Origin of the sequence: Rouxiella sp. S1S-2, assembly GCF_009208105.1 — a bacterium.
In the GTDB taxonomy this organism is placed as follows: domain Bacteria; phylum Pseudomonadota; class Gammaproteobacteria; order Enterobacterales; family Enterobacteriaceae; genus Rouxiella.
This window is the reverse complement of sequence record NZ_WFKL01000001.1, coordinates 4,146,461-4,204,131: the sequence shown is the minus strand read 5'-3', so window position 1 is coordinate 4,204,131 and position 57,671 is coordinate 4,146,461. Positions and strand designations below refer to the sequence as shown.

Annotated in this window: 49 protein-coding genes (2 of these 49 running past the window's edge); 31 read left to right on the top strand and 18 right to left on the bottom strand. The window is 51.5% G+C overall.

Translation table 11 applies throughout. The annotated features are described in order from the left end of the window. The 4 genes from GA565_RS19250 to nagB all read right to left on the bottom strand — a co-directional run. Positions 1–352 carry the 5' portion of an HAD-IIA family hydrolase gene (locus GA565_RS19250; RefSeq protein WP_152200154.1) on the bottom strand. 401 nt of this gene lie to the left of the window's left edge, so the window shows 352 of its 753 coding nt (coding positions 1–352); its start codon is at positions 350–352; its stop codon lies beyond the left edge, outside the window. A 102-nt stretch (positions 353–454) separates the two neighbouring features. Further along, the gene (locus GA565_RS19245) at positions 455–1,684 is read right to left on the bottom strand and encodes an N-acetylglucosamine repressor (RefSeq protein WP_152200152.1); all 1,230 of its coding nucleotides are present in this window, start codon (positions 1,682–1,684) and stop codon (positions 455–457) included. Between the two features lie 16 nt (positions 1,685–1,700). Then, positions 1,701–2,840 (bottom strand): N-acetylglucosamine-6-phosphate deacetylase, encoded by a 1,140-nt coding sequence (gene nagA / locus GA565_RS19240; protein ID WP_152200151.1) that lies wholly within the window; start codon positions 2,838–2,840, stop codon positions 1,701–1,703. Positions 2,841–2,954: 114 nt separating this feature from the next. Next, entirely contained in the window at positions 2,955–3,755 is an 801-nt protein-coding gene (gene nagB, locus GA565_RS19235; RefSeq protein ID WP_152200149.1) for a glucosamine-6-phosphate deaminase, read from the bottom strand. A 383-nt stretch (positions 3,756–4,138) separates the two neighbouring features. Here nagB and nagE point away from each other — a divergent pair, with 383 nt between their 5' ends. Continuing rightward, a complete protein-coding gene (gene nagE / locus GA565_RS19230) occupies positions 4,139–6,091 on the top strand; it encodes a PTS N-acetyl glucosamine transporter subunit IIABC (RefSeq protein WP_152200147.1) in 1,953 nt (650 codons plus the stop codon). A gap of 179 nt (positions 6,092–6,270) precedes the next feature. Then, positions 6,271–7,941: a glutamine--tRNA ligase gene (glnS, locus tag GA565_RS19225; protein ID WP_152200146.1), complete on the top strand. Its 1,671-nt coding sequence runs from the start codon at positions 6,271–6,273 to the stop codon at positions 7,939–7,941. A gap of 156 nt (positions 7,942–8,097) precedes the next feature. Here the strand turns inward: glnS and fur are convergent, their stop codons facing one another. The 4 genes from fur to ybfF all read right to left on the bottom strand — a co-directional run bounded on the left by fur (position 8,098) and on the right by ybfF (position 10,942). Then, entirely contained in the window at positions 8,098–8,544 is a 447-nt protein-coding gene (fur, locus tag GA565_RS19220) for a ferric iron uptake transcriptional regulator (protein ID WP_055777228.1), read from the bottom strand. Positions 8,545–8,785: 241 nt separating this feature from the next. After that, positions 8,786–9,313: a flavodoxin FldA gene (gene fldA / locus GA565_RS19215; RefSeq protein ID WP_055777231.1), complete on the bottom strand. Its 528-nt coding sequence runs from the start codon at positions 9,311–9,313 to the stop codon at positions 8,786–8,788. Positions 9,314–9,608: 295 nt separating this feature from the next. Next, positions 9,609–9,890 carry a LexA regulated protein gene (ybfE, locus tag GA565_RS19210; RefSeq protein ID WP_009636864.1) on the bottom strand — a complete coding sequence of 94 codons (282 nt, stop codon included), beginning with the start codon at positions 9,888–9,890 and terminating at the stop codon, positions 9,609–9,611. 281 nt (positions 9,891–10,171) lie between these two features. Continuing rightward, positions 10,172–10,942: an esterase gene (gene ybfF, locus GA565_RS19205; RefSeq protein WP_152200144.1), complete on the bottom strand. Its 771-nt coding sequence runs from the start codon at positions 10,940–10,942 to the stop codon at positions 10,172–10,174. A 235-nt stretch (positions 10,943–11,177) separates the two neighbouring features. Between ybfF and seqA the strand changes: the two genes are divergently transcribed. Together seqA and pgm are read left to right on the top strand one after the other, a co-directional pair. Beyond that, positions 11,178–11,714: a replication initiation negative regulator SeqA gene (seqA, locus tag GA565_RS19200; protein ID WP_055777238.1), complete on the top strand. Its 537-nt coding sequence runs from the start codon at positions 11,178–11,180 to the stop codon at positions 11,712–11,714. A gap of 23 nt (positions 11,715–11,737) precedes the next feature. Then, positions 11,738–13,381, top strand: coding sequence for a phosphoglucomutase (alpha-D-glucose-1,6-bisphosphate-dependent) (pgm, locus tag GA565_RS19195; RefSeq protein WP_055778224.1), 1,644 nt, complete (start codon positions 11,738–11,740; stop codon positions 13,379–13,381). Positions 13,382–13,556: 175 nt separating this feature from the next. Here the strand turns inward: pgm and kdpE are convergent, their stop codons facing one another. The 6 genes from kdpE to GA565_RS19165 are packed head-to-tail and all read right to left on the bottom strand — an operon-like array spanning position 13,557 to position 21,501. After that, positions 13,557–14,246 (bottom strand): two-component system response regulator KdpE, encoded by a 690-nt coding sequence (gene kdpE / locus GA565_RS19190; protein ID WP_055777244.1) that lies wholly within the window; start codon positions 14,244–14,246, stop codon positions 13,557–13,559. Beyond that, positions 14,243–16,963: a two-component system sensor histidine kinase KdpD gene (gene kdpD, locus GA565_RS19185; protein ID WP_152200142.1), complete on the bottom strand. Its 2,721-nt coding sequence runs from the start codon at positions 16,961–16,963 to the stop codon at positions 14,243–14,245. The genes kdpE and kdpD overlap by 4 nt, the downstream gene beginning before the upstream one ends. Before the next feature lie 30 nt (positions 16,964–16,993). Continuing rightward, positions 16,994–17,584, bottom strand: a complete 591-nt coding sequence (gene kdpC, locus GA565_RS19180) for a potassium-transporting ATPase subunit KdpC (RefSeq protein ID WP_152200141.1) — start codon at positions 17,582–17,584, stop codon at positions 16,994–16,996. Positions 17,585–17,612: 28 nt separating this feature from the next. Next, complete coding sequence (kdpB, locus tag GA565_RS19175) at positions 17,613–19,679, bottom strand: potassium-transporting ATPase subunit KdpB (protein ID WP_055777253.1); 2,067 nt, start codon at positions 19,677–19,679, stop codon at positions 17,613–17,615. Between the two features lie 43 nt (positions 19,680–19,722). After that, complete coding sequence (kdpA, locus tag GA565_RS19170; protein WP_152200139.1) at positions 19,723–21,411, bottom strand: potassium-transporting ATPase subunit KdpA; 1,689 nt, start codon at positions 21,409–21,411, stop codon at positions 19,723–19,725. Beyond that, positions 21,412–21,501, bottom strand: coding sequence for a K(+)-transporting ATPase subunit F (locus tag GA565_RS19165; RefSeq protein ID WP_055777260.1), 90 nt, complete (start codon positions 21,499–21,501; stop codon positions 21,412–21,414). 468 nt (positions 21,502–21,969) lie between these two features. On the opposite strand from GA565_RS19165, the gene GA565_RS19160 reads away from it, so the two are divergent. The 6 genes from GA565_RS19160 to GA565_RS19135 all read left to right on the top strand — a co-directional run bounded on the left by GA565_RS19160 (position 21,970) and on the right by GA565_RS19135 (position 29,556). Beyond that, positions 21,970–22,176 (top strand): YbfA family protein, encoded by a 207-nt coding sequence (locus GA565_RS19160; RefSeq protein WP_152200137.1) that lies wholly within the window; start codon positions 21,970–21,972, stop codon positions 22,174–22,176. A 294-nt stretch (positions 22,177–22,470) separates the two neighbouring features. Then, on the top strand, positions 22,471–25,056 hold the full coding sequence (locus tag GA565_RS19155) for a glycosyl hydrolase family 18 protein (protein WP_152200136.1): 2,586 nt from the start codon (positions 22,471–22,473) through the stop codon (positions 25,054–25,056). Between the two features lie 206 nt (positions 25,057–25,262). Continuing rightward, entirely contained in the window at positions 25,263–26,216 is a 954-nt protein-coding gene (locus GA565_RS19150; protein WP_152200134.1) for a 2-thiouracil desulfurase family protein, read from the top strand. 21 nt (positions 26,217–26,237) lie between these two features. Then, the gene (gene phrB, locus GA565_RS19145; protein WP_152200132.1) at positions 26,238–27,677 is read left to right on the top strand and encodes a deoxyribodipyrimidine photo-lyase; all 1,440 of its coding nucleotides are present in this window, start codon (positions 26,238–26,240) and stop codon (positions 27,675–27,677) included. Positions 27,678–27,736: 59 nt separating this feature from the next. After that, a complete protein-coding gene (locus tag GA565_RS19140) occupies positions 27,737–28,747 on the top strand; it encodes an MBL fold metallo-hydrolase (protein ID WP_152200130.1) in 1,011 nt (336 codons plus the stop codon). A 65-nt stretch (positions 28,748–28,812) separates the two neighbouring features. Continuing rightward, positions 28,813–29,556, top strand: coding sequence for a type 2 GTP cyclohydrolase I (locus tag GA565_RS19135; protein WP_152201626.1), 744 nt, complete (start codon positions 28,813–28,815; stop codon positions 29,554–29,556). Positions 29,557–29,566: 10 nt separating this feature from the next. On the opposite strand, the gene GA565_RS19130 is transcribed toward GA565_RS19135, so the two are convergent. Beyond that, on the bottom strand, positions 29,567–31,030 hold the full coding sequence (locus GA565_RS19130; RefSeq protein ID WP_152200129.1) for an MFS transporter: 1,464 nt from the start codon (positions 31,028–31,030) through the stop codon (positions 29,567–29,569). 224 nt (positions 31,031–31,254) lie between these two features. On the opposite strand from GA565_RS19130, the gene pxpB reads away from it, so the two are divergent. From pxpB to nei, 5 genes are read left to right on the top strand one after another with little or no spacing between them, the layout of a single operon-like run. Further along, positions 31,255–31,911, top strand: a complete 657-nt coding sequence (gene pxpB, locus GA565_RS19125; RefSeq protein ID WP_152200127.1) for a 5-oxoprolinase subunit PxpB — start codon at positions 31,255–31,257, stop codon at positions 31,909–31,911. Continuing rightward, positions 31,905–32,834 (top strand): 5-oxoprolinase subunit PxpC, encoded by a 930-nt coding sequence (gene pxpC / locus GA565_RS19120; RefSeq protein WP_152200119.1) that lies wholly within the window; start codon positions 31,905–31,907, stop codon positions 32,832–32,834. The genes pxpB and pxpC overlap by 7 nt, the downstream gene beginning before the upstream one ends. Next, positions 32,824–33,561 (top strand): 5-oxoprolinase subunit PxpA, encoded by a 738-nt coding sequence (gene pxpA, locus GA565_RS19115; RefSeq protein WP_152200117.1) that lies wholly within the window; start codon positions 32,824–32,826, stop codon positions 33,559–33,561. The genes pxpC and pxpA overlap by 11 nt, the downstream gene beginning before the upstream one ends. A 54-nt stretch (positions 33,562–33,615) precedes the next feature. Beyond that, entirely contained in the window at positions 33,616–34,266 is a 651-nt protein-coding gene (pcp, locus tag GA565_RS19110) for a pyroglutamyl-peptidase I (RefSeq protein ID WP_152200115.1), read from the top strand. Next, the gene (nei, locus tag GA565_RS19105; protein ID WP_152200114.1) at positions 34,266–35,060 is read left to right on the top strand and encodes an endonuclease VIII; all 795 of its coding nucleotides are present in this window, start codon (positions 34,266–34,268) and stop codon (positions 35,058–35,060) included. Before pcp ends, nei begins: the two co-directional genes overlap by 1 nt. Positions 35,061–35,102: 42 nt before the next feature. On the opposite strand, the gene GA565_RS19100 is transcribed toward nei, so the two are convergent. The 3 genes from GA565_RS19100 to GA565_RS19090 form a co-directional block, all read right to left on the bottom strand. Beyond that, a complete protein-coding gene (locus GA565_RS19100) occupies positions 35,103–37,061 on the bottom strand; it encodes a hypothetical protein (RefSeq protein ID WP_152200112.1) in 1,959 nt (652 codons plus the stop codon). Positions 37,062–37,161: 100 nt separating this feature from the next. Beyond that, complete coding sequence (locus GA565_RS19095) at positions 37,162–37,620, bottom strand: hypothetical protein (RefSeq protein ID WP_152200110.1); 459 nt, start codon at positions 37,618–37,620, stop codon at positions 37,162–37,164. A 182-nt stretch (positions 37,621–37,802) separates the two neighbouring features. Then, complete coding sequence (locus GA565_RS19090; protein WP_152200109.1) at positions 37,803–39,089, bottom strand: citrate synthase; 1,287 nt, start codon at positions 39,087–39,089, stop codon at positions 37,803–37,805. Positions 39,090–39,899: 810 nt separating this feature from the next. Here GA565_RS19090 and sdhC point away from each other — a divergent pair. The 16 genes from sdhC to tolB all read left to right on the top strand — a co-directional run. Continuing rightward, on the top strand, positions 39,900–40,289 hold the full coding sequence (sdhC, locus tag GA565_RS19085) for a succinate dehydrogenase cytochrome b556 subunit (protein WP_055777305.1): 390 nt from the start codon (positions 39,900–39,902) through the stop codon (positions 40,287–40,289). A 6-nt stretch (positions 40,290–40,295) separates the two neighbouring features. Then, positions 40,296–40,643, top strand: coding sequence for a succinate dehydrogenase membrane anchor subunit (gene sdhD / locus GA565_RS19080; RefSeq protein WP_055777308.1), 348 nt, complete (start codon positions 40,296–40,298; stop codon positions 40,641–40,643). A 3-nt stretch (positions 40,644–40,646) separates the two neighbouring features. Next, on the top strand, positions 40,647–42,413 hold the full coding sequence (gene sdhA, locus GA565_RS19075; RefSeq protein ID WP_055777310.1) for a succinate dehydrogenase flavoprotein subunit: 1,767 nt from the start codon (positions 40,647–40,649) through the stop codon (positions 42,411–42,413). A 22-nt stretch (positions 42,414–42,435) separates the two neighbouring features. Continuing rightward, entirely contained in the window at positions 42,436–43,152 is a 717-nt protein-coding gene (locus tag GA565_RS19070) for a succinate dehydrogenase iron-sulfur subunit (RefSeq protein WP_055777313.1), read from the top strand. A gap of 375 nt (positions 43,153–43,527) precedes the next feature. Beyond that, a complete protein-coding gene (gene sucA, locus GA565_RS19065; protein WP_152200107.1) occupies positions 43,528–46,350 on the top strand; it encodes a 2-oxoglutarate dehydrogenase E1 component in 2,823 nt (940 codons plus the stop codon). 33 nt (positions 46,351–46,383) lie between these two features. Continuing rightward, positions 46,384–47,616, top strand: a complete 1,233-nt coding sequence (gene odhB / locus GA565_RS19060; RefSeq protein WP_152200105.1) for a 2-oxoglutarate dehydrogenase complex dihydrolipoyllysine-residue succinyltransferase — start codon at positions 46,384–46,386, stop codon at positions 47,614–47,616. Positions 47,617–47,709: 93 nt separating this feature from the next. Beyond that, entirely contained in the window at positions 47,710–48,876 is a 1,167-nt protein-coding gene (gene sucC / locus GA565_RS19055) for an ADP-forming succinate--CoA ligase subunit beta (RefSeq protein ID WP_152200104.1), read from the top strand. After that, entirely contained in the window at positions 48,876–49,748 is an 873-nt protein-coding gene (gene sucD, locus GA565_RS19050) for a succinate--CoA ligase subunit alpha (RefSeq protein ID WP_055777325.1), read from the top strand. The genes sucC and sucD overlap by 1 nt, the downstream gene beginning before the upstream one ends. A gap of 805 nt (positions 49,749–50,553) precedes the next feature. Continuing rightward, the gene (gene cydA, locus GA565_RS19045) at positions 50,554–52,122 is read left to right on the top strand and encodes a cytochrome ubiquinol oxidase subunit I (RefSeq protein ID WP_152200102.1); all 1,569 of its coding nucleotides are present in this window, start codon (positions 50,554–50,556) and stop codon (positions 52,120–52,122) included. 14 nt (positions 52,123–52,136) lie between these two features. Continuing rightward, positions 52,137–53,276 carry a cytochrome d ubiquinol oxidase subunit II gene (cydB, locus tag GA565_RS19040; protein ID WP_152200100.1) on the top strand — a complete coding sequence of 380 codons (1,140 nt, stop codon included), beginning with the start codon at positions 52,137–52,139 and terminating at the stop codon, positions 53,274–53,276. Positions 53,277–53,303: 27 nt separating this feature from the next. After that, positions 53,304–53,417, top strand: a complete 114-nt coding sequence (cydX, locus tag GA565_RS19035; RefSeq protein WP_055777339.1) for a cytochrome bd-I oxidase subunit CydX — start codon at positions 53,304–53,306, stop codon at positions 53,415–53,417. A 259-nt stretch (positions 53,418–53,676) separates the two neighbouring features. Next, positions 53,677–54,081, top strand: a complete 405-nt coding sequence (ybgC, locus tag GA565_RS19030; protein WP_055777341.1) for a tol-pal system-associated acyl-CoA thioesterase — start codon at positions 53,677–53,679, stop codon at positions 54,079–54,081. Further along, a complete protein-coding gene (gene tolQ, locus GA565_RS19025) occupies positions 54,078–54,764 on the top strand; it encodes a Tol-Pal system protein TolQ (RefSeq protein WP_055777344.1) in 687 nt (228 codons plus the stop codon). Before ybgC ends, tolQ begins: the two co-directional genes overlap by 4 nt. 11 nt (positions 54,765–54,775) lie before the next feature. After that, positions 54,776–55,204, top strand: coding sequence for a colicin uptake protein TolR (gene tolR, locus GA565_RS19020; protein ID WP_055777347.1), 429 nt, complete (start codon positions 54,776–54,778; stop codon positions 55,202–55,204). Positions 55,205–55,306: 102 nt separating this feature from the next. After that, on the top strand, positions 55,307–56,665 hold the full coding sequence (tolA, locus tag GA565_RS19015; RefSeq protein ID WP_152200099.1) for a cell envelope integrity protein TolA: 1,359 nt from the start codon (positions 55,307–55,309) through the stop codon (positions 56,663–56,665). 311 nt (positions 56,666–56,976) lie between these two features. Continuing rightward, on the top strand, positions 56,977–57,671 hold the 5' portion of the coding sequence (gene tolB, locus GA565_RS19010) for a Tol-Pal system beta propeller repeat protein TolB (protein ID WP_152200097.1). It continues 598 nt past the right edge of the window; the window shows 695 of its 1,293 coding nt (coding positions 1–695); the start codon lies at positions 56,977–56,979; the stop codon falls past the right edge of the window.

Sequence of the window (57,671 nt, the reverse complement as noted above, 5' to 3'; positions counted from 1 at the left end):
CGCCGACGATAACGAAATCAGGATTAATGTCGGTAATCGTAAATCCGGCATTATACAGTTCGTGGATGAGGGCTCCTTCGCCAATCACGTAGGCCTTTTTACCTTCCTGACGTTTCAGGAAATCGGCGGTCGCCATCGCCGAGGTAAAAAAGGCGCTTTCGGGCACGTCTAATCCGGCCGAGGCAAAACGATTGGACAGGTCTTGCGCCGTCTGCGAAGGGTAGTTGGTGAGGATCACCAGCGGCATTTTCTGTTCCTGAATGCGCGCCAGAAAAAGATCAGCACCGGGAACCGGCGTGTTGTCATGCAGCAGTACGCCGTCGATATCACAAATTACATTTTTAATTGTCATGTTAACCTATTCTTTTCACGGCCAGACTTTTGCATCATTTATGCAACGGGTAGACACCCGCGGTCTTTAAGACAACGGGGCATCGAATTAAATCTTTTAAGCCTAATGAGCTGAGCTTTCCAACAGGCGCTGTAGCAGCACGCCGTTGAGCATTGCCCGCTTGACCAGAGCAAAAGCACCAATGGCTGAACGATGATTCAGTTCAGAGGTCACGATAGGCAGGTTTCGACGAAAATCTTTCAATACCTGAGTATTTATGCAGCTTTGCAGCGCCGGAAGCAGCACTTTCTCAGCCTCGGTTATCTCACCTGCTATCACCACTTTCTGCGGATTAAACAGGTTAATGGCAATAGCAATGCTTTTACCAAGATGACGTCCGACGTACTCAATGACTTCACAGGCGAGTTGGTCACCGCGGTTTGCCGCTTTGCAAATTGCGCCGATGGAGCAGTCATCCAGCGACAGTTTACTGGCATAACCCTGCGTGAGCAGGTTGCGCACGCGGTTTTCAATCGCTGAATTAGCCGCGATGGTTTCAAGGCAGCCAAAATTACCGCAGTGGCAGCGTTCGCCCAGCGGATCGACCTGAATATGCCCAATTTCACCGACGTTGCCGTTACTGCCAAGGAATATTTGGCCGTTTACCAGAATGCCTGCACCGGTGCCGCGGTGTAAACGAACCAAAATGGAGTCCTGACAGTCGCGGGTTGCACCAAAGTAGTGCTCAGCCAGCGCCAGACTGCGAATATCGTGGCCTACAAAGCTGGTAACTTTGAATTTTGCTTCAAGAATATCGACCAATTTCCAGTTGTGAACGCTGATGTGCGGCATGTAGCGCACGACGCCTTTTACGGGATCAACCAGGCCGGGAAGGATCACCGAAATGGCGATCAGTTCGCGGATTTTGCGTTGGTTAAGTTCAATAAATTGGGATATGGCAGAAACCAGCGCGTTTTCCAACGTCTCCTGCGTGCGTTCAGGCAGGGGATAATGTTGTTCAGCCAGAGGTTTGGCGCTCAGGTCGTAAAGGGTGAGGGTGGCGTCGTTGCGGCCCAAACGAACCGCCACGGTTTGAAACGGCCGCGTTTCAGTAATGATGGAAATCGCGCGCCGTCCGCCGGTCGATGCTTGTTGGTCGACCTCTTTAATCAGACCTCGTTCCAGCAGTTGGCGAGAAATCTTGGTCACACTGGCGGGTGCAAGCTGGCTAAGTTCTGCGATTTGAATTCGAGAAATAGGCCCTTGCTGGTCAATCAGGCGATAAACGGCAGCGCCGTTTAACTGCTTAACCAGATCAACGTTACCGATTTGTGCCTGCCCGCCTGTGTTCATTCATTACTCTCTGCGATTACACCTCGTCACCGTTGACGAGCGTTTTTGTTATTTTGAAGTCGTGAGTGAAAGCGGTGAGGTTGGCCACTTTACCCGCTTCGATGCTGCCCAGCGTTTTTTCAACGCCAATAGCACGCGCCGCGTAAAGGGTCGCCATGCGAATCGCCTCGTCGAGTGCAATCCCGACGTGCTCAACGCTGTTTTGTACCGCCTGGATCATCGTCAGCGCAGAACCGCTGAGGGTGCCGTTTTCATCCACACAAAGCCCATCTCGATAGTATATTGTTTTACCAGCAAAAATGAACTCTTCAATGTCGGCACCCGCTGGCGCTGTGGCATCGGTCACCAATACCAGCTTGTCACCCTTAAGTTTCTTGGCGTTACGGATACTCGGCCAGGCAACGTGATGCCCGTCAACGATAATACCGGTATAGACTTCTGCAGTATCAAAAATCGCGCCCATCAACCCAGGTTGACGACCTGAAATCGGCGGCATGGCATTATATAAGTGAGTAGCAAAGGTAATACCGGCGGCAAAACCTTCACGCGCCTGCTCGTAGCTCGAGTTGGAGTGACCGGCAGAAACGATAATACCCGCATCGGTAAGCTGGCGAATAAAGTGGTTCTCAACCTGCTCTGGCGCCAGCGTGACTTTGGTCACTACGTCGGCGTTGGCGCAGATGAAGTCGATCATGGCTGCATCGGGTTTGCGTATAAACGCCGGATTATGCGTCCCTTTTTTCTCGAGGCTCAGGTAAGGGCCTTCAAGATGAAGACCCAGCGCCTGGTTCGGATATTTAGCCAAATAGTCGCGCATGATCTGAATACCGTGCTTCATGAACGCGTCGCTGCTGGTTATTAAGGTCGGCAGATAGCTGGTGCAGCCGGATTTTTCATTGGCCTTCTGCATGATTTCAAGCGTTTCGACACAAATGGCTTCCAGCGAATCGTTGAACTGCACGCCGCCACAGCCGTTAAGCTGCAGGTCGATGAATCCCGGGGCAAGGAATGCGCCTTCCAGACTGCGCGTTTCTATGTTTGCCGGAAGGTCTTCAACCGGACAAACTCGGTCAATGAGCCCGTCAGCAATCACCACCGCGTGATTATCCAGAATATCATGGCCGGTATATATCCGACCGTTAATCAGTGCAAACATCTCTTCCCCTCCTTTCCCCGTCGTGCTTGTTTGACGCCGCCACGCTGTTAATGGTCTCGTTGCGACGTCAATGACTCAGGGGAAATACGTTATTCGATTTAAAAAATCCAAAAATTACAGGCCTTTCACGTTTTCTGCTTCAAGCTCGGTGAAATATTTAACCGTTTTTACTTTTAATTCCATGGTGGACGGCTCGTCACATACGACGACGGCTTTAGCATGCAACTGCAGGCAGCTAATGGTCCACATATGATTGATATTTCCTTCGACTGCCGCTGCAAGCGCCTGCGCTTTGGCGTGGCCGATAACCAGAATCATCACTTCTTCAGCATCAAGCAGCGTACCCACGCCAACGGTCAGGGCAAATTTAGGTACCTGAGAAACATCGTTGTCGAAGAAGCGCGAGTTAGCGATTCGAGTGTCGTGGGTCAGCGTTTTAATGCGGGTGCGCGAAGCCAGTGAGGAGGCCGGTTCATTGAAAGCGATGTGCCCGTCGTTGCCAACGCCGCCCATGAACAGGTTTATTTTGCCGTAAGACTTAATTTTTGCTTCGTACTGGCGGCATTCTTCGTCAACGTCTGGGGCATTACCGTTTAAAAGGTTAATGTTTTCCTTTTTAATATCAACGTGGTCAAAGAAATTACGGTGCATGAAGGTATGATAGCTTTCCGGATGTTCCTGCGGCAGTCCAACATATTCATCCATGTTGAAGGTTACCACGTTTTCGAAGCTAACCTGGCCCGCTTTATGCATAGCAACAAGATGTTTGTAAGCTTCGAGAGGGGTGCCGCCGGTTGGCAGACCGAGAACAAATGGACGATCGGCAGTAGGTTTAAACGCATTAATACGTTGAACAATATGACGCGCAGCCCATTTGCCGACTTCTGCTGGAGTATTCAGTGGAATAAGTCTCATCGTACACCTCTTAAGTTTTTAGAACCGAATATACTGGGTATACCCTTCGCCTTGGCGCTGGGTAAAGAATTTAAACGTTTTACGCGCGGCCCGCATTGAATTAAAAGCGCGGTGACGAATACTGACGATTGGCATCGTGCCGCCTAGATTTTTTTAATGATAAAATAAGTTTTGGGTGTTGACTAGCATTATGGCTTGTTAAGACCACTTTTTGGTGATAAAAATCACAAATAATGAGGTTTTAATTTGCGATACGAATTAATTTTTTTACACTCCGCAGTATGACGTTGGTGAGTCAGGTTTTAAGCCGTTTTAAAACAGGTAGTACAACATACTAATTAAACTACTTTGGTGATTCGCCCGAGGGCGAATAGGGGGAAAAATTGAATATACTTGGATTCTTTCAGCGTTTAGGCAGAGCGCTTCAGCTGCCGATAGCCGTACTGCCGGTCGCCGCACTCCTGCTGCGTTTCGGTCAGCCTGACCTTCTCAATATGCCGTTCATCGCACAGGCCGGTGGCGGTGTTTTCGATAACCTCGCATTGATCTTCGCCATTGGTGTGGCATCAAGCTGGTCAAAAGACAGTGCCGGTGCTGCAGCCCTGGCAGGCGGTATTGGTTATTTCATTCTGACTAAGGCGATGATTACCATCAACCCAGCGATAAATATGGGTGTGTTGGCGGGCATTATCACCGGTCTGGTTGGCGGTATGGTTTACAACCGCTGGTCTGATATCAAACTGCCTGACTTCCTCAGTTTCTTCGGCGGCAGACGTTTTGTTCCTATCGCAACCGGATTTTTCTGTCTGATTCTGGCCGCTATCTTTGGTTACGTATGGCCGCCTGTTCAGGATGCTATCCGCGCCGGTGGCGAGTGGATCGTGGGCGCTGGCGCATTCGGTGCAGGCATCTTCGGCTTCGTTAACCGTTTGCTTATCCCTACGGGTCTGCATCAGGTTCTTAACACCATTGCATGGTTCCAGATTGGTGACTTCACCAACGCGGCAGGCGCAGTGTTCCACGGCGACATCAACCGTTTCTATGCGGGTGACGGCACCGCAGGGATGTTTATGTCCGGCTTCTTCCCGATCATGATGTTTGGCTTGCCGGGCGCGGCGTTTGCTATGTACTTCGCTGCCCCTAAAGAGCGTCGTCCATTGGTCGGCGGTATGCTGATGTCGGTGGCACTGACTGCGTTTCTGACCGGTGTTACCGAGCCCCTTGAATTCCTGTTCATGTTCCTGGCTCCGTTGCTGTATCTAATCCACGCCGTGTTGACCGGGATAAGCCTGTACATCGCAACGGCGCTTGGCATCCACGCTGGGTTTTCCTTCTCGGCGGGCGCAATCGACTATGCGTTGATGTACAACCTGCCGGCGGCGAGCAAAAACGTATGGATGTTGCTGGTGATGGGGGTGATTTTCTTCATCATCTACTTCGTGTTGTTCACTGTGATTATTCGCATGTTCAATCTGAAAACGCCGGGACGTGAAGACGATGTTGCAGAGACGGGCACTCAGGACACCAACAGCAATACGGAAGAAGGGATGAGCCAACTCGCGTTAAGCTATGTCAGCGCGCTGGGAGGGTCTGATAATCTCAAAGGCATCGATGCGTGTATCACGCGTCTGCGACTCAACGTTAAAGACTCTGCACAGGTTAACGACGTGCTGGCAAAACGTCTGGGGGCGTCTGGCGTTATCCGTCTGAATAAACAAACTGTACAGGTCATTGTCGGTACCCGTGCCGAAAGCATTGCTGCTGCAATGCGTACGGTGATTGCGACCGGCCCAATAGCGGCAGCAACCGCAGCGCCAACGGCTGCGCCAGTGGCAGACGTTAAACCTCAGGCTGTACCCAATACGCCAAAGGTTGTGGTTGAAACGTTGATATCGCCGATTACCGGTGAAGTTGTTGCCTTGTCTGAGGTGCCTGATGAAGCCTTTGCCAGCGGTGCGGTAGGTGAAGGTTTAGCGATTCGCCCGACGAGTAAAACGGTGGTTGCTCCGGCAAACGGCGTTATCGTTAAATTCTTTAATACTAACCACGCCTTCTGTCTGGAAACCGAATCCGGAGCTGAAGTTGTGGTGCATATCGGACTCGATACCGTCGCACTTAACGGTCAAGGCTTTACCCGTCTGGTTGAAGAGGGTGCAACGGTGAGCGTGGGTCAGCCGGTACTGGAGCTAGACCTGGACTATCTGAACGGCAATGCGCGTTCAATGATAAGCCCGGTTGTAGTCAGTAACATGGAAGATTACGCAGGCATTGCGCTGTTGGCGGGAGAGACTGTGGTCGCGGGCGAAAGCAAGCTGTACGAGATCCAGTCCAAATAACGTCATATTGTTAAAAAATATCGGCGTGAGTTAAGCGCCGCGGCGGGAAGGGAGCAATCTCTTCCCGTTTTTTTATTATAAAATTCAAATTTGGCACATAAGGGTTGTTTCCCAGCGTGGCTTGTTGGAACATATGCGGTTAGTCTTTCGAGCTTTCGTTCGCGTAGAGGAAATGAACAATGAGTGAGGCTGAAGCCCGCCCAACAAATTTTATCCGTCAGATTATTGATGAAGATCTGGCATCGGGAAAACACGCTTCTGTCGTGACCCGTTTCCCGCCTGAGCCAAATGGTTATTTGCACATTGGCCACGCAAAATCGATCTGCCTGAACTTTGGCATCGCGCAAGACTACCAGGGCCAATGCAACCTGCGTTTTGATGATACCAACCCGGTGAAAGAAGATATCGAATTCGTCGAGTCTATTAAAAAAGACGTTCAGTGGCTTGGTTTCGAGTGGAGCGGTGAGGTTCATTACTCTTCCGACTATTTTGATCAACTGCACCACTATGCGGTTGAGCTGATTGAAAAAGGCCTGGCCTACGTTGACGAACTGTCTCCGGATCAGATCCGCGAATATCGCGGTAACCTGACGGCGCCGGGTAAAAATAGCCCGTTCCGCGATCGCACTGTGCAAGAGAACCTCGACCTGTTTGCCAAAATGCGCAACGGCGAGTTTGCCGAGGGCACCGCGTGCTTGCGCGCAAAAATTGACATGGCGTCGCCATTCTTCGTGATGCGTGATCCGGTGCTGTATCGCATCAAGTTTGCCGACCACCATCAGACCGGCACTAAGTGGTGCATCTATCCGATGTACGATTTCACCCACTGCATTTCCGATGCGCTGGAAGGGATCACTCACTCGCTGTGTACGCTGGAGTTCCAGGACAACCGCCGTCTGTATGACTGGGTGCTCGACAACATCAGCATCGCCTGTCATCCGCGTCAGTACGAGTTCTCACGCCTGAATCTTGAATATTCCATCATGTCCAAGCGCAAGCTGAGCCTGCTGGTGACCGACAAGATTGTAGAAGGTTGGGATGACCCGCGTATGCCAACGGTATCCGGCCTGCGTCGTCGCGGTTATACCTCGGCGTCAATTCGCGAGTTCTGTCGTCGTATCGGCGTGACCAAGCAGGATAACAACGTTGAAATGGCCGCGCTGGAGTCCTGCATTCGTGACGACCTCAACGAAAACGCGCCGCGTGCGATGGCGGTGATCAATCCGGTTAAAGTGATTATTGAGAACTTTACCGGTGATGCCGTTCAGTGGGTAAAAATGCCAAATCATCCGAGCAAGCCAGAAATGGGCTCGCGTGATGTGCCATTTACCGCTGAAATCTTCATCGATCAGGCTGATTTCCGCGAAGAAGCCAACAAGCAGTACAAGCGTCTGGTTCTGGGGAAAGAAGTGCGTTTGCGCAATGCGTACGTGATTAAAGCCGAACGCATCGAGAAAGATGCCGAAGGCAATATCACCACTATTTTCTGTAGCTATGACATTGATACCCTGAGTAAAGACCCTGCCGACGGCCGTAAAGTCAAAGGCGTGATCCACTGGGTGTCTGCGAGCGAAGGTAAACCGGCCGAGTTCCGCTTGTATGACCGCCTGTTCAGCGTCGCTAACCCGGCTCAGGCAGAAGACTTTCTGACCACTATCAATCCAGAGTCTCTGGTGATTGCCCACGGGTTTGTTGAACCGAGCATGGCAAACGCACAGGCCGCAGTGAGTCTGCAGTTTGAGCGTGAAGGGTATTTCTGCGCCGACAGCACTTACTCCAGTGCCGAGCACCTGGTGTTTAACCGCACCGTCGGGCTGCGTGACAACTGGGAAAGTAAGCCAGTCGTCTGATCAATAAGCGTGAGATCCCCGGCTCCAGGAGTGGGGGATCTACGCTAATCCCCAACTCTTCCGCATCAAATTCCAGGCATAAAAAAACCGCTTTTCAGCGGTCATTTTATAGGCGAATACTCTTTTGTTCCTCAGCGACAGCGCTGGGGCAAAATATCAGCCTTTACCATGCAGAGTTTCATCTTCGATGCAGTTGCCAAGTTCGCAATGGCCGTAAAGATAAAGACTGTGGTTGGTGAGTTTAATACCGTGTGCCTTGGCAATCTCACGTTGACGGCCTTCGATATACTCGTCACGGAACTCAATAACGCGGCCGCAGTCGAGGCAGATCAAATGGTCGTGGTGATGTTGCTGAGTCAGTTCAAATACTGACTTGCCGCCTTCAAAATTGTGACGGGTAACAATGCCGGCGTCGTCAAACTGGTTCAAAACACGGTAAACCGTGGCAAGACCAATCTCTTCGCCCATATCAATCAGTTCTTTGTACAAATCTTCCGCACTGACGTGATGACCTGCCGGAGCTTGCAACACTTCCAGGATTTTCAGGCGCGGAAGCGTGACTTTTAAGCCGGCTTTCTTCAGTGCGGTGTTGTTGTCAGTCATGCGGATTTAGTCCTGTCACTATGCTAATCACGTTAATGAAAACGGTGGGCTGTTCACAAACATCGTTCGCACCCTTCAAACGGGCGATAAAAAAGCCAAAACGATAAAAACAGATAATGTAAGTGTACCTTGATACAGCTGAAAGTTACAATTTTGTAGACGTTAAATTGTTAATTTCAGTGATAGTTTGGCCCTTTCGCGTTTAACCTCAACGATTCAGGGCCTTAGCCTTTGTGTGGGATTAGCCGATTATCTCTGAAAGGCTTAATTCTTCGCTAATTTGCTTAACCCAAGCGTCGACACGTTCGTTTGTCAGCTCAGGTTGACGGTCTTCGTCGATGGCCAGACCGATGAAGTGAGTATCATCCGCCATGCCTTTAGACGCTTCGTAACCGTAACCTTCGGTTGACCAGTGGCCAACAATCACGGCGCCGCGTGGTTCGATAATATCGCGAACGGTGCCCATCGCGTCACAGAAGTACTCGGCGTAATCTTCCTGATCGCCACAGCCAAACAGCGCAACCAGCTTGCCTTCAAAATCTATCTCTTCCAGCGTTGGGAAAAAGTCGTCCCAGTCACACTGTGCTTCACCGTAGTACCAGGTTGGGATGCCAAGCAGCAGAATATCGTATTTTTCCAGATCTTCTTTGCTGCTTTTGGCGATGTCCTGCACGTCAGCAACATCTTTACCCAACTGCTTCTGGATCATTTTTGCGATGTTTTCGGTGTTTCCGGTGTCGGAACCAAAGAAGATACCTACTACTGCCATAAGCTTATCTAACCTCTTGTTCTTCAATAGACTCATCGAGTCTGCTTTTTCGTCCGCGGCATGCGATTCAGTTTGCGCAAGATAATAGCAAACTCGACGGGCTGAGAACATATTCTCATCCCAACTCTGATTAATGCAGCACGGTTTTAATACGACCCTAATTCTAATGCCCTACAGTCTAACGGGCATTTCAGGCGAGCGTTATCGCCTTTGTGTGTTCTTGCACTTGCGGAAAGACGGAGAAACGCAACGGCGGATAACCGCTAGGGTTACCCGCCCGCATCACAAACGATGACTAACTTTCCTGATTGTTCAGATGAGACAGCAGCATCTGCTCAATCAGCTCGCTGCGACTGATATTTTGCTGTTCCGCCAGCTTATTAAGCGCATCCACGGCTTCGGCATTAATTTTCAGCTCAACGCGACGTAAACCGTTGTTTTTGTCACGGCGAAGCTGATTACGCTTGTTAATCCTAAGCTGTTCATCGCGAGAAAGCGGATTTGTTTTTGGACGTCCCGGACGGCGATCGTCTGCGAACAGATCAAGCGTCGTGCGATCCAGTTGTTCTTTTGCCATAGGTAGCGGTACAACTAGGGAAGTTACATCGAAAAGCGGCCAGGCCCTTTTCAGATGAAGTGGTTAACACATTTCGGGCTAATAAACCCTAACCCAATTTACCTCAAACGCGGGAGATAACCGACCCGCCGCAGGGGCAAAATTACAGCGCGCAATCATACCCTAGCGTATATCCCTCCACAACGCCTAACTGCCCCTAATTACACGCTAAGTTATTATGATTAGCGGTTTTTTTGAACAGTTGCGCGCGGTAGAGGTAAATTTTAGTTAGCGTTGCGCATTCATTGTTCATCAATGAAGCGATGAATGGCGCGCAGCACCGCGTCCGGCTTCTCGGCATGCACCCAGTGTCCGCTGCCCGCGACAACGTGTGCTCTGGCCTGCGGAAACTGGCGCATAATGGCGTCGCGGTAACTGTCTTGTATGTAATTAGACAGTCCGCCGCGAATAAACAGCGCCGGATGCGGCCAGGCAGGTACGTCGGCCCAGCCAATAATATTGGCATATTCCTTTAACAATACCGCCACGTTGAAGCGCCATTCGCCCTGTTGAAACGACTTCAACAGAAACTGGGCAACGCCGTCTTCCTTTATAAAGGCCTGCATACACTGAGCGGCCGACGTGCGGTCTTTAATGCCTGCCGCGCTAACGGCGTTAAGTGCGGCAAAAATCTCGTCGTGACGGCGCGTGGCATAGTCAACCGGGGCCATGTCAATAGCGACCAGCTTTTCAACTCTGTCAGGTGCGACCGCCGTCAGTGCCATCGCGGCCTTGGCGCCCATAGAGTGGCCAATCACCAGCGCTTTATCGATGCCCACATCGTCAAGCGTGTCGAGTAAATCTTCGGCCATGGCGCGGTAGGTCATAACATCGGCGCGGTCCGAGAGTCCGTGATTACGCAAATCCACCTGAAGCACACTATGCTGTTGTCTCAGGTCACGTGCCAGCACGCCCAGATTATCCAGCGTACCGAACAGGCCGTGAATAAGCAGAACAGGCAATGCCGAAGTGTCAGAAGATTCAGATTGTTGCAGTCGATAATGTAATTTCATCGCAGGGTCCGTTAGACATTTATTACTGGTAAGGATCTCATTAGGTTATCATGAGTCACGGAAGATTTTCTTTCAGATACCTGAGTGGGATAAAGCAATGCACGCGCCGGGTAAGAGTTGGATATGAGGTTTTGTCTGCTTTTTGAATATTAAGGTGAATTCGCCTTTTTGTTTGCGCAGTTTAATTTGTATAATCCTTTGAATAAATTAAGTAGAAAAACAGTACTGGATAAAGATGAAAACGATTGAGGTTGATGAAGAGCTTTACCGCTATATCGCGAGCCATACGCAGCATATCGGTGAGAGTGCATCAGACATTTTGCGGCGGATGCTGAAATTCTCTGCCGGCCAGGAAGTGCAGGCTCCCGCCGCAGCCAGCGCAGCGCCCGCAGAAAAAACCGCGGTAGCCGCTAATACACCGCGCGATCGCGTGCGTGCCGTTCGTGAACTCATGCTGTCTGATGAGTATGCCGAACAAACTAAAGCGGTGAACCGTTTTATGTTAATTCTGACGACCTTATATACGCTTGATCCTAAAGAATTTGCGGTTGCGACTGATACTTTACGTGGACGTACTCGCACATATTTTGCCGGCGACCAGCAAACGTTGCTGCAAAACGGTATTCATACCAAGCCAAAGCATGTACCCGGTACACCTTATTGGGTCATTACCAATACCAACACAGGCCGTAAACGCAGCATGATCGAACACATCATGCAGTTGATGCAGTTCCCAGCCGAACTGACCGATAAAGTTTGCGGCACTCTTTAAAAAAGCATTAGGGAGAAATGCCAGTGGCTAACAACCCCCGTGCAGGGCAACCTGCTCAGCAAAGCGATTTGATTAACGTTGCACAACTTACGTCGCAGTACTATGTGCTGCAGCCAGACTCGGCCAACAGCGCCCATGCGGTAAAATTTGGCACCTCTGGCCATCGCGGTAGCGCCGGACGCCACAGCTTCAACGAATCACACATTTTAGCGATTGCTCAGGCTATTGCTGAAGTGCGCAAAGAGCAGGGCACCACGGGTCCATGCTACGTGGGTAAAGACACCCATGCGCTGTCTGAACCGGCATTTATTTCCGTACTTGAAGTGCTGACCGCCAATGGCGTCGACGTCATCGTGCAGCAAGACAACGGCTTCACCCCGACTCCGGCGGTTTCGCACGCGATTCTGACTCATAATAAAAAATCCAGCGCATTGGCCGACGGTATCGTGATTACCCCGTCACACAATCCACCGGAAGACGGCGGGATCAAATACAACCCGACCAACGGCGGACCGGCTGATACCGACCTGACCTCAGTCATTGAAAAGCGCGCTAACGTGCTGATCGCCGATGGTCTGAAAGGCGTCAAACGTCAGTCGCTCGATAAAGCCTGGCACAGTGGCCACCTCAGCGAGCAGGACCTGGTGCAGGCGTACGTCGAAGGTCTGGCCGATATCGTTGACATGGCCGCTATTCAAAAAGCGGGCCTGAAACTCGGCGTTGATCCGCTGGGGGGGTCAGGCATCGAGTACTGGAAGCGCATTGCCGAGCATTACAAGCTGGACCTGACGCTGGTTAATGACTCTGTCGATCAGACTTTCCGTTTCATGCATCTCGACCACGACGGCGTTATCCGCATGGACTGCTCGTCCGAATTTGCAATGGGCGGCCTGCTGGCGCTAAAAGACAAGTTTGCCCTGGCGTTTGCCAACGATCCTGACTATGACCGCCACGGCATTGTGACCCCAGCGGGTCTGATGAATCCTAACCACTATCTGGCCGTTGCTATCAATTATCTGTTCCAGCATCGTCCACAGTGGGGCGCTGACGTCGCCGTCGGTAAAACACTGGTTTCCAGCGCGATGATTGACCGCGTTGTGGCCGATTTAGGGCGTAAACTGGTTGAAGTTCCCGTTGGCTTTAAATGGTTCGTTGACGGCCTGTTTGATGGCAGCTTCGGTTTCGGCGGCGAAGAAAGCGCCGGTGCCTCGTTCCTGCGTTTCGACGGCACACCGTGGTCGACAGATAAAGACGGCATCATTATGTGCCTGCTGGCGGCAGAAATCACCGCCGTGACCGGTAAAAACCCGCAGCAGCATTATGATGAACTGGCCGCGCGTTTTGGTGCGCCGAGCTATAACCGTATTCAGGCACCTGCAACCCACGCGCAAAAAGCCGCACTGTCCAAGCTCTCCCCAGAGCAGGTCAAAGCCGACACGCTGGCGGGCGACCCGATCACTGACCGTCTAACTAAAGCGCCTGGCAACGGGGCTTCTATTGGCGGTTTGAAAGTGATGACCAAAAACGGTTGGTTCGCGGCACGTCCTTCTGGTACCGAAGAGGCTTACAAGATCTACTGTGAAAGCTTCCTGGGCGCAGAACACCGCGAAAAGATCGAAAAAGAAGCCGTGGATATCGTCAGCAAAGTATTGGCCGACGCTAAATAAATTCCGAACGTGTTTCAATGCTCAATTAAAGCGCTGTTTATACAGCGCTTTTTTTATGTCTTGGCGCTGGTGGCTATAAAGTCTAGCCACGGCTATGAGCTGATAAAAGCCATTGAAGAGGCATCTCAGTCCTGATCAGGTCACGCGGATAAAAGCGGAGAGTAACCTGCCGCTGTCAGGGCATAAAGCGATAGCCCACGCCTGTTTCAGTCAGTAAATGGCGCGGGCGGGTCGCGTCTTGCTCAAGCTTTTGCCGCAAATGACCCATATAAATGCGTAAGTAATGACTGTGTTCGACGTAGTTGGGTCCCCACACGTGGCTGAGCAACTGCCGTTGAGTCAGTACTTTACCGCTGTTTGCCAGCAGTTCGGCCAGCAGACGGAACTCAATCGGCGTGAGATGGAGGTCTACGCTATTGCGCTGCACGCGCCGATTGACCAAATCGACCGTCACATCGGCAAAACTGACCAGCGGGCTTTCCTGTTGGCCACCGGCATGACGACGCAGCGAGACGCGCACGCGCGCCAGCAGTTCGCCAACGCCGAAAGGCTTGGTCAGAAAATCATCTGCTCCAGCATCCAACGCCGCTATTTTGTCCTCCTCGCTGGTGCGGGCAGACAGCACAATAATGGGGATGCTGCTCCAGTGACGCAAATCGCGGATGTAGTCCAGTCCGTCACCGTCCGGCAGGCCGAGATCGAGAATAATCAGGTCCGGCTTGCGGGTACCGGCTTCAATCAGTCCTCGCTGCAGCGTTTCGCTCTCAAACACTTTCATACCTTCCCCCTCCAGCGCCGTGCGAACAAAGCGTCGGATCTCTTTTTCATCTTCAACTATCAAAATATGAGTGGGGGGTATGCTCACGGGTTCTCGCTCTCGAAATCAGTGGGATCGATTGACGGCAGTTTCTCCAAAGGCAGCGTAAAACAGAACGTCGCGCCGCCTTGAGGACTGTTTTGCGCCCATATTTTGCCATCGTGTACCTCAATAATGGCATGACAAATGGCGAGACCCAAGCCCACACCGGGAATTGCCGACTCTTTATTTCCCCGAGAGAATTTTTCGAAGATGCGCCGTTCACCGCCGGCGATAATTCCCGGCCCGTTGTCTGAGACATCAACCTCCAGCAGTTCGCCTTTGGCTCGGGCTTTAAGGGTGATTTTTGCCTGCACACCGGCGTACTTATGGGCATTTTCCAATAGGTTGATAAACACCCTTTCAATCAGGCTGGCGTCGCAGTTGACCAGCAGCAGTTCGTCCGGCAGGTCGACAATCACTTCATGCGTACTCAGCAGTGGCTCCAGCATGCGCAATGCGCTACCAATAATCTCCTCTACTGACTGCCACTCTTTACGCAAATTAAAACCGCCGGACTGAATGCGCGCCATGTCCAGTAGGTTATTAACCAAGCGCGTAGTACTTAACACCTGCTGGCGGATCTGATTCGCTTGGGGGGCATAAACCGACCCTTCGCTGGCCAAATCCAGCGTCAGAATTTCAGCCTGGCCAAACAGCACCGTGAGCGGGGTTCTCAGGTCGTGGGAGAGGGCGGCCAGCAGCGAGTTACGTAGCTTTTCGCGTTCTGTATCCAGGCGCGCCCTCTCTGCCGACGCCGACAAATGCAGGCGTTCAAGCGCATTGGCGATAAGCACGGTAAAAGTTTGCAACAGTCGCTGCTGCTCGGGGACCATCAACTGGCGAATATTTGCCGGCTCCACCGCCAGCAGACCAAGGGATTTACCCGAGGCCACCAGCGGCAGCAGTTGATAGGGCACGCCGGGCAGGGTGTCAGTGCCTGCACCGGCCGGAGACTGCTTGTCAAAACTCCAGCGGGCAATGGCCAAGTCTACGGCAATATCTTGTCCCGCTTCACTGTCTGCCTGATGCAGGTTCAGCGTACCTTCCGCATCGGCATTATACTGCGGCAACATCATCGCCGTTTTTGCCCGCAGGGTGGACGAAATAAAATGCCGACCGGTTTGCGCCACGGCTTCAGGCGTCATTGCCTTGCTCAATGCTTTCGACATTTCATAAAGATACTGCGCCCGCTTTTCGCGATGGCGGGCAATGCGCGCCTGGTAACGAACCCCGGCGGTCAGATTCCCGATCAGTATGCCGACGGTAAGCATCACCGCAAAAGTCAGTAGATATTGCGCATCGGTGACGGCAAACGAGCCGCGCGGTTGTACCAAAAACAGATCAAAGCTGGCGACGTTTATCACCGCTGCCAGTACTGATGGCCAGCGGCCATAGAACAGCGCGGTTATCACCACGCCGAGCAGATAGACCATGATCAGGTTAGCGGGATCGAAATAGGGGTAAAGAAACTCCGAAATAAAGGTGATGAACGCGCAAAGCGCCACCGCGACTGCGCAGCCTTGCAACTGGCGGCTGAAGCGCTCGGTAAAGGTGCGGTTGTCGAGATCTTTACGCGGGTTGACCGGTGCCGTTTCTTCAAGGCTAACGATCAGGAGGTCGAGCTCGGGGCCGATTTTCGCCAGCCGTTCGGTCATGGTCGCGCCCCATTTATAACGCCGTTCATTGCGACGGCCCATCACCACTTTGCCCAAATGATGCTCGCGGGTGTAGCGCAGTATAGCCTGTTCTTCTTTTGGGTCCGACAGGGTGGCGGTTTCTGCCCCCAACTCCTGCGCCAGCTTCAGGGCGCGTAAAATACTGCGCCGCTGGCCCTCCGGCAGGCGATGCAGACGAGGCGTTTCAACATATATCGCGTGCCAAATACAGCCTAAACGTGCGGCAAGGCGTGCGGCAACGCGCACCAGTTTCTCGTTGCCGCTGCCGTGACCGACGCACAGCAGCAGCGCATCGCGAGTGTGCCAAATGCGCTCCTTGCTCTGGGTATCGCGAAACTCGCGCATTTGGTCGTCAACGCGATCGGCGGTACGTCGCAGTGAAAGCTCGCGCAGTGCAATCAGGTTGCCCTTGCGAAAGAAGTGCTCAATCGCCCGCTCTGCCTGACCGGGAATATACACTTTCCCCTCTTTCAGGCGCTGGCGGAGATCATCGGGCGGTAAATCGACCAGCACCACTTCATCGGCCTGATCGAACATGTGATCCGGCACGGTTTCACGAATAATAATGCCGGTTACGCCGCTGACCACGTCATTGAGGCTTTCGATGTGCTGAACGTTAACGGTGGTAAAAACGTCGATGCCGGCATCCAGCAGCTCCTCCACGTCCTGCCAGCGTTTTGGATGGCGCGAGCCGATGACATTGCTGTGCGCCAGCTCATCCATCAGGATAAGACCGGGATGGCGGGCTAGGGCGGCATCGAGGTCAAACTCGGTGACCTGCCTGCCGCGATGGGTGATTCGTTTAGGGGTTAAAATGTCGAGCCCAGGCAGCATGGCCTGTGTCTCTTTGCGACCGTGGGTTTCGACAACGCCGATAACCACGTCTAATCCTGTGGCGCGAAGCCGCTGCGCCTCCTGCAGCATGGCGTAGGTTTTACCTACGCCAGCACAGGCGCCGAAGAAGATTTTTAACTGGCCGCGCGGCTTTTCGTTGGCCAGCGCCAACAGGCTGTCGGGATCAGGCCGTTGACCGTCTTCATCTACCATGCGTTTGCCCTGTTATTGTTTAATTAAGGGTTATTGAGTCAGCTTATCGAGTGCCAGGTTCAATTGCAGCACATTAACTACCGGGTCACCGATGAAACTCAACAGCGGTGAGGAGGTATTTTGTGTGATCAATTCATCAACCTGATCCTGCGGCAGCTTTCTGGCTGCTGCTACGCGCTGTGCCTGCCAGCGCGCGGCTGCCACTGAAATATGTGGATCCAATCCGCTGGCGGACGCGGTGACTAGGTCTACCGGAACCTGCGGCGAACTTTGAGGGTTTGCCGCACGCAGTGCCGCCACATGGTCAGCCACGGCTTTATCCAGTGCCGGATTGCTGACCGCAAGATTGCTGCCGGAGGACGCCAACGGATTATAGGCGCTATCCGAGGTGGCGGAAGGGCGCCCCCAAAAATAATCTTTGCGGGTAAAGTTCTGTCCAATCAGCGCTGAACCTACCGGTTTTCCGGCTTCAAAAATGATTGAACCCTGCGCCTGCGAGCGAAACACCACGTCAGACAGTCCGGTGGTCAGCATTGGATACGCCACGCCGGTTATCAAGGTAAACAGGCCCAACAGCACCAGTGATGGGCGAACATAGTTGTGACGAGTTGCAGTAGTCATTTTAACTTCCTTCTTACTTTTAAGACCATTAGCCCAGGTTCATCACGGTAAGGATCACGTCGATAATTTTGATGCCGATGAAAGGCACAACCAGACCACCCACTCCGTAAACCCACAGGTTACGGCGCAGTAGTGAAGCCGCACTCATTGGTTTGTAGCTGACGCCGCGCAGCGCCAGCGGGATCAGGAACACAATCACCAGCGCGTTGAAAATAACCGCCGACATGATTGCCGAAGACGGCGAGTGCAGATGCATCACGTTCAGTGCGTTGAGCTGCGGATAAGTCGCCGCAAACGCCGCCGGAATGATGGCAAAATACTTCGCCACGTCGTTGGCGATACTGAAGGTGGTCAGTGAACCCCGCGTCATCAGCATTTGTTTACCGATGTGCACGACCTCAATCAGCTTGGTCGGGTTGGAGTCCAAATCGACCATATTGCCCGCCTCTTTGGCGGCCTGAGTCCCTGAGTTCATTGCTACCGCAACGTCGGCCTGCGCGAGGGCAGGGGCGTCGTTGGTGCCGTCACCGGTCATCGCAACCAAACGACCCTCCGACTGGTACTGACGAATCAGCGCCAGTTTGGCCTCAGGTGTGGCTTCTGACAGGAAGTCATCAACGCCGGCTTCGGCGGCAATGGCGGCCGCTGTCAGGCGGTTATCGCCGGTGATCATCACCGTTTTAATGCCCATTTTGCGCAGCTCGCCAAAGCGCTCTTTAATGCCGCCTTTAACGATGTCTTTCAGTTCAACCACGCCTAATACGCGTCCACCCTCTGACACCACCAGCGGTGTGCCGCCTTTGCGGGCAACGCTTTCAACCAGGCCTTCAACTGCCGGAGGGAAGTGCCCATGATTTGATTCAACGTGGCGACGAATGGCGTCCACCGCGCCTTTGCGAATAATACGGTCACCGACGTTCACGCCGCTCATGCGCGTTTGCGCCGAGAAGGGCACAAAGGTGGCATTTAACGAGTGAAGATCACGTTCGCGCAGGTTAAAGCGCTGTTTCGCCAGCACCACGATGCTGCGGCCTTCCGGGGTTTCATCCGCCAGAGACGAAAGCTGCGCCGCGTCGGCCAGCTCCTGCTCGCTAACCTGTGGAGCAGGTAAAAACTGCGCCGCCTGACGGTTGCCGAGTGTGATAGTGCCGGTTTTATCCAGCAGCAGCACGTCAATATCACCCGCTGCTTCTACCGCACGGCCGCTGGTGGCGATAACATTTGCCTCCAGCATGCGGCTCATACCCGCGACGCCGATGGCCGAAAGCAGGCCACCGATCGTGGTTGGGATAAGACACACCAACAGCGCAACCAGCACCGTTACCGTCACCGGCGTACCAGCATGGCTGGCGTCAACGCTAAACAGTGAGAACGGATAGAGCGTAAACGTTGCCAGCACGAAAACTAACGTAAGTGCAACCAGCAGAATCGTCAGCGCCACCTCGTTAGGGGTTTTGCGACGTTTTGCGCCCTCAACCATGGCGATCATCCGGTCAAGGAAGGTTTCACCCGGGTTAACGCTACACTCAACGATCAGCCAGTCTGAAAGCACGCGCGTACCGCCGGTGACGGACGAGAAGTCACCGCCGGACTCACGAATAACCGGTGCTGATTCACCGGTGATAGCACTTTCGTCAACCGAGGCTCCGCCTATCAGGACTTCGCCGTCACAGGGCACGGTATCACCGGCCTCAATCAGCACGTAGTCGCCTTTACGCAGGCTGTCGGCAGAGACTTTAATCGGGGGCGAATCTGGGCGTGCTTCATAAAGCTTTTTCGCCCAGCTGATTTTCTGTATGCCTTTAAGGCTTTCTGCCTGCGCCTTGCTGCGTCCTTCAGCCAAGGCTTCGGCAAAGTTGGCGAACAGTACGGTAAACCACAGCCACAGCGATACGCTGCCGGTGAATCCCGCGCTACCGGTGGTTTTGCCCATCAAAATAGCCAGCCAGATCAGGGTGGTTAATATACTGCCCAAATACACCACGAACATTACCGGGTTACGCCATTGAACGCGCGGATCCAGTTTTTTCACCGCATCAAATATTGCGGTGCGGATTAGCCTTGGTTCAAACAGGGCACGTTGTTTGCGAGTCATCGTCTTCTCTCTTAACCGTCTAGTTATGCAAAGTTGCCTGGGATTACTTCGCCAGCCACACTTGTAAATGCTCAGCTACCGGACCCAGCGCCAGCGCTGGAATAAAGGTCAGTGCGCCCACCAAGAGGATGGTGCCGATCAGCAGACCGATAAACAGCGGACCTGCAGTCGGTAACGTCCCGTTGCCCGCGGGCTGACGTTTTTTCGCTACCAGCGAACCGGCAATCGCCAGCACCGGCAGAATCACCCCGAAACGCCCGAAGAACATGGCGAAGGCCAGCGTCAGGTTGTAGAACGGCGTGTTAACGCTGAGGCCACCAAAGGCGCTACCGTTGTTGTTGGCCGCCGATGAGTAGGCATAAAGCACCTCGGTAAAACCGTGCGCACCTGGGTTGGAGATAGCCGCCAGTCCGGCAGGGCTAACCAGTGCCAGTGCGGTACCCAGCAGGACCAGCGTTGGCGTAACAAGAATCGCCAGAGCGGTCATTTTCATGTCGTAGACGTCAATCTTTTTACCGAGATATTCCGGTGTACGACCAATCATCAACCCGGCAATAAACACCGTCAGCAGCACGAACAGCAGCATGCCGTAAAGGCCTGAACCCACGCCGCCAAACACCACTTCGCCAATCTGCATCAGCCATAGCGGGATCATGCCGCCGATAGCCGTGAAGGAGTCGAGCATGGCGTTTACCGCACCGCAGGATGCCGCCGTAGTCACCACGCTAAACATGCTGGAGGCCAGAATGCCAAAGCGAGTCTCTTTACCTTCCATATTGACGTTGCTGGTGGCACCGAGGGCGGTGAAATGCGGGTTACCTTGCAGTTCAGCGGCCATCACAATCACCACCGACACCACAAAAATCAGTGACATCGTCCACAGCAGCGCGTGGCCTTGACGGTTGTCGCCCACGACGCGACCAAAAGAGAAGCACAGCGCACAAGGGATAAGGAAAATCAGCAGCATCTGAACCATGTCGGTCATCGCCGTCGGGTTTTCAAACGGATGCGCAGAGTTCGCACCGAAGAATCCACCGCCGTTGGTGCCAAGCATTTTTATTGACTCTTGAGAAGCTACCGGACCCATCGGCAGGACTTGCTGCAAACCTTCCAGCGTGGTGACGTGCTGATAGGCTTCCATGTTCTGCAGCACGCCCTGACTGACGAAGTACAGTGCCAGCAGCAGAGAGATAGGCAGTAATAGATACAGCGTAATGCGCACCAGGTCGGTCCAGGCGTTACCCAACGTTTTGGCTGAAGTACGCGCAAAGGCACGGATCAGCACAAAGGCCACCGCAATACCCGTTGCCGCCGACAGGAAGTTTTGCACCGTCAGACCCACCATCTGGCTGAAATAGCTCAGCGAACTTTCGCCGCTGTAGGCCTGCCAGTTGGTGTTAGAGACAAAGCTAACCGCGGTGTTAAACGCCAAATCCCATGACAGACTGGCAAAATGCTGCGGGTTCCAAGGGAGTACGCCTTGCAACAGCAGAATCGCCATCAGCAGGACAATCCCCAGCACGTTAAAAGTAAGGATGGCAATTGCGTACTGTTTCCAGTTCATTTCTGAAGCAGACGTACCGGCCAGTCCTAATATCCGACGTTCGAAGCCACTCATTCTCGGGCCGATTTCACCTTCAATAAGGCTGGCCATGAATTTACCCAGCGGATGAGATAACAGCAGTAGTACCAGCATAAAGCTGGCAATCATGAGAAACGCTGATGCAGCCATTTAAAAATCCTCCGCATTAAGCAGGGCATAGACCAAATAGCCGAGCAGCAAAAGGACCAAAAGTCCGCCGATGATTACCCCAGTATTCACAACCCACCCCTTAGTTTGCTTCCCCTCCACCCTTGGCGTTGCCGCTGCGCAATCTACCTTCGTTAACTCAAATTACTTACTGAGTAAGCACATTGCCGTTTACGCGATTGCCGCTTTGCCGCAGCGCCAAGGATTTTGGGGATGATTTTGGTTTTATAGCCAGTTAAACGAGTGTAAATATCGGCTCATAAAGAACCTGAAAAGAAGGGGGGATGGGGTGTAAAAATTGTATAAAAATGGCGGTAAAGTGAGCGATTAACGTAGGTTGGGTGATTTTTTAACAAAGCTGTAACTTTATTACCAAGTGGTGGGCGGATTGTGCTTTTTATCAGCAAAAAAGTGGTCGGATCAGTAGTAAAATTACATCGACTGCGATAAAATTTGTGTAATTTACGAACTATTAATCTTTCCAGTCACTGTTCGCCGGCAATAAATGAGAACGTAAGACTGGGCGCTGAGGAGAATTTTATGTCTGATTACACCCCATACTCACTGTCTTACATCCTGCTGCGGCGCACGCTGGCTATGCTTGTGGGCATTTTGGCGCTGCCGGTTATGGCGTTCCGCGCGGATAGGGCACGTTTTTACAGCTATCTGCACCGTGTTTGGGCCAAAACCAGCAATAAACCGGTATGGCTGGCACAAACCGAAATAACGGGACAGTATTTTTATTAATACAAAAATTAAATTAAATTTTTTTATAAAAAAGGCCGGAATGTAAATTCTGGCCTTTTTAATTCTGCTATTGATATTTATCATAGTATTTACATTTAAAGTTAAATAATAAATTTTGTGTTTCATTGTAATTATTTATTACATTTTACAATTTTCATTCCGTACTTGTCTTGTGTTTAGACCAGAATGTCGGGTGTTATTATTTAGTCCGTTATAATGAACATGCGTCGTTATTCCAAGATGAATGTTTGTTGAAAACTATAAATATAAAAATTTAAATATAACAAGGTTTCTATGAAAATTAATAAAACGACGTTGGGTTTGTTGGCTCTGGGTATGATTTGTGCTAGTACAACGGTGTTAGCTTCAGATTTACAAGCATGGGCGGGTCAAACGGCTCCGGGCGATAATCCTATAGAAGTTATTTTTGCCGGTAAGGTTTATAAAAATGTCAGTTGGGTGGGACCGGAATCTTGTCCGCTGACAAATTCGGGACCACAATACTCCGGCAAACCGTGGTTACCCGTGGGCGATGCCTCTAAAGAGGATATGGAAAATCTCGGTAACCCAACGACCTGTGATAATGCGGACAGCAAAATTGATACCCATCCTGAGACGGTTATCGCTGCCTTTGATAATAATAAAGATTATGATAAAGGCGATAAAGTTGCCGTTAACGGCGTGGAGTATATTGCGCTACAGGATATTCCAGCCAACAGTTTTGCCCCGAGCCAATCTAATCCTTGGGTTCGCTATGTTGCTTTAAAAGAGTGGCAGCCTTCAAATTCATATAAAGGCGGAGATAAAGTATTCAAAGATGGAGAAATCTATCAGGCCGTATTCTTTAGTCAAGGTAAAGACCCTTCACTTTCTTCTAATCAGTCAAACGGAAGTAATGGCAAAGAATGGAAACCGTTGGGTAAATACGTTGCTGCAACTGCCGAGCAATTGGCTCATGCGCCTGAATTGGATGTAAAACATACGTATTCTGCTAACTCATTGGTTAAGTTTGGCGGCGTGATTTATATTACCGCAAATGACGTCAAAGGTATTCGTCCTCTTTCCCCAACGCCTTGGCGCGTCAGCCCGAATTGGGGGAATACAAAGGAGCTGGTCGGTGACAAAGTTCCCGCTTGGCCAGCCCAGTTCTTTGCTCCCTACGTAGATTTTGCCGGTGATGCTAACAATATCGCTGACATGGCAAATATGAAAAAACATGAAAATATTTCTCATTACACCCTGGCCTTTATTGTCGCGAAAAGTGCTAACCAGTGTTTACCGACGTGGGGGACGTCCTATCCGGTCAAGAATTACGCACAGTACGCCAAAATAAATGCGCTGAGAAAAGCCGGTGGTGATGTAATGGTCTCACTTGGCGGCGCAGTTAATGTTCCTTTGGCCTCTGCCTGTAAAAATGCGGACGATTTGGCGCAGCAGTACTATGACGTGGTTGAAAACCTTAATTTGACCAAGCTGGATTTTGACGTGGAGATGGGTTGGTCGTTAGACATGGACTCTATTCAACGCCGTAATCATGCGTTGAAAATTGCTCAGCAAAGATGGCAAAAAGAAGGACGCAAAGTTGACATTTGGTATACGTTGGCGGTACTCCCCACCGGTTTAGAAGCGGGGAAGGCCATCCTTCAGGATGCCAAAAAGCAAGGCGTAGACGTTGCCGGTGTTAACTTGATGACCATGGATTACGGCCCAGGCCCATGTCTTGCTTCTAAAGGCGAAGAAGACAATATTCAGGGGCAATGTGGAGTGGATGCCGTTGAGGCTACGGCAAAACAGCTTAAACAAATGGATCTGTTCCCTGGCCTAAGCATTGAGCAGATTTATGGTAAAATCGGTTCTACGCCAATGATTGGTTACAATGACACTCAGGGTGAAGTTTTTTACTTGTCTGATGCCAGATTAGTTCTTGAAGATGCTAAAGCCAAAAAGTTAGGTATGCTTAGCGAGTGGTCCGTGCTGCGAGACAAACCGGGCGCGATAGGTAATGCTGATTTTTCAGCCAGCGGTTTGACTGAGGCTCAGGCACCGAAGTTGGCATTTAGCCAAACGTTCTCATCGTTCGCCAGTGACTCAACGAATCCGGTTGAGGAAGTGCACGCCGTGAAGGCGAATGCTGGAATGCAGCAAAATGTTAACGGTGAATCGGCGATTGTTCTCGATGGCTCCAAGAGCACCATTAAAGGCGGCGGTGTTCTGACGTATTCCTGGAAACAGGTAGGCGGCCCAGACGTTATCCTTGAGAGTACCAACACCGAGCGCGCGACGTTTAATGTTGCTAAGCCTGTTCAAAATGCCCGCTACGAGTTTATGTTGACAGTGACCGATGGCCAACAGGCAACCAGTACCGATACCGTTGCTGTCCAGGTTGCCAGTGAAGCGAATCCAACTGCGCCAGTTATTACTTTAGCCAGCCAGTTCAATGCTATAAGCGGTAAAACTGCGCAGGTATTGGCGACCGTTTCTGACATGACCCCAGAGAGTGAGTTTACTTACGCGTGGCGTATACCTGAAGAATTGACCCACGTTACCGGCACCGAGACTAACCAGCTAAATATTGAAGCTCCACTGGTCACTTCCGCTCAAGGTTTTGTCTTGGTATTGACGGTCACCAACAATAAAACACAGTTATCTACTGTTGCCACCACCACGCTTATTGTCACTCCCGCTAAAACGGATGATAAGCCACAGCCGGATGATAATATTCCGCAGTGGCTCAAAACCAACACCTATGCCGAGAGATGTACCAAGGTGAAATACCAGGGTGAAGTGTGGGTTAACAATAACTGGGCGGGACCTGCCAATGTGCCTGGTACAGAAGGTGAGTACGGCGCATGGCGCAAGAAAGTTGACGGCTGTAAATAATTTCTTTCTGTGAATAATCGCTTTTAAGCAATACAGAATGACCGAAACCAGTGGAGAAATCCGCTGGTTTTTTTGTTTTTCAGACGATACGCAAGGTATCTTTGCCTACATAAACTTGTACAAAGTGATTTTTGTGTATAACTTTAAGAAAGGTGATACTGCGCTGTTCCATGGCTATGGAAAGCAATAAACGTCTGGAGTTATACATGAGTGAAAAAATTCCGATCGGCATCAGCGCTTGCCTGCTGGGAGAGAAAGTTCGCTTTGACGGCGGCCACAAACGTTTGGCCTTTGCCGTTGAGCAACTGGCCCCCTTTGTACGTTTCGAACCCGTTTGTCCCGAAATGGCGATTGGCCTGCCTACGCCACGCCCGGCGCTGCGTTTGGTTGACATGCAGGACGGTATTCACATGTGCCTCAGCAACAGCCCAGATACCGACCTCACCGAAAAAATGCAGCGTTATTCAGAGAAGCGCGTTGCCGCCTTGACCCATCTTTGTGGCTACATTCTTTGTGCTAAATCGCCGAGCTGCGGCATGGAGCGGGTGCGCGTTTATCGCGAAAACAGTAAAGACAACAGCAAAATTGGCGTGGGTATTTATACCGCCGAACTGCAGAAACAGTTGCCCTGGTTACCGATAGAGGAAGACGGGCGACTGAACGACCCTATTTTGCGCGAAAACTTTGTTGAACGGGTTTTTGCTCTCTATGAATTGAAAATGTTGCATGAGTCTGGACTGACACGCGGCAAGTTGATGGCGTTTCACAGCCGTTACAAACTCTCGCTACTGGCTCACTCTCAGCCTGAATATCGAGAACTTGGCCGTTTTGTGGCTTCTATGGACAAATGGGATTCGCTGGAGGCGTATTTTGTCGAATACCGCAACCGGCTAATGAGCCTGATGACCCATAGAGCCACGCGCCGCAACCACACCAACGTGCTGATGCACGTGCAGGGCTATTTCCGCAAGCAGCTCAACAGCGGCCAGCGGCAGGAGCTTGCGCGTCTGATAGACCACTATCGGCAGGGGATGCAGCCATTGCTGGCGCCTATCACGCTGCTTAAGCATTACATGCATGAATACCCGGACGCCTATTTGCAGCAGCAACGTTACTTCGAGCCTTATCCCGAAGCGCTGCGCCTGCGCTATGGGCACTGATATCACAAGGAATGCACTGTCATGACCACCCATCTGGTCTGGTTTCGAAACGACCTGCGCGTTACCGACAACCGCGCGCTTTCTGCCGCTTGTGAAGACGTTAACGCCAACGTCATCGCGGTATTCATTGCCACTCCGGCGCAGTGGCGCAAACATGATATGGCGCCTCGTCAGGCGGCCTTTATTTATCAGCATCTGCAGGCACTGCAAGGTGCGCTATCAGAGCGCGGCATCCCGCTTTATTACCAGCAGTGCGAGTTGTTTTCAGACAGCGTTGACTGGCTGGTGAAATTTGCCGCTGAACACCACGTCGATGCGCTTTTTTACAATGATCAGGTCGAAATTAATGAAGTCGAGCGCGACGCCGCCGTCGATAAGGCGCTGTCGCCCGAGGTTCAAATTCAGCGTTTCAATGACAGCCTGCTGCTGCCGCCCGGTTCGGTGACCACCGGCGAAGGCAGCATGTATAAGGTTTATACCCCTTTTCGCCGCGCCTTTTTGCAGCGCCTGAGCGAGTCGGACTGCCGCTCTTTGCCTGCACCGCATGCGCGTAAAAATTCGCATCCGGGTGAAGCTGCCGAACTGTCACCGTTTGATTATCCTCAGCAGGAAGTGGGTGAAGATTTTCCGATTGGTGAAGAGGCGGCACGCGACCGGCTGCGGCGTTTCTGCCGTGAAAATGTGCAAGATTATCTTGAGCAGCGCGACCTGCCCGCTGTTGACGGCACCAGTACGCTGTCACCGTATTTGGCGATTGGCGTACTTTCTCCACGCCAGTGTTTGAATCGTCTGCGGGCTGAAAACCCTGAGGTGCTGGAGAAAACCGACGGCGGCGCTTTTGGTTGGCTCAATGAGCTGGTGTGGCGAGAGTTTTATCGCCATCTGCTGGTGGCCTGGCCGTCACTGTGTAAACGCCAGCCGTTTATTGAGTGGACAAAAGGCATAACGTGGCGTGATGTGCCCGATGATTTACAGGCGTGGCAGGCGGGTAAAACCGGTTATCCGATCGTCGACGCCGCCATGCGTCAGCTCAACGCCACCGGTTGGATGCATAACCGGCTGCGGATGATCGTGGCGAGTTTTTTGGTGAAGGATTTACTGATCGACTGGCGCTGCGGCGAGCGTTACTTCATGTCAAAACTTGTCGACGGCGACCTTGCGGCCAACAACGGCGGTTGGCAGTGGGGGGCGTCTACCGGCACCGATGCGGCACCTTATTTCCGCATCTTTAACCCGACCACGCAGGGCGAACGTTTTGACAAGCAGGGCCGCTTTATCAAAACCTGGGTACCTGAATTGAGTGATGTTCCAGAAAGAGATATTCATCAACCACATCGTTGGGCTGAAAAACAGCGGCGCGTGCTAGACTACCCTTTCCCGATTATCGATCACGCCCGGGCGCGTAAGGATACTCTGGCCGCGTTTGAGGCAGCCAAAAATCGCGCTCAGGCTGAAGATTAAGGTGTCTGCCGGAGTCGGCAGGCACGTTGATAATCATCAGCACAACATGGAGCGATGTGATGGCAAAGGCATTTTGGAAAGCGGCGCTGCTTTTAGGCGCCGGTCTTGGCGCGGTTCCGGGAGCGAGCGCCGGTTTTAAAATCGTTGCGCTTGGTGTAAACGGTGGCGTAGAGGAGGGCAACTTAACCTCTTATCTGATCCGCAGCGATTCACAAACGCGATACCTGGCGCTGGACGCTGGATCAGTATTGCCGGGTATCAGCAAGGCGCTGGAAAAAGGCAGTTTCCCCGAAGTCACTGTGCAAAACGCCGCGCCACTTACGCCACAGGGAGCCGTTTTTCGCAATCTTATCAGCGGCTATTTTATTAGCCATGCCCATCTCGACCACCTCGCCGGTCTGATTATCGCGTCACCTCAGGACACTAAAAAGCCCATTTATGGATCTGCTGATACCATCGACACCTTGCGTCAGCACTATTTTAACTGGCGGGTATGGCCTAACTTTAGCGACACCGGCAGCGGTCAGCGGTTGGGCACCTATCGTCTGAATGCGCCAAGGCCTGGTCAGCGTTTTTCTCTCGGACTGAGCGGGCTTGACGGCGTTATCTATCCGCTCAGCCACGGCGGGGTCACCTCATCAATGCTGCTGGTCAGTAGCGCGAAAGAAAACCAGCAGCTCGAGTCCTTTGCTTATTTCGGTGATACCGGTGCCGATAAGCAGGAAAAATCCCGTGATTTAAATACGGCCTGGCGCGTGATCGGCGACGAGATTAAGCAGAAGCGGCTGAAGGGCATGATCATTGAAACCTCTTATGCCAACGGCATGCCCGATAGCCAGCTGTTTGGGCATCTTACACCCGAGCTACTGCTGGGTGAGCTGAAAAACCTTGAGCAAGTTGCGGGCGGCGCAGGTTCGCTGAAGGGCCTGAAAGTGGTGATTAGCCACATCAAACCTTCCCTGACTGCCGGAGACGATCCGCGCGCCAAAATCATCCGTCAGCTTGAACAGGGCAACAGCCTCGGCGTAAACTTTATTTTTATGCAGCAGGGCGATAGCCAAGAATTTTAACGCTGCCGTGTTAAGCGTTTCAAAGGAATCGCCTGATCTAGCAGGTAATGTTAATGAGTAATGTGATGAATAACGTTGAATTAGAGAAGATTATTGACCAAAAGCTTGAGGTCAATGCCTTTAAAGACTATGCGCCCAACGGGCTGCAGGTTGAAGGCAGCAGCACGGTTAAGCGCATTGTAACCGGTGTGACAGCTAGCCAAAAACTGCTGGACGCTGCAGTCGCGCACAGTGCCGATACGATCATCGTCCACCACGGTTATTTCTGGAAAAACGAACCTGCGGCAGTGCGCGGCATGAAGCGCAACCGTTTGAAAACGCTGTTGCTCAACGATATTAACCTTTATGGCTATCATCTGCCGCTGGACGCACACCCAGAACTCGGTAATAACGCTCAACTGGCGAAGCTTTTGGGAATCAAAGTGTTAGGGGAAATTATGCCGCTGGTGCCTTATGGAGAACTGTCCGCGGGCATGGCGGCTGAAGACTTTCATCAGCGCATCGAGCAGCAGCTCGGACGCAAGGTGTTGCACAGCGCAGAAGGCGGGCCGAAAATTATCCGTCGGGTGGCGTGGTGCACCGGCGGCGGTCAGGGCTTCATCCAGCAGGCCGCTGATTTTGGCGTAGACGCCTTTATTACCGGTGAAGTCTCAGAGCAAACGATTCACATTGCGCGGGAGATGGGGTTGCACTTCTTTGCCGCCGGACATCACGCCAGTGAACGCTACGGCGTCAAGGCTCTGGGCGAATGGCTCGCCGCAGAGCACGGTTTAGACGTCACGTTTATTGATATCGACAATCCTGCCTGAGTTGCTTACCTCAATGACCCTGTGCCGCCTTGGGTGGCGCAGCTTTTTTATCGCTTTCATCTGGCGTATCCGACGGGGGAAAATCACTGTCTTCAAGCAGGATAAACGCCCGCTGCAGGCCGGTATCCGCATCCGGATCGGCACCCTGTGAGCGCCTTTCGGGTTCAATTTCGGCCTCAATCTCTGGTTCAGACTGCTCGGCGGTCTCAGGCGCGGGCATTTGATCCTGAATCATCTGCTCGTCCAAATTAGGATTGAGCGCCGGTGACAACGGTGAGCTGCTCAGACTGTCGGGCATGGCGATGTGAGGAACCGGCGCATCCTGCGCCATTTGGGTCTGCTCCTCTACGGCCGAGCTTCGACTCAGCGCCACAATCGCTGCGCCGCATAGCGCAAAGAATGCATACAAAATATTGCCGCCCAGCGGTTCAATCAGTGCACCCACCGCCAAGGGGCCAATACAGGCGCCGACGCCGAATGCCATCAGCAAACAGGCAGAAAGCGACACGCGACGTTCTGGCTCAATCATGTCGTTGGCCAGCGCCACAATCAGCGGATAGAGCGTGAACTGCATCAGGCTGACCACAAATCCTACGACGAGCAGCAGCGGGAAAGAGATATGGCTGAAAATGGCCAACGGCAGTGCAGCGATCGCCAGCAGTACGGCGTTAACTCGCATCAACAGATTGCGGTTGTAGCGGTCCGAAAGCCAGCTCAGCGGGAACTGCGCCACCAGGCCAGCAAAAATCGCCAGCGCCATAAACAGGCCGGTTTGCTGGGTCGACAGCCCCTGCTGGCTTGAGTAGAGGGGCGCCATGCCGTAAAACGACCCCACAATCATGCCAATCACCAGCGTAATCGCCAGCACCTTGGGAATCGCACCAATAAAGAATTTTAGCTCCATCGGAGCCGGTGACATATGGCCGACTTTGGTGCGTGTGGTGAGCGCAATCGGTACCAGACAGAGCGCAAAACACAGCGCAATGACCAGCAGCGTGCTCATACCAAGGTCAGTCTGTAGCATCAACACCACTTGACCGAGTGCCATACCAAGGTACGACGCCGCCATATAAAATCCAAATACCACGCCGCGCTGGCTGGAGTCTGACTGGTCGTTCAGCCAGCTTTCCAACACCATGTACTGACACATCATACACAGCCCGATAATCAGGCGTAGCACCACCCAGACCGGAATAATGTCGGTCAACCCGTGGCCTATTACCGCAGCGGTAATAATCCCCGAGCAGGAAACGTAGGCGCGAATATGCCCCACGCGGGCAATCAAAAAGTGGCCCACCTTGCCGCCAATCACCAATCCAATATAGTTGGCGGCAATAATGGCACCAATCATGGCACCGCTAACGTGAATAGCACTTAAGCGCAGTGAGATGTAAGTGGTGAGAAGGCCGGAGCCAAGCAACATCAACAACGTGGTGGTATAGAGCGGAAAAAAAACGCCGAAGGTCTTTTTCACTGTTTCTCCCTTAAAATGAGGCAAAACCCGCTATTTCATGCCTTCCAGGCACATCGAGTTTTGCAGAAACATCAGACACACAGGCGGCCTTACCCTTAAAGCGTAGCAGCTGATTGTTGCACCGTCGTAAACAAGGCTACAACCTCGATGACTTTGGGTCTATATCTGTGCCATAAATAGCGTTATCTTAATTTGTATATTATCTGTGGCTTAGGAGTCATTAAGTGCAACGAGCACGGTGTTATTTGTTAGGTGAGCGCGCAGTCGTTCTGGAATTGGATCCGCCCGTTTCATTGGCCAGCCAGCAGCGAATTTGGGGATTAGCCCAGCGTCTTGAGACGTATCCCAGCGTAAAAGAAGTCATCCCGGGCATGAACAATTTAACGGTGCTGCTTAAAGACCCGCAAAACACGGCGCTCGACGCTATTCAGCGCTTACAAACCTGGTGGGAAGAGAGCCAGGCGTTTGAACCTGAGTCTCGCCTGATTGAAATTCCCGTGGTTTACGGAGGTAAAGGTGGCCCGGATCTTGACGGCGTCGCCAGCCATACTGGCCTGAGTGCGAGTCAGGTTGTTGAGTGCCATAGCGGCGCTGAATACGTAGTGTATTTTCTTGGTTTCCAACCCGGCTTTCCTTATCTGGGCGGCATGCCCGACGTGCTGGCAACGCCGCGTCATCGTGAGCCGCGCCTGTCCGTACCCGCGGGAACCGTCGGCATCGGCGGCAGTCAGACCGGTATTTATCCCCTGATTACCCCTGGTGGCTGGCAGCTTATTGGCCATACGCCGTTGTCGATGTTTGATCCCGCCAGCCGTTTACCTACCCTGTTACGCCCCGGCGATCGGGTTCGCTTTGTGCCGCAGAAGGAGGGCGTATGTTAAAAGTTTTACGTGCGGGGATGCAAACCACCGTTCAGGATCTTGGCCGTAACGGCTATCGTCAACTGGGTGTTAGCCAGTCCGGTGCACTTGATGCGCCCGCGCTGCGCATGGCCAATTTGCTGGTCGGCAACGATGAAAACGCCGCAGGCCTTGAAATAACCCTCGGCCAGTTCAGCGTCAAGTTTACTAAAAAAGGGTGGATAGCACTGACCGGTGCAGGCAGTCATACTACGCTCGACGGGCAGTCGCTGTGGACCGGTTGGTGCTATCCGGTTAAGGCGGGACAGGTTCTGACCATGAAAATGCCGATGCGCGGCATGCGCAGCTATCTGGCGGTCGCGGGCGGCATTAAGGTAGATGAGGTTCTTGAGTCGCGCAGTACCGATATCAAGGCGAGCTTTGGCGGCTTTGAAGGGCGAGCATTAAAAGACGGTGATGAACTGAAGGCCGGTAAGCCGCTCAGAGAGCCGACAAAATCAACCGGCGTCAAACAACTGCTGTTTGGTAATCGCATTCGTGCCGTGCCTGGCCCGGAATATAACGAATTCAGTGACGATGCCCGTGAATCCTTCTGGCGCACCGCGTGGCAGCTCAGCCCGCAAAGCAATCGTATGGGCTATCGGCTGCACGGGCACGCGCTGGTGCGCGACACTCAGCGCGAAATGCTTTCGCACGGTTTGGTGCCAGGTGTGGTGCAAGTTCCGCACGGCGGCCAGCCGATCGTACTGATGGCCGATGCGCAGACCACCGGCGGTTATCCGCGGATTGCCTGCGTGATAGAGGCTGACCTTTATAACCTGGCACAAATTCGTCTTGGTATGCCAATCCACTTTGTGAAGTGCACCGTGGAAGAGGCGTTGAAGGCCAGCAGTGAACAGAATCGATTTATTGAACAAATTAAGTGGGGCCTGCATGAGCGTTGATTTAAATGCCGATTTAGGCGAAGGCTGTGAAAACGACGAAGCGCTGCTGCAACTGGTGAGTTCGGCCAATATTGCCTGTGGTTTTCACGCCGGAGATGCGCAAACTATGCGTCAGTCCGTGCGCTGGGCCATTCAGTACGGCGTGGCCATCGGCGCACATCCGAGCTTCCCCGACAGAGAAAACTTTGGCCGCACCGCCATGCAGCTGCCACCGGAAACGGTGTATGCGCAGGTGGTTTATCAGCTTGGTGCCTTAGCGGCCATCGTCCGCGCCGAAGGGGGAAAAATGATGCACGTTAAACCGCACGGCATGCTTTATAACCAGGCGGCGACCGACCCTGAACTTTCAGACGCCATTGCGCGCGCCGTTCGCGATGTTGATCCCTCCCTGAAGCTGGTGGGGCTGGCCGGCAGTGAGTTGATTCGCGCCGGTGAGCGTTTGGGTCTGGAGACGCGTCAGGAAGTGTTTGCCGATCGCCGCTACCAAAGTAATGGCAATTTGGTGCCGCGCAGCCAGCCTGATGCGATGATCGAAACCGATCAACTGGCGCTTGATCAAACATTGAGCATGATCCTCGATAAACACGTCGTCAGCCGCGACGGTATCAACGTCCCGGTGCAGGCGGACACCGTTTGCCTGCACGGCGACGGTGAGCACGCGTTGGCCTTTGCCCGCAGCCTGCGAGCTGCGTTTGCCGAGAAAAAAATTACGGTCAGTGCCGAGTAATCCCTGAAAGATAATAGCTTGCGCATAAGAAGTCTCTGCGCCTGAGGAAGAAAAATGCGTAAAGTTTTGGTCACCGGTTTTGAACCCTTTGGCGGCGATCGGGTTAACCCCTCGTGGGAAGTGGTTAAAAAATTGCAAGATGTACAGCTGTCTGGCGTTAGCCTGGCGGTGCGTCAATTGCCCTGCGTATTTGGCAAGGCCATTGAGGCGTTGAACCAGGCGATCGACGAGACCGATCCGTTGATGGTGATTTGTGTCGGACAGGCGGGTGGACGTGTAGATTTTAGTATCGAGCGCGTAGCCATTAACGTAGATGACGCACGTATACCCGACAATGCCGGCCAACAGCCGATTGATACGCCGATTGTCAAGGACGGTCCGGCGGCCTATTTTGCCCAGTTGCCGGTTAAAGCACTGGTTAATGGCCTGCGCGAAGCGGGCATTCCGGCGTCTGTTTCGCAAACGGCGGGGACTTATGTTTGCAATCACGTGATGTACGGCCTGCTGCATCGTATGACGCAGAGCGACTGTAGGGTGAAGAAAGGCGGATTTATTCACGTGCCCTATCTGCCAGAGCAGGCGGCGTTGCACCCCGGCACTGCCAGTATGTCAGCACAGACGCTGCTTGAGGCGCTGGAACTGACGATCGCCATTGCCTTACACACTGAGCACGATTTGATTCTTGCAGAAGGAACCACGCACTAATGCCTGAAGGACCCGAGATCCGCAGGGCCGCGGACCAGTTGGAGCGCGCAGTGCTGGATAAACCTCTTACGGAAGTCTGGTTTGCATTCCCGAGCTTACAGCCTTATCAATCGGCGCTGGTGGGCCAGCGTGTTAAAGGTATTGAAACGCGCGGCAAAGCGCTGCTGACTCACTTTAGCAATAGCCTCACACTGTATTCGCACAATCAGCTGTACGGAATTTGGCGGGTGTATAATTCGGGCGATGTTATCAATCATGGCAAGCGCTCGTTGCGGGTAAAACTTGCCACGCCGGACAGCGCTATTTTGCTCTATAGCGCCTCTGAGATTGAAATATGGCCTACGGAAGAGGTGTATCAGCATCCGTTTTTACAGCGGATCGGACCGGACGTGCTGGACCAGAGTCTAACGCCCGAGCAGGTGAGGGCACGCCTGACCTCTACGCGTTTTCGTCAGCGTCAACTGGGGGGAATGCTGTTGGATCAGGCCTTTTTAGCCGGATTAGGCAACTATCTGCGTGCAGAAATCCTCTGGCTTGCCAGACTGCTTCCTTCGCATAAACCCTCGGACTTGAATGACGTACAGCTTGCTGCGTTGACCGATGCGTGCCTGACTATTGCTCGCCACTCCTACGCCATGCGCGGGACTATGGACGAAAATGTGCATCACGGTGCTCTTTTCCGTTTTAAAGTTTTTGCGCGTGAGGGTAAACCTTGTGAACGCTGTGGCGAGACGATAGTAAAAACCAGCGTCTCGACAAGACCCTTCTTTTACTGTCCGGGCTGTCAGGGGTGAAAACCCCTGATAATCAAACTATCTTGCTTAACACATATGGCTTCATTTTTGAAGGATGATGTTTTCATTCAGTGTGTCAAACAATTCTGCTCTACCTCTCCAGTTAAATGCCTGTTGGTAACCCACTGATTGTTGCTGGAAATGCTGGACCCTTTCTTTTAGTTTTTCTGCATATTTTTTGTTTTTGACTTCAGTCAATGCTTCCATTGCTTTGGCAACAAACAGACCGCAGGCATTAGGCGCGTTTTTTTGTAGATCTTCACTGATAAATTCTGGCCCCCCTGTGACCCCACACGCTGTGGCTAATGAAGAGAAATATTCTTGAGCCACTTCTCTATCTTTACCACCATTTTTGCTGTCGAAAACTAACGCAGATCGGGTATTATCCTCGTTTTTTATCGTGCCGAACAAATACCAATGTTGTTCTAGCAGGATAGGCGCGAAGTTCGTTTTAAACGTTTTTGTAAACGTGTCGATGGTATGACGGTCTATTACATGTTCTGAACCATCAGTTAAAGGAGAGAGCGCATCATGAAAACGAACACTATCCCCTCTTTCATTATTTAAGTGACTTGCTACGGCGTTTAGTTCTGCAGCCTGTATAAACCGATTGTTTTCAAGGAACGATTTGTCGAGGTCGGAATTATTATCGTTTAAATATGTTTTAAGATTAGTACTGCGATTTAATCTATGTGCAATTTCCTCTTTGACGTCTATGTCTTGTTCTTGTGTCGGCTGAAAGCCCGCCATTAAAAGCAGCTTGGCAGGGATTTCCCACAGTATTTCTAAAGGTTTATCTGGATGATCGTCTGGAAGTTCGGTTTTACTGTCGTTTCGATTTTGGACATAGGCATTTTGATATTGTATTTTTTCAAACATATCCAGGCTTTTATCAACCAATTGTGCCTGAGTTTCTTGAAGGTTTTTACAGTCAACTCTACCCGTGTATAATTCAAACAGGAAGGTTTCAGCTTTTTTCGCCTCTGTTAGATCATACCCTTTGCCACCACAGGCACAGGTAAAAAGACTGTCTATCAGTGCATGCCAATGGTCTTCATTAAAAACGGGATCCAAACAAAGAACTTGATTTTTTAAATCAAGGAACTTTTTTGGTATTCTTAAATCTTTCAGCAAATTTTCCAGCGCCTGAGCCTTTATTTTTTCATAGGAGTTAAGGGGTTTGGTTTTAGGAACCGCAGACGGTTCTAAGTCATCAATGGTCGAATAATGGTCAGTCTCTGGCTTTTGAGGTCTCGGGGAATGAAACTTACGTTTTATTTGCGCGTATACATGCTCAGGAATTTGCGAGTATATAGGCTCAGGAACGTTTTTGGGTTCAGAATTAATCTGTAGAGTAAAAATATCCTGCGGTTTTGGTGCAATCGCTGGTTTGACTAACCCTTTTTGTTCGGTAGGAACCTGTGGACCCTTTTTTTCCTGCTGCACGAGTTTAAGTGTAGGTGGAAGTGGAGCCTGTCGCTTTACTTTACGGCGGCGTGGTTGGTTGATTTGCCCTTCATTCAAGGAAGAAGCCATTCGACTCGTTGGCGAAGACAAATCGTTCTTGGGATTTATGGGGTTATTAGGAATAGTTTTTGTGCCCGTATATTTATCTGCCAATTCACTTTTTCCTGTTTCGTTACCCGAATCATAATCTACAGGAGGAATTTGCGGCCTTAGATGCTCTGGTGGGGACAAATTAGATAGAGATAAAAAAGAAGAAATTGAAGGTGAGCGCGACAGTAAAGGTGTTGCAGGCGGCGTAGGCAGTTTTCTTCCTCGAGGAAAAGTAGGTTCATAAGAAGGGGGTACCTCGTAATCATGAAAGATACTTTCTGGTAAATTATTAATCTGTTCATTAGATTTAATGACATCAGAAGATGGCTTGACATCAATAATTTTCAGAAGATTCGATATATGTTTTTGAACTGAACCAGGAATTATCGGGAATTCTTTAAATACTGTTTTAGCTTTTCTGGATAGACTATTTAATGGAATCATTTTTATTTTCCCAGGTTGGTAATAACAGCCGATTATCGTACTTCCCCCAGGCGCACAGGTAGCAAAAACCGCTTATTTAGAAACTACTACACTTTGCGAATTAACGACTGCTTTTATTAGACTGTTCTCGCCAAAAAGCATAGCTGCAGGTGACGATAACGACGGCTGAGCCAAGAGTGCGTAAAGACCAGTAGGTGTCTATCATCCGCCACCAAATCGCGGAGAGTTTTTCAATATAGAGGGGGGAATTGCCACTCTTTACGATGCTAAAGTAAAGCACCGCGGTAATGATAAAATGGCTGGCCAGCCATATAATAAAGGGTACAGATAAAATGAATCTTTTACGTAACGTGTTATGAGTAAAAATGATAAAACAAAAAAGCGGCATTAGTGCAGGAAGCAGGTGCGTTGCCACATTTAAAAGAAGATGAGAAATGGGCACGGATTGTTGAGTATGAATCATCCATGAAAGAATTAGCTCTGAGGGTAACCCGTTGTAAAGCAGAGATAAACACACCAATCCCCATATCAGCGCGGCTCTGAATACGTTACTGTTCATTGTTGACTCCAAATAATATCCGGAGACAACTATGCCTTTAATAAGACAAACAGTCCTTAAATATTCATTTTGTTAAATTTAATATAATTTTAGGTAAAAAAAAGCACCCATAGGATGCTTTTTTACTCCGCCTAATTCATATCTTTTCTCAACAATACACTTAGGCTATTTAAGGTTGCGAATTACTTATCAGCAACCTGAGATTTAAACTCACGCTTGTCATAGCCGGTGTACAGCTGACGTGGACGGGCGATTTTGATGCCGTCGTCGTGCATTTCGTTCCAGTGGGCAATCCAGCCAACGGTACGCGCCATCGCAAAGATAACGGTAAACATGGATGAAGGAATTCCCATTGCTTTCAGGATGATACCTGAATAGAAGTCAACGTTAGGATACAGCTTGCGTTCGATAAAGTACGGGTCGTTGAGCGCAATGTGCTCGAGCTGCATGGCGACTTCCAGCAGGTCGTCTTTCATGTTCAGCTCTTCCAGCACGGCGTGGCAGGTTTCACGCATCACGGTGGCGCGCGGGTCATAGTTTTTATAAACACGGTGACCGAAGCCCATAAGACGGAAGGAGTCGTTTTTATCCTTGGCGCGACGAACAAACTCTGGAATGTGATCAACGGTGCTGATCTCTTCCAGCATTTTCAGGCAGGCTTCGTTTGCGCCGCCGTGCGCCGGTCCCCAAAGAGAGGCGATACCCGCCGCAATACAGGCAAATGGGTTGGCACCCGAAGAGCCGGCGGTGCGCACGGTTGACGTTGAGGCGTTCTGCTCGTGATCGGCATGCAGGATCAAAATACGGTCCATGGCTTTTTCAAGCACCGGGTTCACTACGTACTCTTCGCAAGGCGTGGCAAACATCATGTGCAGGAAGTTACCGGCATAGGACAGGTCGTTTTTCGGATAAACAAACGGCTGGCCGATAGAATATTTGTAACACATTGCTGCAACGGTCGGCATTTTCGACAGCAGTCGGAATGCCGCGATTTCACGGTGACGCTCGTTTTCGACGTCGATAGAATCGTGATAGAAGGCCGCCAGCGCGCCTGTAACGCCACACAGCACCGCCATGGGGTGTGAGTCACGGCGGAAACCGTGGAACAGCCGGGTGATCTGCTCGTGGATCATGCTGTGACGAGTGACAGTCGTTTTAAACTCTTCGTACTGTTCCTGCGTCGGTGGCTCACCGTGCAGTAGCAGATAGCTTACTTCCAAGTAGTTGGACTCGGTGGCCAACTGGTCAATCGGGAATCCGCGGTGAAGCAAAATGCCTTCGTCGCCATCGATATAGGTAATTTTAGATTCGCAGGATGCGGTAGAGGTAAAGCCAGGGTCAAAGGTGAAAAAACCTTTTGAGCCGAGGGGGCGTATATCAATTTCGTCTTGGCCCAATGTGCCTGATAGCACGTCGAGTTCAATAGGATCATGACCCGGTAGGGTAAGTGTCGCTTTCTTATCAGCCATTTACAGTCTCCTTAGCGCCTTATTTTAATAATCTCCAACAACGCTGTCCTTGGTCTGGTTGCAGAACCCGGTACTGCCTGCAGGTGAAATCTCCGCCGTTATAATTTGAGGTCTTCACCGCGCGTTTTGGCGTACAAAGTCAGCGCAGGGCGAAGCCGTCTTACTGCCACTACGAGCAGCTTTTGGCGGACAGGCGGTATTTCATCGTTGTTATCGACTCGATATCTTTGCTCAATACCTACGACAAGTATGAGGGCATACACAGCGTACACTTTTGCACAAGTCAGCGTCGCAGGGAAGCGTATGTGTTGATCTGGGGTAAGCCGCAGGGGTGAGTCATTATCTATTTGTAATAGAATTGTTGACGTAATGTCAAACTACATAATTTATTTTGTGTATAATATGGAAACTGCGACGCGAATCACTGTTTCGCAGAAAAGTGACCAAACATTTTGTAGGGGAATTGTAATAGGAATGTGATCATCCTATACTCCTCCAAGGTCTCCGGAACACCCTGTAGTAGGAGCACCCAGCGTTAAATAGAACGCGCCGTTTAAGCACAGTGGATGTCGATGTTTGAGCGCGTGACGTGAAGGGCCTTTGGCTCTTAACGCTGTCTGATTTCCGCCCAGGCCGGAGGATGGAAAATAATAAGCGCCATTCAAGATATACTGCGCTCGGTCTGCTGTGTTAAAACAAGCACAAAATGCCCCTTTACTCTTGCACTTGCACCATGTAAACCGGCTTTACCGCTTCTTTTTGCGTTGTCTGTACCCCGCAGGATGTTTATGAACAGGCTCTAAGGGCTGTGTGGGCAAAACCGTGAAAAAACAAAGACCTGTCAATCTGGATCTGCAAACGATCCGGTTTCCCGTAACTGCGATAGCGTCCATCTTACACCGCGTCTCCGGCGTAATAACCTTCGTTGCTGTCGGTATCCTCCTTTGGTTGCTTGGTACGTCTCTTTCCTCTCCGGAAGGATTCGCGCACGCTGCCGCCATCATGAACAGCTTCTTCGTCAAGTTCATATTTTGGGGAATACTTACCGCTTTGGCCTATCACGTATGTGGCGGTATCCGCCATCTGCTGATGGACTTTGGCGTTATCGAAGAGAGTTTGGCTGTGGGTAAACTGTCGGCATATATCGCGATTGGTATTACTGTGCTGCTTTCTGTGTTGGCTGGCGTCTTTGTAGGGTAAAAAAGAATGGTAAACAATGTTTCTGCATTGGGGCGTAATGGCGTTCATGACTGGCTGCTAGTTCGTGCGTCAGCAATCGTTATCACCCTGTATATTCTCTATATTCTGGGCTTTGTCGTTATGGCTCAGGACATCAACTTCGAAGTCTGGCACGGCTTTTTCGCCTCCTCCATTACTAAAGTTTTCACCTTGCTGACGTTGCTGTCGATTCTGGTTCACGCCTGGATCGGTATGTGGCAGGTGTTAACTGACTATGTAAAACATTTGGCTTTACGACTGGTGCTGCAGCTTGCCATCGTCGTGACGCTGGTTGTTTATCTACTTTATGGAACAATAGTTGTGTGGGGAGCGTAGTAAATGAATCTGCCAGTCAGAGAGTTTGATGCTGTCGTAATCGGTGCTGGTGGCGCCGGTATGCGTGCTGCATTACAAATTTCACAGATGGGCCTCTCGTGCGCCCTTATCTCTAAAGTGTTCCCAACCCGTTCCCATACGGTGTCTGCGCAGGGCGGTATTACCGTTGCTCTGGGCAACACCCATGATGATGACTGGGAATGGCATATGTATGACACTGTTAAAGGTTCCGACTATATCGGCGACCAGGATGCCATCGAATACATGTGTAATACCGGGCCGGAAGCCATTCTTGAGCTTGAGCACATGGGCCTGCCTTTCTCCCGTTTAGATAACGGCAAAATTTATCAGCGTCCGTTTGGTGGCCAGTCGAAAAACTTCGGCGGCGAGCAGGCGGCACGAACTGCGGCAGCGGCCGACCGTACCGGTCACGCACTGTTGCACACCCTTTATCAGCAGAACCTGAAAAATCACACCACGATTTTTTCCGAATGGTACTCGCTTGACCTGGTAAAAAATCAGGACGGCGCGATTGTAGGCTGTACCGCAATCTGTATCGAAACCGGGGAAGTGGTGTATTTCAAGGCGAAAGCCACCGTGCTGGCAACCGGCGGTGCGGGACGTATTTACCAGTCCACCACCAACGCACATATCAATACCGGTGACGGCGTGGGCATGGCCCTGCGCGCTGGCGTGCCGGTGCAGGATATGGAAATGTGGCAGTTCCACCCAACCGGCATCGCTGGCGCGGGCGTTCTGGTCACAGAAGGCTGCCGTGGTGAAGGCGGTTATCTGCTTAATAAAGACGGCGAGCGCTTCATGGAGCGTTATGCGCCGAACGCCAAAGACCTGGCGGGTCGCGATGTGGTAGCACGTTCTATCATGATCGAAATCCGTGAAGGTCGCGGCTGTGACGGCCCGTTGGGACCTCACGTAAAACTGAAATTAGACCACTTGGGTAAAGACGTTCTGGAATCTCGCCTGCCGGGTATTCTTGAGCTGTCTCGCACCTTCGCTCACGTTGACCCAATTAAAGATCCGATCCCGGTTATCCCGACGTGCCACTACATGATGGGCGGTATTCCGACCAAGGTGACCGGTCAGGCGATTCGCGTGAACGAAAAAGGCGAAGACGTGGTCATTCCGGGCCTGTTCGCAGTGGGCGAAATTGCCTGCGTATCGGTTCACGGCGCTAACCGTCTGGGCGGCAACTCACTGCTCGACCTGGTGGTATTTGGTCGTGCGGCGGGTATGCACTTGCAGGAATCACTGTTGGAGCAGGGCGAGAGCCGTGATGCGACCCAGGCTGAAATCGACGTGGCGCTTGAGCGTTTGAACCGTTGGAACAACAATCGCGACGGCGAAGATCCGGTGCAAATCCGTAAAGACCTACAGGAATGCATGCAAAACAACTTCTCGGTATTCCGCGAAGGTGATGCTATGGCCCAAGGTCTGGCGGATCTGAAACTTATTCGTGAGCGTCTGCAAAATGCCCGTCTGGATGACACCTCCACCGAATTTAACACTCAGCGCATCGAGTGTCTGGAGTTGGATAACCTGATGGAAGTGGCGTTTTCAACGGCGGTATCTGCCAACTATCGCACCGAAAGCCGTGGCGCACATAGCCGCTTCGACTTCCCGGACCGTGATGATGCGAACTGGTTATGCCATACGCTTTACCAACCGGAATCCGAAAGCATGACTCGCCGCGAGGTGAACATGCAGCCTAAGCTGCGCGCGGCATTCCCGCCGAAAGCACGTACCTACTAGGCCGGTGAGCAGGAGCATATAAATGAAACTCGAATTTTCGATTTATCGCTATAACCCGGACGTAGATGATGTCCCGTACATGAAAGACTATGTGCTGGAGGCCGGAGAAGGCCACGACATGATGCTGCTGGACGCACTTATCCTGCTGAAAGAGCAAGACCCGACGCTGTCGTTTCGTCGCTCCTGCCGTGAGGGCGTTTGTGGCTCTGACGGTGTGAACATGAACGGTAAAAACGGTCTGGCCTGCGTCACGCCGGTTTCTGCACTGCGTAACGGCAGCAAGAAAATTGTTATCCGTCCTCTGCCTGGCCTGCCTGTTGTGCGTGACCTGGTGGTGGATATGGGGCAATTCTACAAGCAGTATGAGAAGATTAAACCTTATCTGTTGAACGACGGGAAAAATCCTCCGGCGCGTGAGCATCTGCAGATGCCGGAAGAGCGCGAAAAGCTCGACGGCCTGTACGAATGTATTCTCTGTGCCTGCTGCTCCACTTCTTGCCCGTCATTCTGGTGGAATCCTGACAAGTTTGTCGGACCCGCGGGTCTGCTGGCGGCCTATCGTTTCCTTATTGACAGCCGTGACACAGAAACGCAATCACGTCTTGATAATCTGGATGACGCTTTCAGCGTATTCCGGTGCCACAGTATCATGAACTGTGTCAGCGTGTGTCCTAAAGGGTTGAACCCGACCAAGGCCATCGGGCACATCAAATCGATGCTGCTACACCGCGGCGCCTAGGTCGAAAAAGTGTAAACAAGCGGGAACTCAGGTTCCCGCTAATATTAAGTGGATAGGCAGTAACATTTACGCAACAAAATGCGTAAAAGCTTCACGAATAACCTGATGAAATAACGGGATAAAGCGTGATAATTTAGGGCCGTAAAGAGCGAATAGTCAGCGGCAGGCAGGGATTCACCAAAAGTCGGAGCACCGCGGTAATGCGCAGACTTTTGGAGGTTCCTTGACCAAGCGGCAGGGCGTTTTCCTGTCGGTTAAGTGAACTGTTGTATGGAAAACCGTCTTACTCGGATGTAAGTCAAAATTACGTCAGGTACCACGGTGATTTTATTAACCACGGCGAAAACTAAAGCTTTCAAAGCTTAAGGGATCACGATGCAGAACGGCGCAATGAAGGCCTGGCTGGATTCCTCCTATCTGGCGGGCGCGAACCAGTCTTACATAGAGCAGCTCTATGAAGACTACCTAACCGATCCTGGTTCCGTTGACGATAGCTGGCGTTCAATTTTTAAACAGCTACCGACAGTCGGTGTACAGTCTTCTAAAGGGAACTCGGAACAACTCCATTCACAAATTCGCGACTACTTCCGCCGTCTGGCGAAGGACGCGTCGCGTTATAACTCCGCTATCAGCGATCCGCAATCGGATGCGAAGCAGGTTAAGGTGTTGCAACTTATCAACGCCTTCCGTTTCCGCGGTCATCAGAATGCTAACCTCGATCCCCTCGGTTTATGGAAACAAGAAACTGTTGCCGACCTGGATCCAGCTTACCATCATCTGTCTGAAGCTGATTTTCAGGAAACCTTCAACGTGGGTTCGTTTGCTATTGGCAAAGAAACCATGCAGCTGGGCGAGCTTTATGCCGCACTGAAGCAGACGTATTGTGGATCGATCGGTGCCGAGTATATGCACATCACCAATACTGATGAAAAACGCTGGATCCAACAGCGTATCGAATCGGTAGTGGGTCGCGCGAAATTTACCGACAGCGAGAAAAAAACCTTCCTCAGCGAGCTGACAGCTGCTGAAGGACTTGAGCGCTATCTGGGTGCCAAATTCCCGGGTGCAAAACGCTTCTCCCTTGAGGGGGGCGATGCTCTGGTGCCAATGCTGAAAGACATGATCCGCCACGCCGGTAAAAACGGCACGCGTGAAGTGGTTCTGGGCATGGCGCACCGCGGCCGTTTGAACGTATTGATCAACGTGCTGGGTAAAAAGCCTCAAGACCTGTTTGACGAATTCTCAGGTAAGCATAAAGAACATCTGGGTACCGGCGATGTGAAATATCACATGGGCTATTCGTCCGACGTCGAAACCGAAGGCGGTATGGTTCACCTGGCGCTGGCGTTTAACCCGTCGCATCTCGAAATCGTGAGCCCGGTGGTTATCGGCTCCGTTCGCGCACGTCGCGATCGTCTGGATGAAGCACGCAGCAACATGGTTCTGCCGATCACCATCCACGGTGATGCAGCGATTACCGGCCAGGGCGTTGTTCAAGAAACATTGAACATGTCGTTGGCTCGTGGTTATGAAGTGGGCGGTACTGTGCGTATCGTTATCAACAACCAGGTTGGTTTTACGACTTCAAACCCGAAAGATGCGCGTTCTACTGAATACTGTACCGACATCGCGAAAATGGTGCAGGCGCCGATTTTCCACGTCAATGCCGATGACCCTGAAGCGGTAGCGTTTGTTACCCGTCTGGCATTGGATTTCCGTAACACCTTCAAGCGTGACGTAATGATCGACCTGGTTTGCTACCGTCGTCATGGCCATAACGAGGCCGACGAACCAAGTGCAACTCAGCCTCTGATGTATCAGAAGATCAAGAAGCACCCTACGCCGCGCAAACTCTACGCTGACGTCCTGACCGAACAAGGGGTTGCCAGCCTGGAAGATGCCACGGAAATGGTCAACCTTTACCGTGATGCGCTGGATGCGGGCGAGTGTGTGGTTGCCGAATGGCGTCCAAACGACATGCACACCTTCACTTGGTCTCCGTATCTGAACCACGAGTGGGACGAAGTTTATCCTGCCACCGTTGAGCCGAAACGTTTGCAAGAGTTGGCGCGTCGCGTCAGCCATGTCCCTGACGCCATTGAAATGCAGTCCCGCGTTGCCAAGATTTACGGCGACCGTGCAGACATGGCCGAAGGCAAAAAATTGTTCGACTGGGGCGGTGCAGAGAACCTGGCCTACGCCACGCTGGTAGATGAAGGTATTCCCATTCGTCTTTCTGGTGAAGACACCGGCCGTGGAACCTTCTTCCACCGCCATGCCGTTATCCACAACCAGAAAAACGGTTCCGTTTACGTGCCGCTTTCGAATATTCACAACAGTCAGGGCGTGTTTAACGTCTGGGACTCCGTGCTGTCGGAAGAAGCCGTACTGGCCTTTGAATATGGCTACGCGACCGCTGAACCTCGCACGCTGACCATCTGGGAAGCACAGTTCGGCGACTTCGCCAACGGCGCTCAGGTTGTTATCGACCAGTTCATCAGCTCCGGCGAGCAAAAATGGGGCCGCATGTGTGGTCTGGTTATGCTGCTGCCACACGGCTATGAAGGGCAGGGGCCGGAGCACTCCTCCGCACGTTTGGAACGTTATCTGCAACTTTGCGCCGAGCAAAACATGCAGGTCTGTATTCCGTCCACTCCGGCTCAGGTTTACCACATGATACGTCGTCAGGCGCTGCGCGGTATGCGCCGTCCGCTGATTGTCATGTCGCCAAAATCACTGCTGCGTCACCCGCTGGCGGTTTCAACGCTCGACGAAATGGCCAACGGCAGCTTCCTGCCGGCGATTGGCGAAGTTGACGAGCTGGACCCGAAAGGCGTGAAGCGCGTCGTGATGTGTTCCGGTAAGGTCTATTATGATCTGCTGGAGCAGCGTCGTAAAAATGAACAAACCGACGTCGCTATTATTCGTATCGAACAGCTGTATCCTTTCCCGCACAAAGCAGTACAAAGCGTGATTGAGCAGTACGCGCACGTACATGACTTTGTCTGGTGTCAGGAAGAGCCGCTCAACCAGGGTGCATGGTATTGCAGTCAGCATAACTTCCGTGAAGTGGTGCCTTTCGGTGCCTCTTTACGCTACGCAGGACGTCCGGCGTCAGCCTCGCCTGCAGTGGGCTATATGTCTGTTCACCAGAAGCAGCAGCAAGATCTGGTTAACGACGCGCTGAACGTTCAATAGTCGTATAGATGATAAAATTTTAAGGAAAGATTAATGAGTAGCGTAGATATTCTGGTTCCTGACCTACCTGAATCCGTTGCGGATGCGACGGTTGCGACCTGGCATAAAAAACCTGGCGACAGCGTTGAGCGTGACGAAGTACTGGTTGAAATTGAAACGGACAAAGTTGTGCTGGAAGTCCCTGCGAGTGAAGCCGGTATTCTGGACAGCATTCTGGAAGAAGAAGGCGCAACCGTGCTTTCAAAACAAATCCTGGCACGTCTGCGTCCGGGCAATAGCTCAGGTAAACCTAGCCAGGAAAAAAGCGCCGAGAAAGAGTCAACGCCAGCCGACCGCCACACTGCGGCACTGGATGACGAGAGCAACGACGCACTCAGCCCGGCCATTCGCCGTCTGATTGCAGAGCATTCACTGGATGCCAGCGCAATTAAAGGCAGCGGTGTAGGCGGTCGTCTGACGCGTGAAGATATCGAGCAGCACATTGCGAAAGCCGGCAAAGCCGACAAACCAGCAGCGGCACCTGCACCGGCGGCTCAGCCTGCTGCTGCGGCACAGTCTCTGGCTGCACGCAGTGAGAAACGCGTTCCTATGAGCCGTCTGCGCAAACGCGTAGCCGAGCGTCTGCTGGAAGCGAAAAACAGCACCGCCATGTTGACGACCTTCAATGAAATCAACATGAAGCCCATCATGGATATGCGCAAGCAGTACGGCGAAGCCTTTGAGAAGCGCCACGGCGTGCGTCTCGGCTTTATGTCCTTCTACCTGAAAGCCGTGGTTGAAGCACTGAAGCGTTTCCCTGAAGTGAATGCGTCAATCGATGGCGATGATGTGGTTTACCATAACTATTTCGATGTGAGCATCGCAGTATCTACGCCACGTGGACTGGTCACCCCAGTTCTCCAGGATGTTGACACCTTGGGCATGGCTGATATTGAGAAGAAAATCAAAGAGCTGGCCATTAAAGGCCGCGATGGCAAATTGACCGTTCAAGAGATGACCGGCGGTAACTTCACCGTGACCAACGGTGGTGTGTTCGGTTCTCTGATGTCAACGCCAATTATCAATCCACCGCAGAGTGCGATTTTGGGTATGCACGCCATTAAAGACCGTCCAATGGCCGTTAATGGACAGGTAGTTATCCAGCCAATGATGTACTTGGCACTGTCTTACGATCACCGTCTGATTGACGGCCGTGAGTCAGTTGGCTTCCTGGTGACCATTAAAGAATTGCTGGAAGATCCGGCACGTCTGCTGTTAGACGTCTAGGGTTCAAAACCTGAAAAATTAACGACGTGATTAAAATAAGTGCAGGGCAGAAAGTCTGCTCTGCAACCTTCTGAAATCAATGGATAGAACATCATGAATTTACACGAGTACCAAGCGAAACAGCTGTTTCTGCGCTATGGCCTACCAGCACCTACAGGCTTTGCCTGTTCCACCCCGCGTGAAGCGGAAGAGGCTGCATCGAAAATCGGTGCCGGTCCGTGGGTAGTAAAATGCCAGGTACACGCAGGCGGCCGTGGTAAAGCGGGTGGCGTAAAAGTGGTTAAAAGCAAAGAAGAGATCCGCGCTTTTGCTGAACACTGGCTGGGTAAACGTCTGGTGACCTATCAGACTGACGCACAGGGCCAACCGGTTCACCAGATCTTGGTTGAAGCCGCGACCGACATTGATAAAGAACTGTATCTCGGCGCTGTAGTTGACCGCAGCTCACGTCGCGTTGTATTTATGGCATCAACTGAGGGCGGCGTGGAAATCGAGAAAGTGGCAGAAGAAACGCCACACCTGATCCACAAAGTTGCGCTTGATCCATTGGCTGGTCCACAGCCTTATCAGGGCCGTGAGCTGGCGTTTAAACTGGGTCTGAGCGGCAAGCAAGTTGCGCAGTTCACCAAAATTTTCATGGGTCTGGCTAATATTTTCCTGGAGCGCGACCTGGCGCTTATCGAAATTAACCCGCTGGTGGTGACCAAAGAAGGCGACCTGATCTGCCTCGATGGCAAACTGGGTGCCGACGGCAACGCATTGTTCCGTCAACCAGAACTGCGCGAAATGCGCGACCACAGCCAGGAAGACGCCCGTGAGTCTCAGGCTGCACAGTGGGAACTGAACTACGTTGCGCTTGATGGCAACATCGGCTGCATGGTTAACGGCGCGGGCCTGGCAATGGGCACCATGGACATCGTTAAACTGCACGGCGGCGAACCGGCTAACTTCCTGGACGTTGGCGGTGGCGCAACCAAAGAGCGCGTGACCGAAGCCTTCAAAATCATTCTGTCTGATGACAAAGTGAAAGCGGTATTCGTTAACATCTTCGGCGGTATCGTTCGCTGTGACCTGATTGCCGACGGCATCATTGGCGCAGTCGCTGAAGTGGGCGTCAGCGTACCCGTTGTGGTGCGTCTTGAAGGGAATAATGCTGAACTGGGTGCCAAAAAACTGGCAGACAGCGGTTTGAACATCATTGCAGCGACCAGTCTGACTGACGGCGCAGAGCAAGTTGTTGCTGCAGTGGAGGGTAAATAATGTCGATTTTAATCAATAAGAACACCAAAGTTATCTGCCAGGGCTTTACCGGTAGCCAAGGGACTTTCCACTCCGAGCAGGCGATTGCCTACGGAACCAAAATGGTTGGCGGCGTAACGCCAGGCAAAGGCGGCACCGAGCACCTTGGCCTGCCAGTGTTCAATACTGTTCGTGAAGCCGTTGAAACGACCGGTGCTACGGCATCTGTCATCTACGTGCCCGCTCCATTCTGTAAAGACTCTATCCTTGAAGCTATTGATGCGGGTATCAAGCTCATCATCTGTATCACCGAAGGTATTCCAACGCTGGACATGCTGGTAGTGAAATTGAAGCTTGAGCAAAGCGACGCGCGCATGATTGGCCCTAACTGTCCGGGCGTTATCACCCCAGGCGAATGTAAAATCGGCATCATGCCGGGCCACATTCACCAGCCAGGCAAAGTGGGCATCGTTTCCCGCTCCGGTACGTTGACCTATGAAGCGGTTAAGCAGACGACCGATATCGGTTTTGGTCAGTCAAGCTGCGTCGGTATCGGCGGCGACCCGATCCCGGGTTCAAACTTCATCGATATCCTGAAACTGTTCCAGGAAGATCCGCAAACTGAAGTGATCGTGATGATCGGTGAGATCGGCGGTAACGCAGAAGAAGAAGCGGCTGCCTATATCAAAGATCACGTCACCAAGCCGGTTGTCGGTTATATCGCTGGCGTGACTGCGCCTAAAGGCAAACGTATGGGCCATGCTGGCGCCATCATTGCCGGTGGTAAAGGGACAGCAGACGACAAATTTGCCGCGCTTGAAGCTGCGGGTGTTAAAACCGTTCGCAGCCTGGCTGAAATCGGCAACGCAGTTAAATCTGTACTGCCACAGTAAGTCATAATAAACAATATCAATGCCGCCTGATTAGGCGGCATTTTTTTTGCCTATCATTTAAATAATTTCATCTTGAATAATTAATTTTAATAAAATTAATCGGCTATTATTCTTTTTGATATTTACAATTAATTGATTGGTTTTTTGATCTAGATCAACGTTTTTATTTTTTACTAAAAATAAAAAATAAACAGCGTTTTTTAAGAATTAAATTTAAAACCTATAAATTACATGTTTTTAACATAGGTAATTAAACCCCAGAACATATAATAACTTTATTAACATGTGTTGATTTTATTCGTTAAATTTTATCTTATTTGGCTGGAAATAATATTCCTAAAGGCTTAAATTGCCCTAGATCAATCGGCTGCATAGTTGAGGGAAATGATAAGAATTGATCTGCATTCTAAAAATAAGTCATGGCGCACAAAAGACCTATTTATTGTAGGGGGATAGTGGCGTAATATTGCCGAGTGCAAGAAACAATATTTCTTTAAAGATGCGGTGAGGCCACAGCTTACACGCGCTCTACTTTACTCTTTTAACTCAAACCGTTGCCCGCAGGGGTTACTGGCCTGAGCGCTGCCTGTTTTTTTCTCATCAGTGCAGCTACGCTTTATCCTAAGGGTTAGTTAATTTAAAAATTCATTAAATCGTAAAGTGAGCAAATAAAGGAATTAAGTATTAAAGAAATAGAGCATTTTTGATAACAGCACGTTAAATACTGGAAATCGTGAGGCGTATTTAAGTTTGTACGTCACAGAGTCGCAATTTGAAGTCTTCCTCTGAGGAGCTAGGGGCTAAGATGTTTGATATCGTTGAGCTGTCGCGTTTGCAGTTTGCTTTAACGGCCATGTACCATTTTCTTTTTGTTCCATTAACGCTGGGTATGGCGTTTTTGTTGGCAATTATGGAAACGGTATATGTTCTTTCCGGCAAACAAATCTATAAGGACATGACCAAATTCTGGGGCAAGTTATTTGCAGTTAACTTTGCGCTGGGGGTGGCCACTGGCTTGACCATGGAGTTCCAGTTCGGAACCAACTGGTCATATTTCTCACACTACGTCGGGGACATATTTGGCGCACCGCTTGCCATTGAGGGTCTGATGGCGTTCTTCCTCGAGTCGACGCTGGTAGGGTTATTCTTCTTCGGCTGGGATCGTTTATCCAAAGTCCAGCACATGACGGTAACCTGGTTCGTTGCGCTTGGTTCGAACCTCTCCGCGCTGTGGATACTGGTCGCTAACGGCTGGATGCAAAATCCGATAGCCTCCGAGTTCAACTATGAAACGATGCGCATGGAGATGGTCAGTTTCTCCGAGCTGGTGTTCAACCCGGTAGCGCAGGTGAAATTCGTACACACCGTGGCGGCAGGTTATGTGACCGGTGCCATGTTCGTTTTAGCCATCAGCTCATACTATCTGCTCAAGGGGCGTGATACTGCTTTTGCCAAGCGCTCGTTTGCCATTGCAGCCAGCTTCGGTCTAGCCGCTACGCTTTCCGTGATTGTTCTCGGCGACGAATCCGGCTACGAGATGGGTGACGTGCAGAAAACCAAGCTCGCCGCCATTGAAGCCGAGTGGGAAACACAGCCTGCACCAGCCAACTTTACGCTGATCGGTCTGCCAAATCAGGACAAAATGGAGAACCAATACTCCATCCAAATCCCATACCTGCTTGGCCTGATAGCTACACGCTCCGTCGACAAGCCGGTAACTGGCCTCAAAGAGCTGATGGCGCAGCATGAAGTGCGGATCAGAAACGGTATTAAAGCCTACACGCTGCTTGAAGAACTGCGCTCGGGGAATACTAATCCCGAAGTGCGCAGCGATTTTGAGAAAACCAAAGTTGACCTTGGCTATGGCATGTTGTTGAAACGCTATACCGAGAAGGTCTCCGACGCGAGCGAAGCGCAAATTCAGCAGGCGACCAAGGATTCGATTCCACGCGTTCTGCCGCTGTACTTTGCTTTTCGCATCATGGTGGCCTGTGGCTTCCTTATTCTGCTGATTATCGGTCTGTCATTCTTTACTGTTTTGCGGGGACAGATTGGCAAGCGTCGATGGCTGCATCGCGCGGCGCTCTATGGTTTGCCTCTGCCGTGGATTGCAGTAGAAGCGGGGTGGTTTGTCGCCGAGTATGGTCGTCAGCCTTGGGCAATCGGCGAGATTTTACCTACTGCGGTGGCAAACTCCTCGTTAACCACTGGCGACGTGCTTACCTCAATGATCCTTATCTGCGGGCTGTATACGCTGTTCCTGGTGGCTGAAATGTTCCTGATGTTCAAGTTCGCACGACTGGGACCGAGCAGCCTGAAAACCGGCCGTTATCATTTTGAACAGCCTGCCGCCTCTATTGAGCAAGCACAGTAAAGGAGAGAACCCTTATGTTCGACTATGAAGTATTAAGGTTTATCTGGTGGGCGCTGATAGGTGTGCTGTTTATCGGCTTTGCGGTCACCGACGGGTTCGACATGGGTGTCGGCATTCTGGTTCGGATTATCGGTAAAACCGATACCGAGCGTCGGATAATGATTAACTCGATTGCTCCCCATTGGGACGGTAATCAGGTTTGGCTCATTACCGCAGGCGGCGCGCTGTTTGCCGCCTGGCCGATGGTCTATGCGGCGGCGTTTTCCGGCTTTTATGCGGCGATGATCCTGGTGCTTTGCGCGCTGTTCTTCCGTCCGCTGGGCTTTGACTACCGCGCTAAAGTTGATGACAGACGCTGGCGTAACATGTGGGACTGGGGCATTTTTATCGGTAGCTTTGTTCCCGCTCTGGTATTTGGCGTCGCGTTCGGCAACCTGCTATTGGGCGTGCCGTTCCACATTGATGAATATCTGCGTCTTTATTACACCGGCAATCTATTGCAGTTGCTCAACCCGTTTGGCCTGCTTGCCGGTATCGTCAGTCTGACTATGCTGATAACGCAGGGCGCGACCTATTTGCAGATGCGAACTACCGGTGAACTCCATCTTCGCACCCGTGCTGCCTCGCAAATTTCGGCGCTGGTGATGATGGTGTGTTTCCTGGTGGCCGGCATCTGGCTGGTTAAGGGGATCGACGGCTACGTAATCACTTCGGTAATCAACACCGCTGCCGAATCAAATCCGCTGCGTAAAACGGTGGCGCATGAGGCGGGTGCCTGGTTGCTTAACTATAATCGCATGCCGATTCTGTGGGCTATCCCGGCGTTGGGCGTAGCTTTACCTTTATTTACCATTCTGCTTTCTCGGTTCAATAAAGGTGCATGGGCATTCCTGACCTCATCATTAACTATTGCCTGTGTCATTCTCACTGCTGGCGTAACAATGTTCCCGTTTGTTATGCCGTCGAGCACCATGCCGAGCATGAGTCTGACCATGTGGGACGCAACGTCTAGCCCGTTAACGTTGAAAGTGATGACTGTCGTAGCCTGCATTTTTGTACCGATCATCCTTCTTTATACCAGTTGGGCGTACTACAAGATGTTTGGTCGTCTGGATAAAAACTACATCGAAAACAACAAGCATTCGTTGTATTAACTTCAACGGCAACAGGAGCCTGAAACTATGTGGTATTTTGCCTGGATTCTCGGAACACTTCTTGCCTGCTCGTTTGGGATAATTACCGCCTTGGCGTTTGAGCACAGCGAAGAAAGCAAAGCAGCAAAAGAGAACAAATAAAATACATACGGCGGAGCTATTTCCCGCCGCGATCGTAAGGGGTCCTTAATGGACCCCTTGTTTCAAGTGGGTCACCCACAGAGCGAAATTGGGTAAGTAAAAACCTTTCTTTTATTTACATGATTTACAAAGCACTGACACTCTCATTTCATTGGCACATCATGGCCGATAATTATTTTCATTCCAGCTCAGCAACCCATTCCCAAGCTGAAATCAGTTGCGTATAGTAGGGCCGTCAAATTGCAATACGGGATGTAGAGTGAGTAATTCGTTGTTCCGATGGCCTGTCCGTGTCTATTACGAAGACACCGATGCAGGTGGTGTGGTTTATCACGCCCGTTACGTCGCCTTTTTTGAAAGGGCTCGCACAGAGATGTTGCGCCAACGCAACTTTCACCAGCATCAGTTGCTGGAAGACCATGTCGCTTTTGCAGTTCGCCGTATGACGGTTGACTATCTGGCACCGGCACGCCTTGACGATTTGCTGGACGTCCAGAGTGAAATAACCGAAATTCGGGGAGCTTCACTTACCTTTGCACAACGAATTCTTGATTCGCATGGAAACCTTCTGTGTAGTGCAGATGTGTTAATTGCATGCATCGATCCACATCAAATGAAGCCACGAGCGCTTCCTAAGTCTATTGTCGCGGAGTTTAAGCAGTGACTGACATGAACATTTTTGATTTATTTTTAAAGGCCAGCATCCTGGTTAAGCTGATCATGCTTATCCTGATCTGTTTTTCCATTGCCTCTTGGGCCATCATCATTCAGCGCACCAAAGTGTTGAATGCGGCAACCCGTGAAGCCGAAGCATTTGAAGATAAATTCTGGTCCGGTATTGAGCTTTCTCGTTTATATCAGGAAAGCCAGGGCCGTCGTGACACCTTGAGCGGTGCCGAACAGATTTTCCACTCTGGTTTTAAAGAGTTTGCCCGTTTGCATCGTGCAAACAGCCATGCCCCAGAGTCGGTCATTGAAGGCTCATCGCGCGCGATGCGCATCTCTTTCAATCGTGAACTTGAGTCACTTGAAACCCATATTCCTTTCCTTGGCACCGTAGGTTCAATCAGCCCGTACATCGGTCTGTTCGGTACCGTTTGGGGTATCATGCACGCGTTTATCGGCTTAGGTTCAGTTAAACAGGCTACGCTGCAAATGGTTGCCCCAGGTATTGCCGAGGCACTGATCGCCACCGCTATCGGTTTGTTCGCCGCAATTCCTGCCGTTATGGCTTATAACCGCCTGAATCAGCGCGTTAATAAACTCGAACAAAATTACGATAACTTCATGGAAGAGTTCACGGCTATCCTGCACCGTCAGGCTTTCTCTCGCGAAAGCAGTAATTAAGGGAGGAAAGCATGGCTCGAGTACGAGGTCGTCATCGTCGCGAACTGAAGTCTGAGATCAACATCGTCCCACTGCTTGACGTTCTGTTGGTGCTGCTGCTTATCTTTATGGCAACGGCGCCCATCATTACTCAGAGTGTTGAAGTGGACCTGCCAGACGCGACAGACTCTAAAACTGTGTCCACTGACGATAACCCGCCGGTTATCGTCGAAGTGTCTGGCGTAGGCCAATACACCATTGTTATTGACCATCAAAGAATGGAACAACTGCCGGAGCAGCAGGTTATTGCGGAAGCAACAAAACGCATACAGGCTAATCCGAAGACTGTTTTCCTGATCGGTGGAGCAAAAGAAGTGCCCTATGACGAGATCATAAAGGCGCTCAACTTGCTGCATCAGGCTGGTGTGAAATCTGTCGGTTTGATGACACAACCAATCTGATCCAAGGCTGATGGGTGACATTTATTTTAAACCTGGCCGGTGTACGTTAATAAAGAACGTGTGCTGACCGGGCTTTAGCAATCCTGTGTTGGGAAATCTATTTTGGTAAAGGCAACTGCAACTGAACAAAACGATAAGCTCAAACGCGCCGTTATTGTTTCGGTCGTTCTGCATATCATATTGATAGCCCTGTTGGTCTGGAGCTCTCTCGAAGAGGACACCAGCATGAGCGGCGGCGGTGGCGGTACGGATATTTCAGCCGTAATGGTCGATTCCGGTGCCGTGGTTGATCAATATAACCGTGAGCAACAGCAGCAGGCTGACGCTAATCGTGCGCAGCAATCGCACCAGAAAAAATCTGAGCAGCAGGCTGAAGAGTTGCAACAGAAGCAGGCTGAACAACAGCAGCAACTGAAAGAGCTTGAAAAAGAACGTTTAGCAGCCCAGCAGGCGGCACAGCAGCAGAAGGCCGATCAGGCTAAAGAAGCTGCCGAATCCGCGAAGCAGGCTGCGCAGGAACAAAAACAGGCTGCTGCAGCGCAGGCAAAACAGGCCGCAGAGCAGCAGAAGCAGGCTGCCGCCGAACAGGCGAAAGAAGCGGCAGAAGATGCCAAGCAGGCCGCTGCTGACGCTAAGGCTGCTGCAGTAAAAGAACAGCAAAAGCAGGCAGCCGATGCTGCCGCGAAAGCCAAGGCCGAAGCCGATAAAGTTGCTAAAGCTCAGGCTGATGCACAGAAAAAAGCCGAAAGTGAGGCCAAGAAACAGGCCGAAGCTGACGCAGCAGCAGCGGCCAGTGCCAAGAAACAGGCTCAGGCTGACGCGAAAAAACAGGCAGACGCCGAAGCTAAAAAAGCGGCGGCTGATGCAGAGAAGAAAGCCGCGGCTGAAGAAGCTAAACAGGCTGCTGCTGATGCGAAAGCTGCGGCTGCCAAAGAAGCTGCCGAAGCGAAAGCTACAGCCGCCAAAGAGGCCGCTGCCGAGAAGGCTGCCGCCGCTAAGGAAGCTGCTGCCGAGAAGGCCGCTGCGGCCAAGTCTGCTGCGGATGCCAAGAAGAAAGCCGCGGCGGCTGCAGCGAAAGAGTCTTCAGATGTTAACGATCTGTTTGGTGGTTTAGCATCGTCTAAAAACGCGCCGAAGGGCGGCGGTGGAGCACCGGCAGGGAAGGGTAATACCAAAAAGGCGGGTGCATCTGGTGCGGATATCGACAGTTATAGCAATAAGATTCAGGCTGCTATTCAAAGCCGTTTCTATGATTATCAGTCATACATCGGCAAGACCTGTAATCTGAATATCAAGCTAGCCGCAAACGGGACGCTTTTGGATATTCAATCTGAGGGGGGCGATCCAGCACTGTGTCAGGCAGCAATTGCTGCTGCAAGGCAGGCTAAATTCCCAGCCCCGCCTTCGCAGGCTGTTTATGAAGTATTCAAAAGTGCAGGGCTAGACTTTAAGCCTCGATAAGAGGCTTAGGTAACAAGGTGTAGAGTCAGCAGTCGAAAATATTTTTCTTTAAGATATTTACGATGGCTTATCTGGTGTTTATGTAGTTTTGTGTGCATTGGTTTGTTAAAATTCTGCTAATTTATCGCGGAAAGAATAAGCCGGTCAGACCTCATGGCCCGCAGGCGTCAGAGCCGTATAAAACAGCGGCAAACCGTGCATTCCCAACATGGAAATAGGGGAGTTTATGCTCGGTTGTTCTGCTGTTTATGACGATGTTTCGCGGGGCGTAAGATTTCTTTCGGGCTCAGAGTCCAGATAAGGGAGATACAATGAAACAGGCAATTCGAGTAGCATTCGGCCTATTAATGATGTTGGCGACGGCCGCGCAGGCGGAAGTTCGCATCCAGATCACGCAAGGTGTTGACAGTGCACGTCCTATCGCAGTGGTGCCTTTCAAGTGGGCGGGTCCGGGGACTCCTCCGCAGGATATCGGCAGCATTGTTTCTGCTGACCTGCGTAATAGCGGTAAATTCAACCCGATTGACAGTGCGCGTATGCCACAGCAACCCACCACAGCAGCTGAAGTCACGCCTGCTGCCTGGAGCGCGTTGGGTATTAACGACGTCGTCGTAGGACAAATTCAGCCTGGCGGTGACGGCAGCTATCTGGTTTCTTACCAGTTGGTCGACACCTCTGGTGCATCTGGTACGGTTATTTCTCAAAACCAATACAAAATCACCAAGGAATGGCTGCGCTATGCAGGCCACACCGCGAGTGATGAAGTATTCCAGAAACTGACCGGAATAAAAGGGGCTTTCCGCACCCGTATCGCGTACGTCGTGCAGACCAACGGTGGAAAATTCCCGTATGAACTGCGCGTAGCGGACTATGACGGCTACAATCAATTTGTCGTGCATCGTTCGCCTGAGCCATTGATGTCACCGGCCTGGTCTCCAGACGGCAGCAAACTGGCTTATGTTACTTTTGAAAGCGGACGTTCTGCACTGGTTGTACAGACGTTAGC

Coding starts and splice junctions, on each gene's coding strand:
- cydB (WP_152200100.1), top strand. CDS start 52,137: ATGTTCGACTATGAAGTATTAAGGTTTATCTGGTGGGCGCTGATAGGT.
- glnS (WP_152200146.1), top strand. CDS start 6,271: ATGAGTGAGGCTGAAGCCCGCCCAACAAATTTTATCCGTCAGATTATT.
- kdpD (WP_152200142.1), bottom strand. CDS start 16,963: ATGGTAGATGAAGACGGTCAACGGCCTGATCCCGACAGCCTGTTGGCG.
- GA565_RS19160 (WP_152200137.1), top strand. CDS start 21,970: ATGTCTGATTACACCCCATACTCACTGTCTTACATCCTGCTGCGGCGC.
- pxpC (WP_152200119.1), top strand. CDS start 31,905: ATGTTAAAAGTTTTACGTGCGGGGATGCAAACCACCGTTCAGGATCTT.
- ybfE (WP_009636864.1), bottom strand. CDS start 9,890: ATGGCAAAAGAACAACTGGATCGCACGACGCTTGATCTGTTCGCAGAC.
- nei (WP_152200114.1), top strand. CDS start 34,266: ATGCCTGAAGGACCCGAGATCCGCAGGGCCGCGGACCAGTTGGAGCGC.
- phrB (WP_152200132.1), top strand. CDS start 26,238: ATGACCACCCATCTGGTCTGGTTTCGAAACGACCTGCGCGTTACCGAC.
- seqA (WP_055777238.1), top strand. CDS start 11,178: ATGAAAACGATTGAGGTTGATGAAGAGCTTTACCGCTATATCGCGAGC.
- cydA (WP_152200102.1), top strand. CDS start 50,554: ATGTTTGATATCGTTGAGCTGTCGCGTTTGCAGTTTGCTTTAACGGCC.
- pxpA (WP_152200117.1), top strand. CDS start 32,824: ATGAGCGTTGATTTAAATGCCGATTTAGGCGAAGGCTGTGAAAACGAC.
- tolR (WP_055777347.1), top strand. CDS start 54,776: ATGGCTCGAGTACGAGGTCGTCATCGTCGCGAACTGAAGTCTGAGATC.
- pcp (WP_152200115.1), top strand. CDS start 33,616: ATGCGTAAAGTTTTGGTCACCGGTTTTGAACCCTTTGGCGGCGATCGG.
- kdpC (WP_152200141.1), bottom strand. CDS start 17,584: ATGACTACTGCAACTCGTCACAACTATGTTCGCCCATCACTGGTGCTG.
- fur (WP_055777228.1), bottom strand. CDS start 8,544: ATGACTGACAACAACACCGCACTGAAGAAAGCCGGCTTAAAAGTCACG.
- ybfF (WP_152200144.1), bottom strand. CDS start 10,942: ATGAAATTACATTATCGACTGCAACAATCTGAATCTTCTGACACTTCG.
- sucD (WP_055777325.1), top strand. CDS start 48,876: ATGTCGATTTTAATCAATAAGAACACCAAAGTTATCTGCCAGGGCTTT.
- nagB (WP_152200149.1), bottom strand. CDS start 3,755: ATGAGACTTATTCCACTGAATACTCCAGCAGAAGTCGGCAAATGGGCT.
- odhB (WP_152200105.1), top strand. CDS start 46,384: ATGAGTAGCGTAGATATTCTGGTTCCTGACCTACCTGAATCCGTTGCG.
- GA565_RS19100 (WP_152200112.1), bottom strand. CDS start 37,061: ATGATTCCATTAAATAGTCTATCCAGAAAAGCTAAAACAGTATTTAAA.
- kdpA (WP_152200139.1), bottom strand. CDS start 21,411: ATGGCTGCATCAGCGTTTCTCATGATTGCCAGCTTTATGCTGGTACTA.
- GA565_RS19095 (WP_152200110.1), bottom strand. CDS start 37,620: ATGAACAGTAACGTATTCAGAGCCGCGCTGATATGGGGATTGGTGTGT.
- fldA (WP_055777231.1), bottom strand. CDS start 9,313: ATGGCAGTAGTAGGTATCTTCTTTGGTTCCGACACCGGAAACACCGAA.
- sucA (WP_152200107.1), top strand. CDS start 43,528: ATGCAGAACGGCGCAATGAAGGCCTGGCTGGATTCCTCCTATCTGGCG.
- sucC (WP_152200104.1), top strand. CDS start 47,710: ATGAATTTACACGAGTACCAAGCGAAACAGCTGTTTCTGCGCTATGGC.
- sdhA (WP_055777310.1), top strand. CDS start 40,647: ATGAATCTGCCAGTCAGAGAGTTTGATGCTGTCGTAATCGGTGCTGGT.
- GA565_RS19155 (WP_152200136.1), top strand. CDS start 22,471: ATGAAAATTAATAAAACGACGTTGGGTTTGTTGGCTCTGGGTATGATT.
- kdpB (WP_055777253.1), bottom strand. CDS start 19,679: ATGACTCGCAAACAACGTGCCCTGTTTGAACCAAGGCTAATCCGCACC.
- GA565_RS19140 (WP_152200130.1), top strand. CDS start 27,737: ATGGCAAAGGCATTTTGGAAAGCGGCGCTGCTTTTAGGCGCCGGTCTT.
- GA565_RS19135 (WP_152201626.1), top strand. CDS start 28,813: ATGAATAACGTTGAATTAGAGAAGATTATTGACCAAAAGCTTGAGGTC.
- cydX (WP_055777339.1), top strand. CDS start 53,304: ATGTGGTATTTTGCCTGGATTCTCGGAACACTTCTTGCCTGCTCGTTT.
- GA565_RS19070 (WP_055777313.1), top strand. CDS start 42,436: ATGAAACTCGAATTTTCGATTTATCGCTATAACCCGGACGTAGATGAT.
- GA565_RS19150 (WP_152200134.1), top strand. CDS start 25,263: ATGAGTGAAAAAATTCCGATCGGCATCAGCGCTTGCCTGCTGGGAGAG.
- sdhD (WP_055777308.1), top strand. CDS start 40,296: ATGGTAAACAATGTTTCTGCATTGGGGCGTAATGGCGTTCATGACTGG.
- GA565_RS19245 (WP_152200152.1), bottom strand. CDS start 1,684: ATGAACACAGGCGGGCAGGCACAAATCGGTAACGTTGATCTGGTTAAG.
- nagA (WP_152200151.1), bottom strand. CDS start 2,840: ATGTTTGCACTGATTAACGGTCGGATATATACCGGCCATGATATTCTG.
- GA565_RS19090 (WP_152200109.1), bottom strand. CDS start 39,089: ATGGCTGATAAGAAAGCGACACTTACCCTACCGGGTCATGATCCTATT.